The 57,671-nt window shown below is 39.5% G+C and carries 48 protein-coding genes and 1 other RNA gene (1 of these 49 running past the window's edge); 27 read left to right on the forward strand and 22 right to left on the reverse strand.

All coding sequences use genetic code 11. The features are described 5' to 3' along the window. Positions 1-54: 54 nt before the first annotated feature. On the forward strand, positions 55-1,947 hold the full coding sequence (locus tag ED557_02365; GenBank protein ID RNC85637.1) for a DUF3520 domain-containing protein: 1,893 nt from the start codon (positions 55-57) through the stop codon (positions 1,945-1,947). A gap of 121 nt (positions 1,948-2,068) precedes the next feature. Beyond that, positions 2,069-3,595: a VWA domain-containing protein gene (locus ED557_02370; protein RNC85638.1), complete on the forward strand. Its 1,527-nt coding sequence runs from the start codon at positions 2,069-2,071 to the stop codon at positions 3,593-3,595. A gap of 48 nt (positions 3,596-3,643) precedes the next feature. On the opposite strand, the gene bglX is transcribed toward ED557_02370, so the two are convergent. Beyond that, a complete protein-coding gene (gene bglX / locus ED557_02375; GenBank protein ID RNC85639.1) occupies positions 3,644-5,947 on the reverse strand; it encodes a beta-glucosidase BglX in 2,304 nt (767 codons plus the stop codon). Positions 5,948-6,111: 164 nt separating this feature from the next. Beyond that, positions 6,112-7,059, reverse strand: a complete 948-nt coding sequence (locus ED557_02380; GenBank protein RNC85640.1) for a DUF2911 domain-containing protein — start codon at positions 7,057-7,059, stop codon at positions 6,112-6,114. A 114-nt stretch (positions 7,060-7,173) separates the two neighbouring features. On the opposite strand from ED557_02380, the gene ED557_02385 reads away from it, so the two are divergent. The 3 genes from ED557_02385 to ED557_02395 are packed head-to-tail and all read left to right on the forward strand — an operon-like array spanning position 7,174 to position 10,095. Then, a complete protein-coding gene (locus ED557_02385; protein RNC85641.1) occupies positions 7,174-8,196 on the forward strand; it encodes a hypothetical protein in 1,023 nt (340 codons plus the stop codon). 2 nt (positions 8,197-8,198) lie between these two features. Further along, complete coding sequence (locus tag ED557_02390) at positions 8,199-9,002, forward strand: hypothetical protein (GenBank protein ID RNC85642.1); 804 nt, start codon at positions 8,199-8,201, stop codon at positions 9,000-9,002. Between the two features lies 1 nt (position 9,003). Next, on the forward strand, positions 9,004-10,095 hold the full coding sequence (locus ED557_02395) for a hypothetical protein (protein RNC85643.1): 1,092 nt from the start codon (positions 9,004-9,006) through the stop codon (positions 10,093-10,095). Here the strand turns inward: ED557_02395 and ED557_02400 are convergent. Beyond that, the gene (locus tag ED557_02400; protein ID RNC85644.1) at positions 10,092-11,867 is read right to left on the reverse strand and encodes an ATP-binding cassette domain-containing protein; all 1,776 of its coding nucleotides are present in this window, start codon (positions 11,865-11,867) and stop codon (positions 10,092-10,094) included. The genes ED557_02395 and ED557_02400 overlap by 4 nt on opposite strands. Positions 11,868-11,962: 95 nt before the next feature. Here ED557_02400 and ED557_02405 point away from each other — a divergent pair, with 95 nt between their 5' ends. From ED557_02405 to ED557_02415, 3 genes are read left to right on the forward strand one after another with little or no spacing between them, the layout of a single operon-like run. Beyond that, entirely contained in the window at positions 11,963-12,457 is a 495-nt protein-coding gene (locus tag ED557_02405; GenBank protein RNC86147.1) for an NfeD family protein, read from the forward strand. Positions 12,458-12,463: 6 nt separating this feature from the next. Then, positions 12,464-13,393 (forward strand): paraslipin, encoded by a 930-nt coding sequence (locus ED557_02410; GenBank protein ID RNC85645.1) that lies wholly within the window; start codon positions 12,464-12,466, stop codon positions 13,391-13,393. Then, positions 13,393-14,340: a paraslipin gene (locus ED557_02415; protein RNC85646.1), complete on the forward strand. Its 948-nt coding sequence runs from the start codon at positions 13,393-13,395 to the stop codon at positions 14,338-14,340. The genes ED557_02410 and ED557_02415 overlap by 1 nt, the downstream gene beginning before the upstream one ends. A 32-nt stretch (positions 14,341-14,372) precedes the next feature. Here ED557_02415 and ED557_02420 read toward each other — a convergent pair whose 3' ends face one another. Then, positions 14,373-15,179: a M23 family metallopeptidase gene (locus ED557_02420; protein ID RNC85647.1), complete on the reverse strand. Its 807-nt coding sequence runs from the start codon at positions 15,177-15,179 to the stop codon at positions 14,373-14,375. Positions 15,180-15,244: 65 nt separating this feature from the next. Between ED557_02420 and ED557_02425 the strand changes: the two genes are divergently transcribed. From ED557_02425 to ED557_02440, 4 genes are all read left to right on the forward strand, one after another. Continuing rightward, the gene (locus tag ED557_02425; protein RNC86148.1) at positions 15,245-15,829 is read left to right on the forward strand and encodes an RNA polymerase sigma-70 factor; all 585 of its coding nucleotides are present in this window, start codon (positions 15,245-15,247) and stop codon (positions 15,827-15,829) included. Between the two features lie 102 nt (positions 15,830-15,931). Continuing rightward, positions 15,932-16,831, forward strand: coding sequence for a hypothetical protein (locus ED557_02430; GenBank protein ID RNC85648.1), 900 nt, complete (start codon positions 15,932-15,934; stop codon positions 16,829-16,831). 84 nt (positions 16,832-16,915) lie between these two features. Beyond that, a complete protein-coding gene (locus ED557_02435; GenBank protein RNC85649.1) occupies positions 16,916-17,887 on the forward strand; it encodes a hypothetical protein in 972 nt (323 codons plus the stop codon). A 6-nt stretch (positions 17,888-17,893) separates the two neighbouring features. Beyond that, entirely contained in the window at positions 17,894-20,542 is a 2,649-nt protein-coding gene (locus tag ED557_02440) for a TonB-dependent receptor (protein ID RNC85650.1), read from the forward strand. Between the two features lie 31 nt (positions 20,543-20,573). Here ED557_02440 and ED557_02445 read toward each other — a convergent pair whose 3' ends face one another. Then, positions 20,574-23,819, reverse strand: a complete 3,246-nt coding sequence (locus tag ED557_02445) for a histidine kinase (protein ID RNC85651.1) — start codon at positions 23,817-23,819, stop codon at positions 20,574-20,576. Positions 23,820-23,932: 113 nt separating this feature from the next. Next, positions 23,933-24,298: a transfer-messenger RNA gene (gene ssrA, locus ED557_02450) on the reverse strand. A gap of 134 nt (positions 24,299-24,432) precedes the next feature. Between ssrA and ED557_02455 the strand changes: the two genes are divergently transcribed. From ED557_02455 to ED557_02480, 6 genes are all read left to right on the forward strand, one after another. Beyond that, positions 24,433-25,326, forward strand: coding sequence for a DUF72 domain-containing protein (locus ED557_02455; protein ID RNC85652.1), 894 nt, complete (start codon positions 24,433-24,435; stop codon positions 25,324-25,326). A gap of 147 nt (positions 25,327-25,473) precedes the next feature. Continuing rightward, entirely contained in the window at positions 25,474-27,741 is a 2,268-nt protein-coding gene (locus ED557_02460; protein RNC85653.1) for a TonB-dependent receptor, read from the forward strand. Positions 27,742-27,745: 4 nt separating this feature from the next. Then, a complete protein-coding gene (locus tag ED557_02465; protein RNC85654.1) occupies positions 27,746-28,636 on the forward strand; it encodes a DUF4249 family protein in 891 nt (296 codons plus the stop codon). A gap of 12 nt (positions 28,637-28,648) precedes the next feature. Then, the gene (locus ED557_02470) at positions 28,649-29,314 is read left to right on the forward strand and encodes a DUF4159 domain-containing protein (GenBank protein RNC85655.1); all 666 of its coding nucleotides are present in this window, start codon (positions 28,649-28,651) and stop codon (positions 29,312-29,314) included. Between the two features lie 34 nt (positions 29,315-29,348). Continuing rightward, entirely contained in the window at positions 29,349-30,158 is an 810-nt protein-coding gene (locus ED557_02475; protein RNC85656.1) for a hypothetical protein, read from the forward strand. Positions 30,159-30,182: 24 nt separating this feature from the next. Then, the gene (locus ED557_02480; GenBank protein RNC85657.1) at positions 30,183-30,590 is read left to right on the forward strand and encodes a VOC family protein; all 408 of its coding nucleotides are present in this window, start codon (positions 30,183-30,185) and stop codon (positions 30,588-30,590) included. Between the two features lie 94 nt (positions 30,591-30,684). Here ED557_02480 and ED557_02485 read toward each other — a convergent pair whose 3' ends face one another. Continuing rightward, entirely contained in the window at positions 30,685-32,688 is a 2,004-nt protein-coding gene (locus ED557_02485) for a DNA primase (protein ID RNC85658.1), read from the reverse strand. 216 nt (positions 32,689-32,904) lie between these two features. Here ED557_02485 and sucD point away from each other — a divergent pair, with 216 nt between their 5' ends. After that, entirely contained in the window at positions 32,905-33,774 is an 870-nt protein-coding gene (gene sucD / locus ED557_02490; GenBank protein ID RNC85659.1) for a succinate--CoA ligase subunit alpha, read from the forward strand. 6 nt (positions 33,775-33,780) lie between these two features. Here sucD and ED557_02495 read toward each other — a convergent pair whose 3' ends face one another. The 9 genes from ED557_02495 to ED557_02535 form a co-directional block, all read right to left on the reverse strand. Next, positions 33,781-34,644 (reverse strand): GNAT family N-acetyltransferase, encoded by an 864-nt coding sequence (locus ED557_02495; protein ID RNC85660.1) that lies wholly within the window; start codon positions 34,642-34,644, stop codon positions 33,781-33,783. A gap of 21 nt (positions 34,645-34,665) precedes the next feature. Beyond that, positions 34,666-35,313 (reverse strand): hypothetical protein, encoded by a 648-nt coding sequence (locus ED557_02500; protein RNC85661.1) that lies wholly within the window; start codon positions 35,311-35,313, stop codon positions 34,666-34,668. Next, positions 35,288-35,701: a DUF5071 domain-containing protein gene (locus tag ED557_02505; GenBank protein ID RNC85662.1), complete on the reverse strand. Its 414-nt coding sequence runs from the start codon at positions 35,699-35,701 to the stop codon at positions 35,288-35,290. The genes ED557_02500 and ED557_02505 overlap by 26 nt, the downstream gene beginning before the upstream one ends. Further along, the gene (locus ED557_02510) at positions 35,680-36,132 is read right to left on the reverse strand and encodes a VOC family protein (GenBank protein ID RNC85663.1); all 453 of its coding nucleotides are present in this window, start codon (positions 36,130-36,132) and stop codon (positions 35,680-35,682) included. Before ED557_02510 ends, ED557_02505 begins: the two co-directional genes overlap by 22 nt. Continuing rightward, on the reverse strand, positions 36,129-36,536 hold the full coding sequence (locus tag ED557_02515) for a DUF1311 domain-containing protein (GenBank protein RNC85664.1): 408 nt from the start codon (positions 36,534-36,536) through the stop codon (positions 36,129-36,131). The genes ED557_02510 and ED557_02515 overlap by 4 nt, the downstream gene beginning before the upstream one ends. A gap of 51 nt (positions 36,537-36,587) precedes the next feature. Then, a complete protein-coding gene (locus ED557_02520) occupies positions 36,588-37,478 on the reverse strand; it encodes a hypothetical protein (protein RNC85665.1) in 891 nt (296 codons plus the stop codon). A 31-nt stretch (positions 37,479-37,509) separates the two neighbouring features. Next, entirely contained in the window at positions 37,510-37,911 is a 402-nt protein-coding gene (locus ED557_02525; GenBank protein RNC85666.1) for a DUF1311 domain-containing protein, read from the reverse strand. A gap of 179 nt (positions 37,912-38,090) precedes the next feature. Beyond that, positions 38,091-39,365: a glucose-1-phosphate adenylyltransferase gene (locus ED557_02530; GenBank protein ID RNC85667.1), complete on the reverse strand. Its 1,275-nt coding sequence runs from the start codon at positions 39,363-39,365 to the stop codon at positions 38,091-38,093. After that, positions 39,362-40,810 (reverse strand): glycogen synthase, encoded by a 1,449-nt coding sequence (locus ED557_02535; protein RNC85668.1) that lies wholly within the window; start codon positions 40,808-40,810, stop codon positions 39,362-39,364. Before ED557_02535 ends, ED557_02530 begins: the two co-directional genes overlap by 4 nt. A gap of 134 nt (positions 40,811-40,944) precedes the next feature. On the opposite strand from ED557_02535, the gene ED557_02540 reads away from it, so the two are divergent. After that, positions 40,945-41,862: an ATP-binding cassette domain-containing protein gene (locus tag ED557_02540; GenBank protein RNC85669.1), complete on the forward strand. Its 918-nt coding sequence runs from the start codon at positions 40,945-40,947 to the stop codon at positions 41,860-41,862. 2 nt (positions 41,863-41,864) lie between these two features. After that, on the forward strand, positions 41,865-43,166 hold the full coding sequence (locus tag ED557_02545) for an ABC transporter permease (GenBank protein ID RNC85670.1): 1,302 nt from the start codon (positions 41,865-41,867) through the stop codon (positions 43,164-43,166). Positions 43,167-43,226: 60 nt separating this feature from the next. Here ED557_02545 and ED557_02550 read toward each other — a convergent pair whose 3' ends face one another. Next, a complete protein-coding gene (locus ED557_02550; protein RNC85671.1) occupies positions 43,227-45,548 on the reverse strand; it encodes a hypothetical protein in 2,322 nt (773 codons plus the stop codon). Between the two features lie 3 nt (positions 45,549-45,551). Continuing rightward, the gene (locus ED557_02555) at positions 45,552-46,325 is read right to left on the reverse strand and encodes an inositol monophosphatase family protein (protein RNC85672.1); all 774 of its coding nucleotides are present in this window, start codon (positions 46,323-46,325) and stop codon (positions 45,552-45,554) included. Positions 46,326-46,380: 55 nt separating this feature from the next. Between ED557_02555 and ED557_02560 the strand changes: the two genes are divergently transcribed. Further along, entirely contained in the window at positions 46,381-46,974 is a 594-nt protein-coding gene (locus tag ED557_02560; GenBank protein RNC85673.1) for a YceI family protein, read from the forward strand. Between the two features lie 53 nt (positions 46,975-47,027). On the opposite strand, the gene ED557_02565 is transcribed toward ED557_02560, so the two are convergent. Next, a complete protein-coding gene (locus ED557_02565) occupies positions 47,028-48,287 on the reverse strand; it encodes a hypothetical protein (protein RNC85674.1) in 1,260 nt (419 codons plus the stop codon). 9 nt (positions 48,288-48,296) lie between these two features. Continuing rightward, positions 48,297-48,878 (reverse strand): YceI family protein, encoded by a 582-nt coding sequence (locus ED557_02570; GenBank protein RNC85675.1) that lies wholly within the window; start codon positions 48,876-48,878, stop codon positions 48,297-48,299. 188 nt (positions 48,879-49,066) lie between these two features. On the opposite strand from ED557_02570, the gene ED557_02575 reads away from it, so the two are divergent. The 3 genes from ED557_02575 to ED557_02585 all read left to right on the forward strand — a co-directional run bounded on the left by ED557_02575 (position 49,067) and on the right by ED557_02585 (position 52,753). Then, a complete protein-coding gene (locus ED557_02575) occupies positions 49,067-50,236 on the forward strand; it encodes an aspartate aminotransferase family protein (GenBank protein RNC85676.1) in 1,170 nt (389 codons plus the stop codon). A gap of 244 nt (positions 50,237-50,480) precedes the next feature. Then, a complete protein-coding gene (locus ED557_02580; GenBank protein RNC85677.1) occupies positions 50,481-51,050 on the forward strand; it encodes a gluconate 2-dehydrogenase subunit 3 family protein in 570 nt (189 codons plus the stop codon). Then, positions 51,038-52,753, forward strand: a complete 1,716-nt coding sequence (locus tag ED557_02585) for a GMC family oxidoreductase (protein ID RNC85678.1) — start codon at positions 51,038-51,040, stop codon at positions 52,751-52,753. The genes ED557_02580 and ED557_02585 overlap by 13 nt, the downstream gene beginning before the upstream one ends. Before the next feature lie 75 nt (positions 52,754-52,828). On the opposite strand, the gene ED557_02590 is transcribed toward ED557_02585, so the two are convergent. Together ED557_02590 and ED557_02595 are read right to left on the reverse strand one after the other, a co-directional pair. After that, complete coding sequence (locus tag ED557_02590; protein ID RNC85679.1) at positions 52,829-53,281, reverse strand: hypothetical protein; 453 nt, start codon at positions 53,279-53,281, stop codon at positions 52,829-52,831. Between the two features lie 192 nt (positions 53,282-53,473). Continuing rightward, a complete protein-coding gene (locus ED557_02595) occupies positions 53,474-53,893 on the reverse strand; it encodes a hypothetical protein (protein ID RNC85680.1) in 420 nt (139 codons plus the stop codon). 187 nt (positions 53,894-54,080) lie between these two features. Between ED557_02595 and ED557_02600 the strand changes: the two genes are divergently transcribed. Continuing rightward, entirely contained in the window at positions 54,081-54,968 is an 888-nt protein-coding gene (locus ED557_02600; protein ID RNC86149.1) for an ABC transporter ATP-binding protein, read from the forward strand. Next, a protein-coding gene (locus ED557_02605; GenBank protein RNC85681.1) for a hypothetical protein crosses the window boundary here: on the forward strand, positions 54,925-57,671 show its 5' portion. Its footprint extends 823 nt past the window's final position; only the first 2,747 of its 3,570 coding nucleotides appear in the window; its start codon is at positions 54,925-54,927; its stop codon lies beyond the right edge, outside the window. Before ED557_02600 ends, ED557_02605 begins: the two co-directional genes overlap by 44 nt.

Consider the following 57,671-nt stretch of genomic DNA (forward strand, 5'->3'; position numbering starts at 1 on the left):
TAGATAGTCTGCTTGTGCTGCCTTTATATCTCGAACTATAAAAGAGGTGTTATTATGAATTTCGTAATCGCTACCATTTTCTTCGTTCTATTCCCTTTTGTTGAACAAGTACAGGAAACAACATCAACCGAGGTAATTACTTCATCCGTTTTTGGAAAAGTGATTGATGTTGAATCTAAAAATTCGATTGTAGGTGCCAATGTTTATATCAAAAAATTAAATGTTGGAACTTCCACCGATAGAAATGGAGAATTTGAATTAATCGCATCAGCTGGTACTCACACTCTTGAAGTACAGTTTATAGGGTATGAGACCCATTCCCGCCAAATATCGATTGGAGATACTGATGTTACCAATCTTGTTATTGAACTAGAGCACGCGACAATTGAAGGACAGGAAGTAGTCGTTAGTGCCTACTCCCAAACTCCCCGGAGGGCACTTACAGGCTCAATAATTTCCTTGGATGAGGAAAAAGCAGGTAATCCCGGTAGAGGATATTACCCAGCTTATGGTAATACCGAAGAATATGATCAGATCTCAGAAAACCTCTTTAACTGGACTCAAAGAACTCCACTTTCCACATTTTCTATTGATGTTGACGGAGCTTCATACTCCAATGTGAGGCGCTTGCTCACTGATGGCTATCTCCCTCCGGCGGGTGCTGTCCGTGTAGAAGAAATGATCAACTATTTCAACTACGATTATCCAGAGCCTAAAAAAAATACTCCCTTCTCTGTAAGCACTGAAGTAGCTCCAGCTCCCTGGAATCCAAAACATCATCTGGTACAAATAGGAATACAAGGAAGAAAAACCCAAACCAAAGACCTCCCACCTAATAATCTTGTTTTCTTATTGGATGTATCAGGCTCAATGAGTTCTCACAATAAACTTCCACTTTTGAAAAAGGCCTTTAAACTTTTAGTGAATGAGCTTAGAGAAGAGGACTATGTCTCCATTGTTGTATATGCAGGAAGCTCGGGAATGGTACTTCCTCCTACTTCAGGCTATGAGAAGGCGAAAATACTCAGAGCTCTGGAACGGCTTGAATCAGGAGGAGCAACTGCAGGAGCGGCAGGGATTAAATTGGCCTATGATGTTGCTAAACAAAACTTCCGCAAGAATGCCAATAACAGGGTAATACTGGCTACAGATGGTGATTTCAATGTAGGCACTTCAAGAGATAATGACCTTATCGAACTCATTGAAGACAAGAGAGATGATGGCATTTTTCTTTCTGTTCTTGGGTTTGGAACCGGGAACCTTAAGGATTCAAAAATGGAAAAGATTGCCAACCATGGCAATGGCAACTATTACTACATAGATAATCTCCTGGAAGCTAAGAAGGTGCTGGTATCAGAAATGGGAGGAATGCTTCTTACTATTGCCAAGGATGTGAAAATCCAGGTTGAATTCAATCCTCAAAATGTTCAGGCTTATCGATTAATAGGATATGAAAACAGATTATTAGCCGATGAGGACTTTAACAACGATAAAAAAGACGCTGGTGAACTAGGTTCAGGACATACTGTTACTGCCCTTTATGAAATAGTACCTATGGGCGTAGAACTGGATAAAAACTTAACTGAAGTAGACCCATTGAAATATCAAACCCCCTCCAGGCCTAGCATCGATTTTTCTGAAGAGCTTATGACAGTAAAACTCCGCTACAAACACCCCAGCGGAAGTACCAGCATGCTAATATCAAATACTGTTGAGAAGAACCAAATAAAAGAGGAGCTATCTGAGAATCTATCTTTTGCCGCTTCTGTAGCAACATTTGGTATGATTCTTAGTCATTCAAAGTTCAAGGGCAATGCTTCTTTCGAGATGGTGAACCAACTTGCAAGAGACGGTCGTGGCAATGATGACCAGGGCTATCGCTCTGAATTTATAAAACTGGCTCAACTCGCCGACCTGCTTTGGCAGGGTAATTCCAGTAAAGATTGATTTGCTGAGTCATTCCCGCGTAGGCGGGAATGACTTTTAACCAAACTGGTGATCCAGCTCAATCAGGAACAAAAGCTCTACGTGTAAGTTGCATTGGTATCTCTTTCACAATTCAACTACTATGAAACACTCTCTTCTGCTTCTTGTCCTGGTACTATTCTCAGCTTGTTCAGGACCCTACTACACTACCTCAAGTTATCACCAGAATTCAACACATCAAGCCGGAGAAGTATACGACCAAATTGTCGAGAATGAATTTAGAACTGTTTCAGAGCACCCTTTGTCTACATTTTCTATTGATGTAGATGGAGCTTCATATGCTAATGTAAGACGAATTCTCAGGGCTGGGTATCTACCTCCCAGAGATGCTGTTCGTATCGAAGAACTTATTAATTATTTCAATTACTCCTACCCTGAGCCTGCTGAAGGGGCACCGGTTTCTTTAAGCTCTGAAATTGCACCAGCTCCCTGGAATCCCAGGCATCACCTTATTCAAATAGGAATACAAGGAGAACATATTAAAACCGATAAATTACCTCCTAATAACCTGGTTTTTCTTATTGATGTTTCCGGTTCTATGAGAGATGAAGATAAGCTTCCTTTATTAAAGCAAGGACTGAAATTGTTAGTAAATGAACTCGAGGAAGATGATTTTATTTCCATTGTAGTCTACTCGGGAAGATCAGGGGTAGTACTAAACCCAACTCCTGGAAATGAAAAGGATAAAATCCTCAAGAAAATAAACAAACTCCGAGCAAGTGGATTCACAGCAGGGTCTAAAGGAATAAAAGAAGCCTATAAGCTAGCTAAGAAGCATTTCAATGAAGATGCAAATAATAGAGTTATCATGGCTACGGATGGGGATTTTAATGTGGGTATATCCAGTGATGAAGATCTTGTAGCTTTAATTGAAAGCGAAAGAGATCACGGAATTTTCTTATCAATGCTTGGTTTCGGAACCGGGAACCTGAAGGATTCAAAAATGGAGAAAATAGCCAACCATGGAAACGGTAATTACTACTACATAGATAATTTACTGGAAGCAAAGAAAGTATTGATTTCCGAAATGGAGGGGACTCTTCACACTATTGCCAAAGATGTCAAGATTCAAATAGAGTTTAATCCTCAAAATGTCCATGCTTACCGTCTTGTAGGATATGAGAACAGGTTACTTGCCGATGATGAATTCAATGATGATAAAAGAGATGCAGGAGAACTAGGTGTTGGTCAAACGGTAACCGCTCTTTATGAAGTAATCCCTGTCGGAGTCGAATCTCCAGGTGTGTTACCTGTAGACCCACTGAAGTATCAACCTAAAGAAAGTATTAGCTCAACTCATTCTGATGAAATAATGACGGTCAAAATCCGCTATAAAGAACCGGATGGTGATGTAAGTGAGTTGGTTACGGGGATTCTCAAAAGGGACGAAATAAAAGAAACTCTTTCAGAAAACTTATCCTTTGCAGCATCATTGGCCTCTTTTGGAATGTTGCTCCGGGATTCGAAATTCAAAGGAGCCTCTTCTTTTGAATTAGTGGATGAGCTTGCCCGAAATGGTAAAGGAGTGGACCCCAATGGCTATCGTGCCGAGTTTATAAAACTCGCTGAATTAGCAGAGTTACTATGGCAGGGTAACTCTAAAAACTAGATTGAGTCATTCCCATGAAGGTAGGAATGACCCCTAGATAAAAATTTATCAGTTTCTGGTAAGTTCTAATTCAAGCCCCTGAAGCTCATCAGAATTGGTGCCTACCATAATGCTAAACATCCCTGGCTCAACCTTAAATTTTTCGTCCGCTCCATAGAATGCGAGTGTTTCCCAGTCAATGGTAAAAGTGATCGTTTTTGTTTCTCCCGCATCCAGCATCACTTTATCAAAGCCCTTTAGTTCTTTCATTGGGCGCATTGCACTTGCATAGTGGTCGCGAATATACATTTGAACTACTTCTTCACCAGCTACATCACCTGTATTAGTCACGTTAACAGATACTTCTACTTCTTCATCCATAGACATCGAATTTGCAGAGAGCTCGAAATTAGTGTATTCAAAGGTTGTATAACTCAATCCATATCCAAATGAGAATTGAGGGCTATTTACTTCGTCATTAAAATGACTCCAGAAAACTGCTCCGTCATCTCCGGGACCGGTACTTGGCCTACCTGGATTTCTAAAGTTATAGTAGATAGGAATTTGACCGAGCGCTCTTGGTATAGTCATTGGTAGTTTTCCAGAAGGATTATAATCCCCAAATAGTACATCAGCTATTGCATTTCCTGCCTCTGTTCCAAGGTGCCAGGTATTTAATAATGTATGAGATCCTTCATACAAATCTGGTTCGATCATTGGCCGACCAGCCATTAATACCACTACAATGTTATCATTAACTGCTTTTAGCTCTTTGAACAGCTCTAGCTGCCGCCCCTTAAGGCTTATATCCGTTAAGCTTCTTCCCTCTCCAGATTGTAAACCTTCCTCACCAACAGCCATTACCACGATATCAGCTCTTCGAGCATTTTCAATAGCCGATGCAAAGCCCGAACCATCATCTTCAGGATAAACTAACGCTCGCGCGAAAGACCCATTGTCTCTTGCTAAGGTGTAACCTTCGTCATAAGTCACCTCCACATTTGAGCCAACGGCATTTTGGATACCTTCTAGCAATGAAACGGCCGAATCTGATTCCCCTCTTCCTCGCCAGTTACCCAGCGGAGTATCTTTATCGGCTGCAAGGTTTCCAATAACAGCAATCCGTGAGGTGGTTTTAGATAAAGGAAGAATTTGATTGTCATTCTTTAGTAGCACAATGGATCTTTTTGCAACATCCCTGGCTATGGCCCTGTGCTCATCGGTATAGGTAACACGCGCTTCCCTTTCACTGTTAGAATATTTATATGGATCATCGAAAAGTCCCAGGTGGAATTTCATCCTCAATACTCTTCGAACAGCTTCATCCAGTATTTCCGTATCAACTTCCCCTGATTCTACTAACTCAAACAGGTGGCGTTGATAAGCTTCTGATTCCATATCCATGTCATTACCACTAGTTATTGCATGGTAAGCCGATTGTTTCAAATCTTTCGAGTATCCATGATTGATCATCTGTCGGATTGAACCCCAATCTGAAATGATAAATCCTCCAAAGCCCCAGGTCTCTTTCAAAATGGTTCGCTGGAGATAATAATCGCCATTAGCCGGTATTCCATTTAGATCATTAAAGGAGTTCATTACAGAACCTATCCCAGCCTTAGCAAGTGCTTCAAATGGTGGGAGCACAATGTTATGTAAGGTATTTCTTCCAAAATCAACGGTATTATAATCTCTACCTGCTTCTGAAAACCCATATCCAGCGAAATGCTTAGCTGTGGCCATTATTGAGTTATAGCTCGATAAATCATCCGTTTGGAAGCCATGCATCCTAGCCAGGGCTATTTGGGTGCCCAAGTATGGGTCCTCTCCAGCTCCTTCCATAACACGCCCCCAACGAGGATCTCTACCAACATCTACCATAGGAGCAAAGGTCCAATTAATTCCTGCACCAGAAGCTTCGATAGCAGCAGTTCTTGCAGATAGTTCTATAGCATCCAGATCCCAGCTGGCTGATTCTCCAAGTGGAATTGGAAAAATCGTTTTGTAACCGTGAATAACGTCAAAGCCAAAAATTAGAGGTATCCCCAATCTGCTGTTCTCAACTGCCAGCTTTTGAGCTTCATAGGTAGCTTCAGCTCCAACTACATTTAGCATAGAACCTACGCCCCCATTCATGAGCAGTCTTGCTCGTTCAGCAACGTAATCATTGTCTTCAGGAATAGGCCCGGTGACATCCCAGCTCCCATTATGTTGGTTTAACTGACCAACCTTTTCCTGTAATGTCATCAGAGCTAATACACTATCAACTTTTTGTTCAATGACAGGGTCAATTAGTTTATTCTGTGCATTAGCTGAAATGGAAAGGGTTACTAGTAAGGTACATGTAAGTGAGAGAGTTTTTTTGATGAACATTATTCTTCTATAAATAGTTAGGAAATTTATTTTCAGGGTTAAAATAACAACCTGAGTTTGAGAAAGTAGGTTAGTTATTGGTTATTCGTTATTAGTGGATAACGAATAACCAATAACAATTAACTAAACGTTTTTCATCTCGAACTCAGGTTGGCAAAAAAGTACTACTCTTCCAAATCTTCAGCTCTTTGCCGAAGTACTCTGGCTGAGCGTTCATCCGCCATATCAGCAGCTTTTAGATATGCAGACCTAGCACGTTCTATGTCGTTTGCTTCTTCATATATTTCGGCTGCTGAGTAATGAGACCTCCAATTGTCAGTCCAGGTACTTGTCAGTTCTTCTGCAGCTTCTAAACCCTTTTCTTGGTCTCCATTAACGACGTACATTTTTCCTAGCAATCCAAGGGTCTGTACATTTCTTTCTCTTTGAGCAGCTCTTTCTGCCCATTCTAATCCTTTATCTGTTCTATAATCGTTATTCAACGTATAGGTAGCCCCTTGTACCCACCCTTGCCATCCGAAAGCCGGAAGAGTTCGAAATTGTTTTTCAATATGGGCAAAGGTTGTTTCCATTGGTATTTCAACTATGAACGGAATTTTTCGGTGTGCCCACTTCAAAGAGATTTCTACAGAATTAGATGTATAGTCACTAAAAGAAAACTTCATCCATTCATATTTACTATCCATTTCCTCAGCAGGAACAGTGATTCTAAGCGCATCCTCAGATTCATCATAGAAAAAACTCCCCCATGCTTCATTGAAGTTCGAGAATATAATCACCCATTCTTCCTCACCAGGAATAGTATGCATTCCATAAGTACCTGCTTTTAGCTCTTCTCCATTGATTAAGACATCATCCGTTACAGTGAACAATGTGTTCTCATTTGCACCTGTCCTCCAAACACGGTCAAACGGAACTAAGCCTCCCCAAATTTCTCGATCTTTTATACCTACTGAACTGTACTCAAGAGTAATAGTTGTATACCCAATAGTTATACTTCTTGATTCTTTTGGGCTTGATCTGGGCAATTCCAGGGAAACAGGAAGCTGCGCATAGCTAATCATCGTGCAAAAAAAGAGTAATAATGTTGGAGTAAAAAGAAATTTTTTCATAATTCTAGGTGAGATTTAATTGAGCGCTTAATCTAACTAATCTTTTTCTAATTACATCTCATTTGAAACAAAGATTGGTACTAACTCGTCTCCCTTAAAAATTTTTTTTTGACTATGGCACAACAGGGAAAATTCCGAAAATCGAAAAAGTCTGATGACTTTAATCTCGATAACTATCTAGAGGAACAATCAGAAGAAGCATATCCTACCGAAGAGCAAGAAGGCTTTAACGAAGAGTCCTCCTCTTTCTTTAGAAATATCATACTAGTTGGTGCCGTAGCGGTAGCCTCTTTCCTCTGGTATTTCGATTGGAGCCCAAGTAATGCTTACAACTTCTTTTTTGCTGAAGAAGCTACCACACAACAGACAGCTGGTGGTATAAATATTGACATCCCCCCTATTAATATCGATATCCCTGAGATCAATGTAGAAGTAGATATTCCTGAGTTTAATTTTGATGAAGTAGATCAAGGAGGTCAGGCAGCACCGCTTAATATGAGTTTTACAGATTATATGGCTGCATTAAACGACAGGGGCTATTTGGATAACTTTGGAAGTTCATCGCTGTCTACCATGTATCAAAATAATGTACCAATAGAGTACATTGATGAATTAGGTCAGGCGGGTGTACTTGATAACTTCGGAGGAACCTCTATCACGACTTTATTCACTAATAATGTTCCTACTGAGTATATCAATCAACTTCAGGCATATGGAGTTCTTGATAATTTCGGTGGTACTTCTATTTCTACATTATATGAAAACAGGGTTCCCACCGAATATATAATACGATTGAGACAGGCCGGAATGCTGGATAATTTCGGTGGCACTTCCATCTCTACATTGTACGGTAATAATGTTCCATTTGAATATCTACAGGCTTTAAATGAAGCAGGTGTGTTGGATGAATTCGGTGGAACCTCAATTTCTACTCTATATACCAACCAGGTTCCTACCTCTTATATCACTCAGCTTTCAGAAAGTGGCCTTATGGATAATTTTGGTAGTACCTCTATTTCAAGGTTGTATAGTAACAATGTGCCCATTTCCTTTATCCAGGGACTTGAGGATCGGGGCTTACTAGATAACATGTCTTCACAATCAGTAATTGATGCTTATAGAATCGATGGAGAGTAATTATGGAACGAGATCAGGAATTTAGATATAACAGAAATGACGACTTCAACCTCGATGATTATATAGATGAAAAATCGAGAGAAGGATATAAACCGGAGCCCCCAAAGCAAAAATCAAATTGGTTAAGAAATGCAATGGTACTCACAGGTTTTGGGGCACTTTCACTACTTTATTTTAATGACTGGAGTCCCCGACAAGTATATGCAAACATTTTTGGGTTAAATGATCCTCAAATTACTGTTATACAGGCTCCGCCGGGACCTGGTGATGCAATTATTATAAATGGCGTTCCTGGAGAAGATATCGTCATAGATCTTTCAGATTTGGAGAATTCACTTGCCAACTTAGAAGGACTTGAAGGTCTTGAAAATCTTGAAGGCTTAGAAAGTCTGGAAAACCTGGAAGCTTTTGAGGCTTTCGAAGCATTCGAGGCCTTTGAAGCTTTCGAAGCATTTGGTGATTTGGAAAATTTTGAAAGCGCAGAGGAGCTTCAAGAATTCGCGATTAATACTGCTAGAGAAGCATTAGCCGGATTGCAAGAATCAGGTCAATTCGGAGATGATGTTAATTCACAAATAGCAGATGCGATGGAAGAGTTAGCCATTGCAAGAGAAAAAGTTGGTTTTGCCGCCTATACCATCGAAATTAATCAACTTGGAATTAGCGATATACTAGACGAAGCTACAATAGAAAAAGTGTATGAGTCTAATGTACCCGCTTCTTTTCTAAAAAAATTGAATGATGATGGTTTACTAACTAATGCCACATCTGAATCCATCATAAAATCCTACCAAGAGGATCAATAACATGGCTAAGCAAAATCTTAAAACCCGAAAGGACCCAAATTTTGATCTGGATCAATACATTCACGAAAAAGCGAATGAAATTCCCGGAAAAGAACAGATTATTGAAGAAGCAGAGCAAGATTATCAAAGACCATCCACTAAACGAAATTTAATGGCTATTGCCTTTTTTGTAGCTTTTGCTGCGCTATGGATGGTTTTAGGCGGGCCTACTTCTTTTTTTGGTTTTGGTGATGGTAATCAAAATGAAGTAGCTACCACTACTAGTCAGTCTGTTTTACCTCAAGCTATTGGGCAAAATGCTTTACCTTTACCCCCTGCCCCTCCAGTAGCACCACTACCGCCTGCTCCTACTTATACAGATGTGAATACCGGGTATCTTGATTATTTGCAGCAGGTGAATGAAGCTTTTCCAAACCAATTCTCTGCTTCAGCTGTGCAAGGTTTGTACAATGGTGGAGTTCCTATCCAATACCTCACTGATTTGAACAATGCTGGCTATTTGAATGAATTCTCTTATTCTGCAATTATTGGGATGTATAATGGAGGAGTTCCCATTGATTACTTAAATCAAATGGATGCAGCAGGGTATCTGGATGAGTTTTCTTACTCCGCAATTATTGGACTCTATAATGGGGGTGTGCCTACAAGCTATTTGAACCAAATGAATTCTGCTGGGTACCTTGATGAATTCTCATACTCTGCGGTAATAGGTTTGTATAATGGTGGTGTTTCTATGGATTACCTCAATGCAATGAATTCATCCGGATATTTGGACGAATTCTCCTATTCAGCATTAATAGGAATGTATAATAGTGGGGTTAGCATTCAGTATTTGGATCAATTAAACCAAATTGGTCTTATCGATGAGTTTTCGTACTCAGCGATTATTGGCATGTATAGTAGTGGTGTTCGAACCTCTTATTTAACTGAGCTCGAGCAAGCTGGCTTCCTTGATACTTTTTCATATTCCGGCATTATTGGATTGTATTCATCTGATGTACCGGTTTCATTTCTGCAAGAACTAGATAATAGAAACCTGTTGGATAATATGAGCTATTCCGATGTTATCGGTGCCTACATGGCCGATAACTAAACCATATCCAAATCACGGAACTGTAATTCATATAGGTGGCTGTATAAGCCACCTTTTGCTAATAGCTCTTGATGCGTACCATCTTCGACTATCTTTCCTTTATCGAGAACTAAGATTCGATCAGCATTCTGAATTGTGCTCAAACGATGGGCAATTACAAATGTAGTTCTACCTTTCATTAGACGATATAATGCATCCTGTACCTGGGCTTCAGACTCAGAATCGAGCGAAGAAGTAGCTTCATCTAATAATAAGATCTTAGGATCTTTGAGAATTGCACGGGCTATTGCCAACCGTTGACGCTGCCCTCCACTCAACTTAACTCCCTTCTCCCCAATTAAAGCATCATATGCTTCCGGAATTTCGTTTATAAACTCATGGGCATTTGCATCTTTGGCAGCTTCAATAATCTCCTCATCACTAGCTTCTAGGTTTCCGTATTGAATATTCTCTTTAATGCTGGTTCCAAATAAATGTACCTCTTGAGGAACAATAGAAATATGGTCTCTCAAAGACTTCACCTGTACCTCTTTTATAGAATGACCATCCACTTTTATATCTCCTCGTTGAGGATCATAAAATCGAGGTAAAAGATTTAATAGAGTGGTCTTTCCTGCTCCACTTGGCCCTACTAAAGCGATCGTTTGACCTGCTTCTACCTCAAATGAGAGCTTATTCAAAATGACCCGCTCGTCTTCATAGGCAAATGAGAGGTCTTGTACTGAAATACTTCCTTCTATCTCAGCAAGTGGTAATGCACCTTCTTTATCTTCGATTTCAGGAATTTCCTCTAATAATTCAAAAATTCTTTCCGAAGCACCTGCGGCAGTATTTACTGCAGTATATAATCTTGATGTTTGAGAGATCGAACGGGAAATATTCAATGCATAGATAATGAAGGCAACTAAATCTCCGGCAGTTAAACGATCTGCAAGTACTTCTTTACCACCGTACCAAAAAATGATTACCAAAGTACTCATAAACATGATCCCAACTCCTGACCAGAAAAACTGGGTCAGAACCACTTTCCTTCTCACTGTTTTGAATAACTTCTCAATAGCAGTGGAATAGCGATTTACTTCATAATCTTCTCTTACAAATGCCTTAACCAACCTTACTGCGCCAAGAGCATCCTCAGCTACTGCCGTTGAATCGGCTAATTCATCCTGAATACCTCTTGAAAGCTTTCTGATTTTTTGACCAAAGTACCGGGTCGCAATAGTTACAAAAGGAACCGTAGCAAAAATTACAGCACTTAAACGCCAGTTTAGAACCACCATCAGAGAAACGGAACCGATAAGTGAAAAGGAAATAGTAAGTAGCTGAGGGAGTGAGTCAGTTAGTGCCGTTCGAATTGAACCCACATCATTAGTCAATCGAGAAGTAATCTCACCTAGTCTTCGTTCTGCAAAAAAGCGAAACCCAAGTTTATGTAGATGCTCATAAACTTTTTTCCTTAGATCAGTTACTACCCTTTCCCCTACCCATTCCAGGTGATAATTACCCATAAAGGTAAAAGCCGCTTGCAATACAAAGAGCACCATTAAGCCAATGGCTAACAAGTTTAATAGCTGATCATTTCCTTGTTCAAAAACAGCATCCAATAATTCTCGTAAACCTAGAGGCACTGACAACCAAATCCCCGAACCAATTAGCACTACAACGGTAGCAAAATAGAATCGCTTTCGATAGGGCTTGCTCAGGGCAAAAATACTAACAAGAGTTTCTTTGAGACTTTTAAGTCCTCGCTTATCTGCTTCTTTTTCTGACATGGCCACAAATTTGCAAATATAATGCCAAGAAGTTGGGTTTTTTTGCTTTCAATTTGCTATCTATGTTTTTCGTAAAGATCAAGAAGAAAACACTCATGGACGGAGATACCCTAACCTGGATTTTTGTGATTGGTGGAATCATACTCATGGCCTTGGAATTCTTACTTCCCAGCGGTGCAGCAGTGATTCTTGGCTTTAGTGGGCTGCTTGTTGGTATTGCTCGTTTTATAGGGATTCTAGATGATCCTGTCACTGCAACTTTGGCATGGGTAGGTATTTCCACTATTCTTACCATTCTAACCCTTCCAGTACTTAAAAAATATTTTGGCGGAGAAAGTAGCTTTAAAGTAGCTGATGAGGACTTTGAAGCTATGGATCAAATTGTTGATGTAGTAGAACCAATAAATGATGAAACCAATGAAGGTAGAATCCGTTTCCAAGGAATCTCCTGGCAGGCTCGTTCTTTGGAAGGAGAAATTCCTGCCGGTACTCAGGTTCGTATTGTATATAGGGATAATACAACCTGGATTGTAGAACCCGTGGATAAATTGAATCCACCACAGGCACAAAAACTTAAACAATCAAACTAGGGCGTCATGTTTTGGACAGGAACTTTGATCACATTGTTGGTCCTATACTTCTTAATCACAAGGCTATTTATCATTGTTGAATTTCGTGAGGAGGTAATTCAGGAACGGTTAGGGAAATTCAAAAAAAATCTCAAACCAGGCTTTCATTTTCTGATCCCACTTGTTGATCGACCAGCTTACAGCCGCGAAATGAGAGAACAGGTATTAGATGTTCCAAGCCAAACCTGTATTACTAATGACAATATCGAGGTAGCCGTAGATGGATTGGTTTATATCAAAGTGATGGATGCATATAAAGCCAGTTATGGGATTTCCAATTATCAAGCCGCAGCCATCAATCTTGCTCAAACGACAATGAGAAGTGAAATTGGTAAAATTACACTGGATGATACCTTCTCCGAAAGGGAAATGATGAATGAAAATATCGTTCGGGAAATTGATAAGGCTGCCGACCCGTGGGGAATCAAAGTTTTGAGATATGAGATTAAAAATATCCGCCCTTCCAATGAGATTGTTGATACCATGGAAAAGCAGATGGAAGCAGAGCGTGAAAAAAGAGCTGAGATTGTACACTCCGAAGGTTTCAGGCAGGCCAGAATTAATGAATCGGAAGGTGAACAGCAAAGCCAGGTTCTTGTTTCTGAGGCAAGCAGACAGAAAAGAATCAATGAAGCACTGGGTAAAGCCAAAGAGATTGAATTGGTGGCCACAGCTACCGCAAATGGCATTCAGCGAATAGCAGAGGCCATGCAAAAGCCTGGTGGAGATTTAGCGGTTAAAACTAAACTGGTAGAACAATACATCGACGAGTTTGGAAAAATTATACAGACTTCCAAAATCTCTGTGCTTCCAACCGAAACCGCGAACCTCAAAACCTTTTTTGAAGGGGTAACTGCTGTAAGTTCGAACATCAAAGATCAGGAAGGAGACAAATAATGGAATTTTGGGAAATCGTAGATACTGTTAGTTTTGGTTTAGTAATGGCTTTTGGGCTTTTTATTCTATACAAAATAGCCAAGTCATTTAGACTCGTACCAAACCAATACGCCTATATTGTAGAACGACTTGGAAACTACCAAAAAACACTTGGCCCTGGTTTTCATGCGCTCGTTCCCTTTTTTGATAAAGTCGTATATAAGCAAGATCTCCGTGAAGAGACTATCGAGGTAGAACCTCAAGAATGCTTCACCAAAGACAATGTGAAGGTTGAAGTAGATGGCGTGATCTATTTAAGTGTTGTTGACCCTGTAAACGCCAGCTATGGAGTTACTAATTACAGGTATGCTGCTATCCAGCTTGCTCAAACTACTACCCGATCTGTAATCGGGCTTATGGATTTGGATGAGACTTTTGAAGAAAGAGCAAGAATGAGTAGAGAAGTGGTTTCAGTTCTGAGTGAGATGGAATTACCCTGGGGAATTAAGGTTCACCGCTACGAGATTAAAAATATTATGACTCCTCGTACTGTTCAGAATGCCATGGAGCGGCAAATGACTGCTGAAAGGGATCGTCGAGCTGTTATTGCAAAGTCTGAAGGGGTCAAAGGCTCCAAGGTGAATGACGCTGAAGGTGTAAAAGCGGAGATCATTAATATTTCTGAAGCGGAAATGCAGCGAAGAATTAATGAAGCCGAAGGTTTAGCCCAAGAAATTGAGGCCTTGGCAGAAGCAACAGCAGTATCGATTGAAAAAATTGCAGAAGCATTGTCTCAACCCAAAGGTGCAGAAGCGATGCAGCTTCGACTTGCTGAAAAGTATCTTGGTAAACTTAAAGGCCTGGGTCGCGATGAGAACCAAATTATTCTTCCTCAGGATATTTCCAATTATGAGGAAGTAATGAAGGGTTTATCTCTGAATGAATTGAATAAGATTAATAAGAAGTGATCAATTGTTCAATTGTTCAATGTTCGATTGTTCTAAAGCGCCCGGTAGTTCTCCCCTTCTATAAGCTGGATATTTCCTTCTCTTGTAGCAAATTTTACCGGGATAGTTATATACCGGCCATCCTGGACTACCCGCTTAACGTTGAAATGAAGATGCGGTCCGGTAGTATACCCGGTCGTTCCTGAATACCCAATCAACTGTCCTGTTCTTATCCTTTGCCCAACCGAAACTACTACACCATTAGGTCTTAGATGTGAGTACTCAGAGAATGTACCATCATCATGCAGAACGGTTATATAATTTGCTTTATCAATATAATACTTGTCATCTCCTCCCTCTCGATAGCTCTCTTCTGTTTCTACTACAATACCCGATCGGGCAGCATATATCTGAGTCCCTTCCGGCATTTGAAAATCAACTGAATATCTGAGACTACCCGTGTGAGAGAATTGACCGTTATAACCCTGAGATACTCTTCTTTGAGTTCCTAACCGATATGGGAGTCGATATACAAAATCATCTGTATGATCAGCAAAAATACTTCCCATAAAAAACCTGTACGAAGTCTCTAATTCCCAACCGCCATGTTGTTTAATTGGAAAAAGTTCCAAAATCTTGATATCCGCTTTCGCATCTATTACTTCCGTTAAAGGAAGACCTTGAGAAGGTCTAAGATTAGAAAAATCCATTTCTACCTGAAGCGTAATAGGAAAGATGTTGTCATTCTTTACAAATACCTCAATCTTATCCTCCTTCTCAACATTATATAACTCTACACTTTTGCTCTCCTGGGCTAATATTAGTGAAGGGATGAATAGAAATAGTAAAGTAAATTTCATGACCTAAAAAGTAGTAATTCTGATTTAATTTTGTGGTATTTGAATACAGGCCTTTATATTCGGCCATGAATATTTACGTGCTGTATCTACTATTTCTTCTCGCTATAAAAAAGGGAGACGAAAATGACGACCCCCAGCTATTATTAGCCATAAAAAAAGGTGATCATCAAGCATTTAAGAAGTTTTTTGAACGTCATCACTCCTACCTATTTCATTTCTTATTAAAAAAGGGAGTTTCCGAACAACAAGCTGAAGACCTGGTTCAACAGGCATTTGTATATATATGGGAAAAAAGAGCCCAAATTGATGAAACCAAATCATTAAAAGCATTTCTTTTCCGGATTGCCTATACCAGAATGCTCAATGTGTTCCGGGATACTGCTAAGTTTGATGAGAATGCAGATATAGCTACTGAAGAAGGCAGCGAAGATGTACAAGCCAGGCTTGAGGCAAAAGAGCTGGGAGAAATCATCGAAAATTCTATCGGGTCTATGCCTGAAAAAAGACAAGCTGTATTCCGACTCTGTTTTATTCAGGAATTCACCTACAAAGAAGCCGCAGAAACCTTACAGGTATCGGTTAAAACTATAGAAAACCATATGGGACTTGCTCTTAAAGAGCTAAGAGGGAAGTTGGAGAAATTTCGATAGGCAACGATCGATAAAAATTTCCCAATTAGGGGTGTTCCTGGAATTATGTGTATTAGGATTGAATCAAGAATTTAATCTAAAAACCAATCTAAAGTTAGAACCATGAAGTCCTTTATAAATCCAAAATATTTATTGTTGATGGCCCTTACTACAGGGTTAACTTTTTCTGCTTGTTCTTCAGTAAACAATGAAGTCGAGTCTCTTAGTGAAGAAGACATACAATTTGCAGCCGAAATCGCAGCCTCTTCTCTTGCTGATGACGAGTCTGGATTAATCTCAAGTATGTACGATGCTTTTTCAAATGTTGATGCTACGGGAATCTTTTATTTTGATGGTAGAAGCAAATCAGGACCAAGAGGAAACGGGGGTCGAGGCAGGGAACGTAATTACAGCTTCTCATACGATTCTTTAACAGGTGTACACACCATCTCTTATGAGCGGATTGTAGAGAATAACCGGTATTCAAAATCTGTAAGTACGCTACAAGAAATTATATATACAGACCTTGATGGCGAATTTATTGCTCGACCAAGAGCTGAAAGAGATTCAATTGAAGCAATTGTTTTCAATAGTAATAAAACCGGGTCTTATGAGGACACCACCAAGACTTCCAGTTTTACAAAAACAGATAGTTTCGATATAACTGGTGTGCATTCTACAAACACAATCCTAACTATGGATGGTACTCATACAGGAATAGGTGATGCAGAAGGCGCTCTTAATGATAGTACTTCGGCAAGATCATACGAAATCAATCTTACCTATGAGAACGTTGAAATCAATAAAGATACTGTTGAGGTTTATGGTAACCTGGAAAATGGAGTAAGTGGAACTATCACTTATAGCATATCCATGAGCGAAACCATAAATGGTATACCTCAAGAAACACTAGTTGAAGGTGTGATTGATCTTGAAGAAGATGATGGAACAGCACTTATGAGATTTGATAGAATCGACAGAGTTATTCGCTTCTCACTCAAAGATGGCAAACGACGAAACTAACCGATGATCGACCCAAATGATGATCACTAACCACAGAAAAGCAGGCTACTTCAAGTAGCTTGCTTTTCCATTCATTCTACTAATATGTCAGAAGAACAAAACATACTACTCCCCGACGATGATCCTGATTTGATTTTGTCACAACAACTTGGAGAAGTATTAAACTCTGGGGATTCTTTTACTTCTCTCAAAAATCGCCTTATTGATGTTCTGGTGGAATTCAAAGACAAGGAACAAAAAACTTATCAAAACTATGAACTTGATTCTACCAAACTTTGGAAGAATATTGACTTGCAGACAAGGAAAGCAGCTAAGATCACTCCTCTCTTTCAGCGTAGAATTGCATATACATGGGCCGCTGCTGCTGTGGTTTTAATTGCAGCTTTTGTGGGATTCTTTTGGATTACAACCTCAACGCCAGATACTGCACTGTTAGCACAAAGCGACTCGACGATAACTACTATATCTCTTGAAGATGGCACCGAGGTTACTCTTAGACCCTATTCTCAATTATTTGAATTAGCTGTTAACGATGACGAGCGCACTTATTCGATCATTGGCGAAGGATATTTTGATGTAACTTCGGATGAGAATCGCCCCTTTAGCGTAACAGCCGGACAAGGAGTTGTTACTGTACTCGGTACACGCTTTAACCTGAGTAGTTGGGGAAATTCCTCGAAAGTATATCTGGAAGAAGGACGCATATCATTTAATACGATTGATGGAAAAGAGCCGTTAATTCTGGAACCAGGGCAATCTTCTATGATTACTGACGGTATTATCTCTTATACTGATGAAGCATTGGCTGAAGAGTTTACTGATTGGATTAGTAATACTATCGTATTTAATTCGAGCATTCCTGAAGAAGTAGTTGCAGAAGTAGGCCAACATTTTAATATTACAATTGACGTTTCTCCACTTGATGATATAAGTACAGTTACTGGTTCATTAAGACTTGACTCTGTCTCACAAACTTTAGAAGATTTAGGCCTAGTTTTAGGTGGAACTTTCCGCCAGGCTGCTGATGATAAGTATGTATTTGTAGCAATCAATTAATTGCACATGGTTTCCATTTCCCGGATTTACGGACCTCTATTAGTCGTATTGGCATTACTCCAGGGAAGTGTTAATGCGCAAACATTCTCGTATTCGAACAAGCCTTTTCTATCAGTTATCTCCGATATAGAGCGCCAAACTCCCTATCGGTTTTTATATCGTGAAGCACTGGTTTCAGATATTAAAATTACCTTAACGGCAGAAGAAGACAACCTGATGGAGGTACTATCAGAAAACCTTCAACTTAGAAATATTGGGCTTAAAATTGACAAAGAGCGATTTCAGGCTCTAGTTTATTCTACATCCGGGAAACAAAAAGACCAAAAGATTTCAATCTCCGGTTTTATCCTGGATAGTAAAACCGGAGAACGCCTCCCCTATTCTACCATTTCATGGAGGGATGAAGGCAAACTATATGGAACGTCAAGTACTCCTAATGGAACTTTTCATATTGAAGCAGTTTCCAATGCAAAAAATCTCACTTTCCTGGTTTCTTTTGTGGGGTATGAACCTCAACGTCTGAACTTATCTTTTGATGAAATAACTAACTGGGCGAATATATCCATCCGCTTAGAACCAGAACCTTTTAGTGGATCTGAGATTCTTATACAAGGAATCAATTTTTATACTGCATCCGATTCTGTATTAAGTAGCCTGGTTAAAGTTGGCACATTTAATCCTCTCGGTGAGAATAATTCTGTGCGATCTCTACAATCATTACCTTCTGTTTCAATGAGCTCTGCTGTTAATAATGGAATAAATATCAGGGGAAGCGCTGCTGATGGTTTCCAGGTATTGCTTGACGGTCAAACTATATATCATCAGAGCCATCTATTTGGACTCTTAGATGCAATGAATCCGGATGCACTCAAAACAAGTGGGTTTTATTATGATATTACCCCAGCTCAATTTCAGGCTCCATTAGGAGGAACTCTTTCATTAATTACACGAACCGGATCGTTAAACAGAGTTTCAGGATCGGCTGGTTTCAGTAATACTGCCACCAAGGCCACACTTGAAGGACCTTTAGCTAAAGGTAAAGCCAGTTGGTTATTTTCAGGAAGAATCTCTCATATGGACGAGTTGAATTGGTTTAATAACCAGGGATTGATTGAATATGGCCTGGATGTACAGCGCCCTGCGAAAGTCGTACTTCCGGAACAAGTCAATGAAAATCTTATCACAGACGTTCGTCTTAATACCTTTGACATACAGAATACGGATGCACGTTTTTATGATTTACACAGTAAGATTTATGTCGAAAACGCAAGAGGAGGACAGCTAACATTGAGTGGATATATTGGCTCTGATGAATCTTCACAAAGCTATTTTCGGGATGAAGTAGATATACAGAACCTTTATGAAACAATAAATGACTGGAACTCACAAACTGCCTCTGCTTCATTTAATACCATCCTTTCGGATAATACTTTTTCTGAAACCAGCGTAGGTATTAGTAGTTATGGGAGCGAATATTCCAAAGGTGATTTTGAATACCAGATCAGAAGGGGACAAAATGATAATGGCCCAAATGAAAACTCTAGTTTCCTTGGCACCCTTAATCTTGAGAACTCACTTCAGGAATTTTCTGCAAAACAAAATTTCCATTCTTCACTAGGTGGAATAACTATGGATTATGGTATCAACTATAGTGATTTTGATGTAGAATATGTAGAAAGAAGCCTTACTCGCCAATCATTTAGAAGCAGGCGAACCAGTCAACTGGTCGATGTCTTCCATCAGCTAGACATCAATTCTATATCACCTGTACAATTAAGAATTGGTAATAGGGTACATTATTTTAGTAATGGCAGATATTTGCGTTGGTCTCCCAGGATTAAAGCTGAGTTTGAAATTGATGAACCCCTTACTGTTAGCCTTGGTTACAGTAAAAATCATCAGTTCATAAATCGATTGCAGTTTTATAATATCAATAGTTCCGACTTCTGGATTTTGAGTAATGAAGATCAGGCACCTTCTTCTGTGAACTATTATTCCGCAGCAATCCGCTCCAGATATTTCACTAGGTTATATATACAGGCAGAAGCCTATATAAAGGATTATGACAACTTGAGGTTTCACGAATTGAATTCTAACCGTATCTCAAGCTCCTTTCGAACTACCGATTCTCCCTGGTTTTTTGAAAACGAAGGCATAGGAAGAGGTGTAGAATTCTTTGTTAAAAGTACTTTTTCTAAAATCACACTGAGCTCGGCTTATACATTATCCTCTATCGAACTAAGAAACCCTCGTATTAATGATGGTGAATATTTTTATGCAGATTGGGATCGAAGACATCAATTCTCATTTGCCGGTGAATTAGATATCTCAAGAGCTTTTGATTTTTACCTGGCTTGGACTTACGGAAGCGGTACTCCGGATCGATTAAATGATCAAATAGAAGAAGACGAACCAAGACTCCCCTATTATTCAAGGTTTGATGCTTCCTTAAATTATAATGTCGAACTAAATAAAGGATCACTTAGAACTTCGTTTTCAGTATATAATTTGTTGAATAGAAATAACCCGTGGTATTCCGAAATACGCCAAATTACCATCGAAGCGAGAAATCGTAGAGATTCTATAGGGTCGTCCAGAACCGATATTTATGACTTAGGTATTCAGCCTTCTTTTAATATTGCCTTTTACTTTTAAGAATGAGTTTCGAATAAAAACTAAGGTAAAACTAGACAGTACTTTCTACTTCTTCCTCTGGAGATGCAATTTGTTCTTCAACAAAATACATGTCCATTTCTCCCTGACCTTCGACATTTACCTTGCCTCTGTAATCACATTTAAAGTACTCTTGTACATAATCACAGGTTGTAGCCGAAATATTTACTTTTCCAGTTTCGCTTACTTCTTCCATCCTGCTCGCTAATATCACCGTTGATCCCCAAATATCATAAGTAAGCTTCTTTTTGCCCACTATACCGGCAATAATACTACCGCTATGGATACCTATTCTCATTTTCCACTTTACAGCAGCATCTTCATTTCGTTTTTGCACAAACTCTTGCATTTCTTTTGCAGCTTTTACACAAAGATAAGCATGGTCAGGCTTTTCAACTGGTAATCCTGAGACCGCCATATAAGCATCACCAATCGTCTTGATCTTCTCCATCCCATATTTTTCAATAATACTATCGAAACCTTCAAAGATCTCATTTACCTCAGCAACCAGTTTCTTTGCCGACATAGTGGCTGCAGTAGAAGTGAAATTCGCAAAATCAGTAAATAGCACACTAACTTCTTCATATCTTCTCGGTGTAGCTGATCCTTTATCTTTAATCTCATCAGCAATTTCTTTCGGAAGCATATTATATAGCAGAGCTTCACTTTTTTCTTTTTCAATCTCTAATAGAATTGTACGCTCCTTTACCAGGGCCTCAAGTTCTTCATTATATTGAACTACTTGTTCTTTCTTTTTTCTTTCCCGGGAAATTTGATGATTAACAAAGCCAATTAATAACCCCGCTCCAATTATAGAATAGATGCCATATGCCCACCAAGTTTTCCATGGCGGAGGAAGGATCTTAAGCTTTATGGCTGTACCCTCCATATTCCAAATATCATCTTTGTTAGACGCTCTAACTCTAAAGGTATAAGTGTAGCCTTCCGGTAAATTTGTATATGAAACGAATCGTCTGTTTCCAACATCCTGCCACTCAGAATCGAATCCTTCCATCCTGTATTGATACTGGTTTTCATCAGGAGCTGCAAAATGGAGAGCTGCAAACTCAAAGGAGATTACTTCCTCTTTCCATGTTAATTCAATTTCTTCTGTCTCTATAATCGATTTCTTTAGAGGAGATCCTACAGCAGAGATGGGTACATCTTCGTTAAAAATTTGGAAGTCGGTAATAACAACAGGTGGGATATAGAGGTTATCCTGAATACTGTCCGGCTTAAATAACACCATCCCATTTATACCACCAAAGTACTGAGAGCCATCGTTTGCCTTGTGATAGGCTCCAAATCGATATTCATTACTCGGTAACCCATCTCCCATATCGTATACACGAAACGATTCTGTTTCTGGGTTAAAATCAACAATACCACTGTTCGTACTCAACCATAAATGACCTTTTGAATCTTCTATAATGCCATAAATAACATCATTTGGCAGCCCCTCCTGGGTGGAATAACGAATAAAGGTTTCTGTTTCAGCATCGAACTTATTTAACCCATTAATGGTCCCAATCCAAAGATTACCATCCCTATCCTGTGTAATGACATTAATGAAATTATCACTTATGGTCTTTTCATCATTTGGATCGTTGGTAAAGCGGGTAAATATACCTCGAGCTCTATCATATCTGTTAAGCCCAAATCCATGTGTACCAACCCAAAACACACCACGTCTATCTTCATACATAGACCATATTTTGTTGTGACTTATTGAAGAAGGATCATTTTCGATAGTCTCAAAACGCCTGAAATTTCCTGTCTCCTTATCATAGGCATTTAGACCATTATTCAAAGTCCCTACCCAGAGAATTCCTCTACTATCTTCCAGGAGTGTAGTAATGATGTCTCCGCTTATAGTAGACTCATCGTTTTGATCGTGCCTAAAGTGAATAAATTCATCAGCCTCTTCATTATATCTATTGAGCCCATCTATGGTACCTATCCATATCTGGCCCATATCATCTTTTATAATAGCATTTACAAAATCATTACTTAATGAGCGGGGGTTGTTGGGACTATTACGATAATTTTTAAATAGATTAGTTCCCGGTGTAAGTACATCAACTCCACCACCTTGCGTACCTACCCAAATATTTCGATCATCATCCTCAGAAATAGCCCAGATATTATTATTAGTCAAACTTCTGGTATTGGATGGGTCATTTTGAAATACAGTAAAACTTTCAGAAGAAGACCTGATAAATTTGTTTAGAGCTCCATTTCGGGTACCTACCCAAATTACTCCCGATCGATCTTCATACAGAGCAGAAATTGAATTATTACTGAGATTAATCGGATAATTCAGATCCATAAGACTTGTAAATGCTCCTGATTCCCTGTCAAGGGTATTTAGACCATTCAAGGTTCCTACCCAGAAAGTGCCTCGGGAATCCTCAAAAAGAGAAAGTACCCAGTTATTACTGATACTTGTACTAGAAAAATTTACTGAGGTAAAACTTGTAAACCTTTGCTGTTCTTCATAATAACGAAGTAAACCACCTGATTGTGTGCCCACCCAAAGGGTTCCTGAATTATCCTGATATAAAGTTACAATCCAGTTATCAGGGATTGGGTGCTCTCCACCACGCTCGAAATGTTTTATCTCCCCGGATATTCGATCAAATCGAAATAACCCGTCTTCTTCTGTCCCAATCCATATAAAGTCATTACTATCCTTATATAGCGCAGTAATTTCAGCCTCACCGAGTTCCTTGTGATCTTCAACTTCTGAGTACACTGAAAACTCATTCAACTCTGGATTAAAAATATTCAACCCTTTTTGTGTGCCAACCAAAATCACCCCGGCTTCGTCTTCAAAAAGTACATTTACATAATTATGGCTGATAGATTTAGGGTTCTCCTCGTTATTAACATACCGAACAAATCGCTCTTGCTCTCGATCTAGTTTGTTTAACCCTCCTCCTTTGGTGCCAACCCATATATAACCATTCCTATCCTCAATGAGCGTAGATATCTGGTTATTTGAAATCGAAAAGAAGTCGTAAGAGAGGTTCCGGTAGACTTTAAATTCATATCCGTCATACCTGTTAAGTCCATCATCTGTAGCAAACCAGAGAAACCCACGACTGTCTTGCAGAATGGCATTGATCGTACTCTGAGATAACCCGTCTTCAGTAGTAATCTGCTCAAAACGAATAGAAATATCTTGGGAAAGAACACTTTCCGCGCATAATGTACCCAGTACGACAAAAAATACTAAGGCTTTAGTCACCCTACCCAATTGCTAGCCCATTAATATCTAATTAACTCGAGCAATGTACCTAGAATTTTCTTGGTATACCAAAAATAGACCATTAAAAAAAGCCAATCCTTCACAAGATTGGCTTTAACAAATGGTGGAGGTGCGGGGAGTCGAACCCCGGTCCGAAAAGGTAAACCTGCAAGCGTCTACATGTTTAGTTACTACTTTAAATTCGCCTGAAGCCGAGCCTAGTAACCAAGCGACAACAGACTATCCTGTGAATTTTCGCGCAATGAAGACAGGAAACCCTATTACGCTATCCTATCTGGTATGACGTTCAGTCTGGCAATGATAGGCACTTAACCAGAGGAACGGCTAGGCAGTTTATGCTGCTAAGCGGTAAGAATAATTGTTGTCAATTATTTTGGTTTCCATAATGAATGATTTACGAGATTCATTGGAATTTCTCGACATGCAACCTACGGTGTTACTCATCCCGTCGAATCCAGAACACCCCCATTAATTCAAAGAACAGTCAAATATACGAAATTACACACTCTTTATTGGGAACTGAGGGTTTTGTTATTTGTTAATGGTTATTTGAATTCCTAACCCATACCATTAACAAATAACAATTAACCAAAACGAAATAATGAAATTCGGTAGCGTATCTAACCCTGAAATCATTGACTTCACCTTACCGCCTGATCACCCTGATACTGCAAAAGCATTATCAAACGGAAATAAAGATAAATTCGAGGCTTTTGTGGGTTGTGCCAAATGGAATCGCAGTGATTTGAAAGGATTTTATCCAAGAGGTACCAAAGATGAACTAGAGTACTATGCTACTCAATTCAATTCTATTGAGCTCAATGCTACCCATTATCGAATTTTTGGAGCAGATGTTGTTTCTGGATGGAATAACAAAACTCCGGATGATTTTAAATTCTTTCCAAAGGTGGTTAATAGTATTAGTCACTACAAAAGGTTAAAAGGTGTAGAATCACTAATCGAGGAATACACTATCCCTATTCGATCTTTTGATGAGAAGCTGGGAATGATTTTCCTTCAACTTAGAGATGATTTTAAACCGAAGGATATTGACCGTATTTATTCCTTTCTCGATGCATGGCCAAAAGACTTACCCTTAGCAATAGAGCTGAGGCATACCGACTGGTTCAATGACGAAGTAGTTGCCAACCAGATATACCAATTATTTGAAGAACATGAAGTGGCTAACATTGTTACAGATACAGCTGGAAGAAGAGACTTACTCCATATGAGGCTAACCACCCCTGTTGCTTTTGTGCGTTATGTTGGAGCAAACCACGAAAGTGATTACCAAAGATTAGATGATTGGGTAACCCGAATAAAATCCTGGAAAGAACACGGGATGGAAAAACTGTATTTCTTTGTTCATCAAAATATTGAGAAAGAGTCTCCTCTCCTTTCAGCTCATTTCATAAGATTATTGAACAAAGAAATTGGAACATCACTTAAAATCCCAAATGAAGATTCAAATACGCAAAAAAGTTTGAATCTTTAATGATTAAAATAAGTAGCCGATTGAATCAAAAACCAATTCGTTGAAATAACCAATCAACTGGTCGAGAAAATAATATCTTAACACTAGTAAAGTTATATAGCTTTATTTTTACTAATCACTTTATGACAAACTTGTCCCTAGTAATTCATGTATAAATTTATCTTCGGCGTTTTCTTTGTGGTATTCTTCCACTCTTCAATAAACGCTCAAAACCTCGCTTCTGTAAACGGGTATGTCAAGGACTCGGAAACTGGTGAAACCTTAATCAGTGCAAATGTAGCTTTTCTGGAAAATAACCGGGGAGCTTCTACAAACACGCTTGGCTATTTCACAATAACCAATGTCCAACCTGGCACTTATACTCTTGCAGCCTCATATATTGGATACAAGCTATTCCAACAAGAGATTACTCTTGAAGCTGGTGAAAACTTTAGAATTGATATCGAGTTGGAGCCAGAGTCTTTAGTAGGAGAAGAAATTATCGTTGAATCTCAGGCTGAAAAAGAAGAATTGAAGTCAATTGGTACTGCGCAGGTTACTACAGAGCTAATTAAATCCCTTCCTTCTGTGTTCGAAGCCGATGTATTTCGCTCCATCCAGCTTCTTCCAGGTGTTAAATCTGCTTCTGACTTTTCAAGTGGTTTATACATCCGGGGAGGTAGCCCCGATCAAACACTTATCCTTCTTGACAGGACAACAGTATATAATCCTAGTCACTTTTTTGGATTCTTTTCCACTTTCAATCCTGATGCTATTAAAGATGTTCGTTTATATAAAGGTGGGTATCCTGCAGAATATGGTGGCCGATTAGGATCGGTTCTTTCCATTTATAATAAAGATGGAAACAGAAATGAATTTGCGGGTTCCGCCACTCTTGGTCTCTTGGCTTCCCGCGTTTCTATTGAGGGCCCAATCAAAAAGGGATCCTATATGTTTGCATTTCGAAGGTCAACGCTTGAGCCATTGTTAGCAGCTCTTCGCCAAAACATAGATAATATTCCTTCCCTATTTTATTTTCTAGACTTCAATGGAAAGATCAACTACGATGCCTCTCAAAATGACAAGTTTTCCATAGCTGCCTACACTGGAACAGATAAAGTTCGCTTTCCTTTTGCTGATGATGCTGAGTTCTTGCTCAACTATGGAAACAGAACCATTAGCGGTAACTGGACTCATATTTTCAATGAAAAGCTGTTTTCAAACTTTGTTATTACCGGCTCCCGATACTTCAACACTCCGGAGTTTGAGTTTGGAGGTACTCCCTTCGAACGGGACAACAATATTTATGAATACTCCATAAAGTCGGACTTGGAATACTTACCTAATGAGAAGCATCAGATTTCTACGGGGCTATGGGCAGGTATCTTCACCTTAAGATTACAAGACCGCTTCGATAATCAGGACAGTTTTAGCTCAAGAATTCATTCCCGATATGGCTCCTTTTACGTTCAAGATACCTGGCGACCCACTGATAAATGGAAAGTAATTGGTGGAGCCCGGCTAAATTATTTTTCTGATGGAGAATTCCTGCGATTAGAGCCGCGCCTGTCCATTGAGCACAAACTAAACGATCGTATTCGCCTTCAATCAGCATATGGCCGATACAACCAGTTTTTTACCCTTATCACAAATGAAGCTTTCTCTGGCTTCGATGTATGGCTAACTACTGATGAAGGAGTTGACCCGGCTTATGGTGATCAATTCGTTATAGGTGCTAAAACAATCCCATTCAAAGATTATGGCCTTGACATAGAGGCATATTATCGTACAATGAAAGATTTATTTGAATTAGATCCTTTCTTACCTGATGCTGCGGGTTTAGTTTATAGTGATGTCTTCCGCTTTGGTGAAGGTTATGCTTTTGGAGTAGAAGCAATGTTTGAAAAGCAAGTCGGTCGGCTTAATGGATTTATCGGCTATACCTGGGGAGAAACCTGGCGTAAATTCCCAGGATTCAATGTTCGTCTTGGAGATGAAAACAACGAAGCCCGTTTTTATCCTCCAAAATATGACCGAACACATGACGTAAATCTGGTTTTGAACTACAGATTAAGCCGTAAATGGAAAGTAACTGGGGCTTGGGTATATGCAACAGGGCAGGCTTATACCTTAGTACTGGGCAGGTATGCGTTATTTGATGAACCATATTCGGGCATTGATGAGAATGATTCATTTACTGTTGAAAATGTAAATGCTTCAAGACTCCCTGCCTACCATCGCCTGGATTTATCATTCTCAAGAAAAGGAACATTTTTTGGGTTGGGAGAAGCTGAATGGCAATTACAGGTTATTAACGCTTATTCCAGAAGAAATGTATGGTTCCAGGCCTTCGATTTTGACGAAAACCCAATAGATGTTACCAATGTAACCCAACTACCAATCATCCCTGGATTCTCCTATACCGTAAAGTTTTAAGATCATGAAGAATTTATTATTACTACTTACTTCCAGCATTTTGGTACTCACTGCTTGTGACGATTATTCTCAAGGCGATTACGAGGAGTTTTATGTTGTAGAATCCTACCTGATAGCCGGACGGGCTTTACAGCAAGTTCGCCTTTCTACCACAGCCCCTGCTTTTGAATTTTATAGCTTCGAAAACACCGCTGTTGAAGGAGCTAATGTGGTTGTTCGTTTACTGGAGGAAAACGGAACCGGAATCGACTCAACCTTTACTTTCGGAATGAGGCAAGCCGGAATCTATATACCTGATTCTCCACACATTGTGCTCCCTTCCAGAACATATAGACTGGAAGTCCTGACTCAGGAAAATGAAGAAATCTCTGCTACAGCTATTGTTCCCGGTAATTTTACTGTGGTTGGAGGAATCCTTGATACACTTGTATATCAATCAACAGACCAGCTTGAAGTAACTCTTTCAGAAAGCTCATATCCGGGACGTCAAAATGTGTACATATTCAATACTCTTGCCGTAAATCCCGATCCGGATAACCTCACTCCTTTATATGCCGACTTTTATGATGGTGAGGACGATTTACAAGAGTTTTCAAATACAGCTTCTGGGTTACTTAATGAAGGCAACTTCGATGTTAATTCTGATGGAAGCATCACCGTTCGTTATCCCTGGATCGCAGTGGCCTTCTATGGAGAAAATGATATTGTTGCCTCTACAGTAGATGACAACATCTTTGACTATGTCCGGTCAGAGGAAGTCCAATTGGGTGGATCTACTCTTTCTCCTGGTGAAATTCAAAATGTGATTACTCATGTAGAAGGTGGTATAGGGCTTTTTGGAGCAATGGCTTCTGATACCATTCGGACTTTCATTAGAAGAAATCCGGATTTTTAATACATTGCCATCATGCGATTAGTACCAATACTTTTATCGTTTTTCTTTTTTACCTCCGGGCTTGTTTATGCACAGGATATAAATGGTTTCGAAATAGCCCGCGTTAAATATAGAGGTGGAGGGGATTGGTACAATGACCCATCTTCACTATCCAACCTTATCCGCTACACCAACCAGTATGTGCCTATTAGCATTAATGGGAACTATGAAGATGTTTCACTGGGAAGTACCGACATTCACTCCTACCCTTTTCTGTTTTTAACCGGCCATGGAACTATTACAACGAACAACACTGAAGTTCGAAACCTTAGAAAGTACTTGGATAACGGAGGCTTTTTGTATGTGGATGATGATTATGGGCTGGATGAGCACGTAAGGCAGCTGCTAAAAGAAGTATACCCTGATGAAGAGCTTATTGAGCTCCCTTTTAATCATCCCATTTATAACCAGGTATTCGAATTCAACAATGGGCTTCCTAAAATCCATGAACATGATAATCAGTCTCCCAAGGGATTTGGACTCTTCAGAAATGGACGACTAGTGGTTTTCTACACCTATGAATCAAATCTAGGAGATGGTTGGGCAGATCCCGAAGTGCATAATAATGCGCCTGATGTTAGAGAGCGTGCACTTAAAATGGGTGTCAATATTTTGGTGTATGCATTAACAAGCATTTAGAACACTCCTAAAATGAGAAAGGGGCTTCCGCCAAATGCAAAATAAGACCATACTTATAACCGGCTGCCAACGGAGTGGAACTACATTATTAAATCTGATTTTAGATTCTCACCCTGAAATTCACGGAATTGATGAAGCAGACTTTAAGCTCGAATTACTTCAATCTTATCTAAACGATTCAAAATTTCATCCATATGTATCGTTTAAGCTACCTAACTTTTCTGCTGCAGTTCGCACGTTCGAGGTTCTACCTAACCTGAAGGTATTTTGGAGCATCAGAGACTACCGGGATGTAATATCTTCTATGATAAATTTGACCTTGAAAGTTAGTATGGATTCTTCCAAAACCCTGTCATGGGTTGTACACCCCAATGGAGCTCCAAAAGAAATAAAAAATTGTATCACTTCCCTTCAACATAATCTTGATGATGATCTAATGCATTTGATTGAGAAGTATAAAATTATCATTAATAATCGGTCTGTTTTAGAAAATGATAGAGAGCAACAGGTATTTATAGGAGCATTATGTTGGAGACTAAAACAAGAGCTATTAAGCCTATACGATTCAAACAAAGTAGACTATAGCATCATTTATTATGAAAACCTCATTCGAAAACCAAAAGAAGAACTTAGTAACCTCTTAAATAGGCTAAATTTAAAATGGCACAGTGATATGCTAAATCATCACAAATTACACACTGGGATTTCAATTGGTAAAACGGATAATACAAAGCCAATCGATAGTTCAAACGCAGGTAAATGGAAGGCGTTTCTTACACCAAATGAAATTACAATAGCCGAAAAAATTTGCGCCACTATTGCGTACAGTTTTGGGTATCAATAAAATTTAAACTAACGAAGAAAAAACATGGGATCAGTTATACCATATCTATTTTTTCCTGGAAATTGTGAAGAAGCTTTAAACTTCTATACTAATGTATTCGGTGGAGAGGTGACTTCTCTCCAACGCTTTGGAGATGCCAACATGCCGGTTGAAGACGATTACAAAGAAAAAGTGATGCACGCCGAATTGAAATTCAATGATACATCGCTAATGTTTTCTGATGGAGCGCCTCACAAAGGAGTAACAGCGGGTGATAATGTCCATCTCAACCTTTCTTTTACCGACGAAGCTGAAATGAAAGCCATCTGGGACAAGCTTGGTGAGGGGGGCTCAGTTCATATGGAATTACAAGATACTTTTTGGGGCGCCGTATTTGGACAGCTTGAAGATAAGTTTGGTATCCGCTGGATGTTTAATTGTCTCAAAGGCTAACAAATAACAATGGTTCAATTTTCAACTAAGAATGGGAATAAAATTCTACCAATTCTTAATTGAAAAATTGATAATTGAACATTGAGTAATTGATTCACTCCCCTTTCATCTTATACTCAAACACCTTCTCATTCACCACATTCTCTGAAGTTCCTTCCGGGTCGGGATAAAAGTCATCGGAATCGGTACGTTCTCTGATTGTGATCTTAGACTGAACATCTGCCTGTACCTGTATAATCTTTTTCTTCTCTTCATCATCAGCCACTTTATATTTTTCAGATAACTCGGTAAGCTTGTTTTTGAAAAAATTCAACTCCAGGGTTTTAATAGTGCTCTTGGCAGTCCGATAAGGATTTTTATCCTTTTCATATTTCAGCCCTACTTTCTCATGATGCCGTTCGCTGGCTGAATGTTGTTCAAGAAATACATCGCCTACTAAGCGTGGGAATGGGTCAGGTTTTCCTGAGTAAGTATCAAAAGAAATTTCCTCACCGTTCTTATATCGTTCCACTATATCACTGTAGAACATCCTAAGCTCTTCATCTTCAAATAATCGATCATTAGTCAAAGAACAAATATAGGTCACCATATCCTTACCATAGCTAACCATTAAGCGAATTAACTCTTTCTCGTAATGTGGTTTTTTCGAAGGTGATGGTACTGGAAGATCGCCTTCAAGTGGAATCATTTCTGAAACATGACTTTCCAGTGGTGGAATCTGTTCAGACTCTCTTGATGCTCGAAATTCTTCCCTTTGCTTAGATCGTTGCTCTTCTCTCCTTTTTACTGATCGAACCCGTTCCAATTCTTCAAACAACTCACGATCTGAACCTCTTCGGTATTTCTGTGTGCGTTGATGGAGATGTTGAACATAGGTCTGCCTCTTAATTTCTTCCTTTATGTTTGCTATAGCCTCCAGAATCTCTGTGATCACCTTACTCTGTTGAGAAGGATTATCCATCCGCTGCTCTTCTTCTGCTTTCAGAATCAGGAAGTCCACGAAATCTCGGCCTTCTTTCTGTTTCATTTCCACAAAAGACTCTTTTCCGAATTGCTTTACAAATGAATCGGGGTCCTCTCCATCCGGAAGCTCCAATAATTCAACATCCATTCCTTCAGCCAAAGCAATATCAATTCCCCGCTTCATCGCATTTTGACCGGCATTGTCCGCATCATAGATCATGGTGATTTTTTCACCATAGCGATAAAGAACCTTCATTTGTCCTGGAGTCAGGGCAGTACCCGAACTCGCCACAACATTTGAGATCCCATGCTGATTCAATGTGATTACATCGGTATATCCCTCAACCAGGATTACCTCTTTATGCTTTCTGATCTCATTCTTGGCGAAGTTAACCCCATACACTACCTCGCTTTTGTTATACACTTTGGTTTGTGCAGAATTGATGTACTTGGCCGTCTTCTCATTTCCAAGTACACGACCTGCAAAGGCAATTACTTTATTAGTAGGTCCAAAAATTGGAAACATGAGCCTGCCCCGAAAGGTGTCATAATATCCTTCTCCTCGTTTGCTAGGCTTTATGAGATCAGCTTCAACCAGGTATTGCTCGTCAACTCCTGCCTTTTTGGCCGCAAGCCATAAGTCGGATCCTCCAGAGGGTGCATAACCAAGACCAAAACTTTTAATGGTGTTACCTGTGTATCCCCTTTTATCCAAATACTCTAATGCCTTTTTTGCTTCAGGATTCTTCATAAGGTTTAGGTAGTAATAATGACCAGCGTACACTAATGCGTGGTAAATTCCCTCTTTGAGCTGGTTGCTTTCACTCTGTTCAGGACTTTGCTCTTCTTCAGGAATAAATACACCATACCGATCTGCCAGTTGGCGTACGGCTTCATTGAAACCAACGCCTTCTTGATCCATAACAAATTTGAATACGTCACCGGTTTCGCCACATCCAAAGCACTTATAAATTCCCAGGCGCGGAGTAACATGAAAAGAAGGCGTTTTCTCATTGTGATAAGGGCATAATCCAATAAACCCACTCCCCGACTTTTTGAGCTTAACGTAATCAGAAATTACTTCGACTATATCGGCTGCATCACGAACTTCTTCTTTCTTGGCATCTGAAATCATTTTCAATTATAGTAACAAAGGCTCAAAGGCACAAAGGGGCAGAGGGGTAAAGTTTTGGCAAAATAAGCCCCCATCTTAGACCCTCTGCCCCTTTGCCCCTTTGGGCCTTATACTTCCTGGCAATTTTAACCATAATTATGCTTCAACCACTTAGCTACTTTGTGAACTAGCCCGTATATTCCTGCCCTCAAAATCCAGAATTTTAAAACACAAATAATGAGCGTATTAGTCGGAAAAGATACCCGCCTTGTTGTACAGGGATTCACAGGAAGCGAAGGTAGCTTCCATGCAGGTCAAATGATTGAATATGGAACCACTATTATTGGTGGTGTTACTCCCGGAAAAGGAGGGCAAACTCATTTAGATCGTCCTGTCTTTAACACGGTTGCTGACGCCGTTGAAAAAGAAGGTGCTAATACCTCAGTCATTTTTGTACCCCCCGCTTTCGCCGCTGATGCTATTTCAGAAGCTGCTTTTGCTGGTATTGAAGTAATTATTTGTATCACGGAAGGCATTCCAGTTAAAGATATGATTATGGCAAAGCAGGTGGTAAAAAGCCGTGGAGCTATACTTGTAGGTCCAAACTGCCCCGGAGTAATTACTCCAGGCGAAGCTAAAATTGGAATCATGCCTGGTAACATCTTTTCCCCCGGTTCTGTTGGATTAATTTCCCGATCTGGTACGCTTACCTACGAAGCAGTTGATCAGCTTACTAAAGTGGGATTAGGCCAAAGTACTGCAATTGGTATTGGTGGTGACCCGGTAATTGGTACTACTCACCTTGATGCAGTTAAACTATTCCAGGATGACCCGGATACTGAGTCTATCGTTCTTATTGGTGAAATTGGTGGCTCAGCTGAAGAAGAAGCTGCTGCTTATATCAAAGAGCATGTGACCAAGCCAGTAGTTGCGTTTATTGCGGGATCAACCGCGCCTCCGGGACGAAGAATGGGACATGCTGGTGCTATCATTGCTGGAGGTAAAGGAACTGCTCAGGAAAAGAAAAGAGCCCTTGCTGAAGCAGGTATCACTGTTGTTGAAAGTCCTGCCGATATTGGTGAGACTTTGAAGGGTGTACTGGTTTAAATAGCTTTACCCCAATTCAAAGGTAGTAATCCCGAAAACTCTATTAATATCAACTTCGGGATTTCCTCCGTAGTACATTCGGGCACATTCAAACACATATTTGGCGTCGTATTTTTTCACTAACTCTAGGGCGCCTTTATTTGTGGTTGGGATATCCAGATAAACAGGATCCCCAATCACGCTATTCAAGCACGCCTTATATAGCTCTTGCGCTACTATCTCATTATTCGCGAAAAGAGGCCCAATTTTATATCCTGATTCAACCTCTCGGATTACCGCATAGCCGTCTATTTCATCTCCATTCGAGTACTTAAAAAATTGACTATCAGGAAGTTTAAACCACTTGGATAAAAACTGTGCTCTTTCATAGCCAAAACATTTAGTATCGAATTCTAAAATCAGATAGAACTCCTCAGGTTCAATGTTGGATATGTTTTCACTTACAGGAAAGCTTTTCCCAATACACTCATACCGTTCATCTATAAAAGCAATTTCAAAGCCCCCCTTCTGATAAAAAGGCTGCATTGCAACCACGCCATCCATTCCTATTATCGCTCCTTTGTTGAGTCTTTCAATCAATTTATCCCGACGTAAATACCAAAGTTTGTTTCCAATTCCTTTACCCCGGAAATCGGGATGCACAATAAATAAACCCATAAAGCCATAGTTTCCGCTATAGGAGACAATGGCTCCTCCGGCGATAAGTCTATCTTTATAAAAAAAACCATAAAAGCCATCCGGATCGGCTTTGTAGAAGGCTTCGTAATCGTGCTTGCCGGGATTCCATCCTTCCTCCATAGCCCAGCCCACCAGGGTTTTAACTCCTTCCAGGTCTAGTAACCTCAGATTTAAACTTTCAACATCAATCATTTCGATAAAATATGGATAGAGTTATTCTTTTAGTCGCTCATTGGTTAGTGTTATCAATCTTTCAATCTCATTCAATAAGTGATCTTTATTATCTTCAATAAACCTTTCTGAATCGGGTGTAAGGGAAACAGGATTTACAATCAAATTCTTCCAAAGTTTGTAATGCACTAACCTCCGATTTAAATACCATTTGTAGTTTGAGTAGTTTTCGGTAAAGCTGCCCGCCTCAAATCTGAAAATATTTTCATAGTCGAATGCTGGAGCCATTTCTACATTTAAAGCTCCCGTCCACTCATTTTCAATTCTGTTGACACATTCAACTACCTCAAAAATCCCATCAAAATCTATATCTGTTATCAGGTATCTGTTTAATGGAATTCCGTGGTACTCAGGAGAGTCCTTTTTTAATTGTTCTATCAGGGATTTTGCCTGTTTAAGATTTTCTTGTGCAAATGAAACAGCAGATAACCCGAATAGAAAACAGATAAGAAAAATTGTATAAGCGGCAGTTCGCAGAATAATTTCACACCTTGCTTTTTCAATTATCCGCGCCTTCTCTTCTTCAAAAAGAGTTTTCCACTCAGGATTTTGATCTACCAATTCAACCGGAAATAGTCGGTTCCAGTCCTCTCTTGTTAGATCGCTAAGTTTCTTCTTCATATCCCTCATTTACAATCTCCATTGCTATATGGTGTAAATCATTTTCTTTTTCTCCAAAGGTGGGATTTTTAGCAATTCTTTCTATTTCTGAAAATAGAACTGGGCCTAATGGTTTTCTAGAATCTTTTATAATGTGCAAACAATAAAACTTCCATATTTGATCCTCTCCTTTAAGGATTTCGATAAAGTAAGAAGATAGATGCTCAAAGATTGAAATGAGATAATCAGCTATCGGTACCGAAACTGGCCAGTTCATATCTTGAACCCATTCCAATAATTCGGGAATAATGTTTTTTATTTCTGAATAAGAATAGTTTTTCAGGCTCTCTGCCGTTTCTAAATCATGTTTATCCTTTGGAAGTAACGCTTCTAAATCTATTTTTCTATCTCCAACCACTGTTCATAGCTAAGTATACCTTGTTCGGGCCGTGCTTTCCCCTCTAAAATCCCAATGAACTCAAGAGGGTGCCCATCCGGGTCATTAAAATAAATGGCTATTGCTGGCATCCAGGCAAAGACCATAGGACGATCCGTGCCGTCACTCAGGAAATTCCAGTACTCCAGGTTATGCGACTTAAGAAAATCAACGGATTCATTGAGTATCCATTTAGGTTCACATTCAAAAGCAAAATGACGTTGTTCGATTTCTTCTTTGGGTTTCTCCCAAAGTCCCAACATGGCTTGTTTATCCTCACCAATCCAAAAGAAAGCTGCCCTTCGTTTCTCTTCGTAATGACATTGTGTTAACCCAAGTACTTCTCCATAAAACTTAATTGAGCGTTCTATATTTTCAACGAATAAATGGGTCTCGTAAAGGCCTTTGATCATTTTGGGTCTATTCGTTTTACAGATCCTGCACAAACATCACCTTCCTCAATTCCGGTCAGCCAAATTTGTAGTTTCTCAATCCTTTCGGTTGTTAATTCAGTCATATAGTATGAAATACACATAGGATAAACACTTCCATAAAAGCCTTGCTCCTTTTCCGGATATTTCAACCTCAATTCAGAATCACGGTATTCTATCCAATTGCGTTGAGAAACTTTTAAAGCCTCAACAAAAGAAGAGTCGCTTGAGTATTCTTGCAGTATCTTTTGATATACTTGATTTAATTCAGCATCTGCTATTTTGTAAGCCTCAGCGGCTTCTTTATTCATTTGTGTCTGAGTTTGACCAAACGAGCTTACAGTGCAAAAAAAAGTTATAAATAGTATTGCTAATAGATTTTGCATAGTTATTACTAGCCTTAATTCAGATTATAAAGTTATGAACTAACTGATACTCTAGTTTCTTGATTGATTGTAAAGCACCTGAAGATCGTTTTCCATACTACCTGAATATTTAAAATAGTCTGGAATAAACAGAATAGAATTAAAGTATAGGTTTCTAAAATCTTCGTCTTTCTCTTTTGTGTATAGTGCAGTAAAATGACTGTTTATTGAAGAATATAGATCTCCTAAATGCCTCTCCTTGTAGGACTCTATTTTCTCGTAACCAATCCATTCAAAGTCAGCAAAGCTAAAAGAGGTATACTCATAGTATGGTTTACCGTTAAAAGAAGGTAGCTTATCAGCAAACTCAAGTACTTTGTCATGATTATTCATCATTTGAAGAACCTGAAATCTTCCAGTCAGTGCTTCTACTATTTCAAAGAAAAGAATGGCTTTTTCAGTCTCACTTTGTAAACCATATGTATCAAGCTCTATGTTGTAATTTCTTAGATCATTCTCATTGAACAGTTTCGCTATACCTCCTCTAATTCTATAGTAATAGTTACTCAGGAGCCAACGACTATCAAGATCTTCTTCAAGGGTTTGCTCAGCAACTTGAATACTTGATCTTTTCTCTGGGTCTTCGGAGAGGTTATTGTAGTGTATTTCTCTTAAAACATACCAATACTTAAGCTCCTTAAAACTAGGCTTCGAAAGAAACTCTTTTGTCAAAAGATTTTCATCAGCACTTCCTACTGCTATTAATGTGTTAATTAATTTATCTAACTCTGGCCCTCTTAATGATTCAAGTGATTCACTCAATTCCTCACCAGAAGCATTTACATTTGAAGAATAAATTTCTCCGATCTTAACAAGGTTCTCAAGATCAATATTATTGCTCTGTCCATATGTGAAACAGATTGATAAAAGAAGGATAGAAGTAATCAGTAAAACTCTTTTCATATTCTATATCTATTAACTCAAATGTAAATCTTTAGCATTCTTTATTTGCTGATTCGGAACATAAATCTCTTTCTTCAATTCCAGTCAACCAAATTTGAAGCCTCTCTATCCTTTCTTTTGTTAGTCCAATCAAATAGTTAGAAACACACATAGGGTGGACACTAGCATAATGTCCGACTTCCCTATCCGGATACCTCAAATTTAATTCAGAATCCCTATATATGATCCAGCTATCTTGAGATTTTTTTAAGTCTTCAACAAAAGAAGAGTTATCCGAATATTCTTCCATTATCTTTTGATAAAGCTCATTTAGTTCAGCATCTACTTTTTTATAAACCTCTTTAGCCTCTATGATCATTTCTGTCTGGGTTTGGCTTAAAGCGGTATTTATAGTTAATACAGCAAAAAAAAGAAGTACTAATAGTTTTTTCATATTCCTAGCATTTAAGTCACCCTGAACCTGCCTGCCGACAGTCAGGCTTGTTTCAGGATCTTATGGAGAGGCATAAACCTGTTATTGGTAAAATATTTTTAAGGAGCTACTTAAGATTATGAAACAAGTTCGGAATGATCTTAAGTAATTTAGGAGATAAACGCTCTCAAATCTCTTTTCTACTGAATACTCGTTCCGTCAGGAATAACCATTCCCTTCTTCACGATCACAATTCCATCCCTTACGAAGTGGTATTTACCGTCACTATCAGGTAAATGATCCCCACCTACAATGCGTACATCATTACCGATGCATACATTTTTGTCAATGATACAATTACTGATATAGCAACGCTGGCCAATTCCCATCGCAGGTTTCTGGCTCGAAGCACTTTCAATTACCTCCTTGCTTTGAAAATAGTCATTACCCATGATGATAGAATGTTCTACTGTAGTACCTTTGGCAATTCTTGATCGAATCCCTATCACTGAACGGACAATACGGCTGGCTTCTATGATACACCCTTCCGCCATCAGGCAGTGTTCCATAGTTGTTCCCATCACTTTTGAAGCAGGTAATAAACGAGCACGGGTATATATATAGCTATTATTATCGTACAAATTGAAGTCAGGAACTGTATCTGCTAATGAAAGATTCGCATCAAAGAAAGACTTAATAGTTCCAATATCTGTCCAGTATCCACCAAATTCATAGCTACTAACCTTTAATCCTTCATTCAAAGTTTTCGGAATAATCTCTTTACCAAAATCAGTAGCGTCCGGATTCTCATTAAACAAATCGATCAACGTCTTTCGATTGAAGATATATATCCCCATTGAGGCCAGATAATGTTTGCCTTGTGAAGCGTACTGATCAGGTACACTAGACTTCCAGTTTTCCAATTCTTCGAGGGATGGCTTTTCTACAAAACTATCAATCAATCCATCATCATTGGTTTTCATAATCCCAAACCCGGTAGCATCTTGAGCTTCAACTGGAATGGTTGCAACCGTCAGGTGAGACTTATTCTTTTTGTGCCGCTCCAGCATTTTGCGATAGTCCATTTGGTACAACTGGTCACCGGATAGGATAAGCACATACTCATAGTCGTGGTTTTCCATGTGATGAATGGACTGACGAACCGCATCAGCTGTACCCTGAAACCAATCCGGGTTATCTGCTGTCTGTTCTGCCGCAAGTATGTCTACAAAGCCATTACTGAACACATCAAAATTGAATGCATTTTTAATATGCCTGTTCAATGATGCCGAATTGAATTGTGTAAGCACATAAATTCTGCGGATGTCTGAGTTCAAACAATTTGAAATTGGGATATCAACCAATCGATACTTCCCACCAACAGGAACGGCTGGCTTAGATCGATGATCGGTTAATGGAAAAAGGCGAGATCCCCTACCACCGCCTAGAATAATAGAGATGACTGAATCCTTCATGAATTTGTTGAATTTAGAAGTTCGTTATACATGTGAATATACTCTTTAGCTGACTTTCCCCAAGAGAAATCCAGCTTAATAATTTTCTTTACAACAGCTGCATGTTGTTCTTTATCCGAATACAGTTGAATGGCTCTGCGAATAGCTTCTTCGGCTTCATCTAAATTAAAATCGTGGAACTTAATGCCATACCCATCCTCTTCTGATATATCTACTACCGTATCCTTTAGTCCTCCAATAGCTCGTACAATTGGAACCGTGCCATACCTCATCGAATACATCTGATTCAATCCACAAGGTTCAACCCTTGAAGGCATTAGGATGAAGTCGGAACCCGCGTAAATTTCATGGGCTAATTTTTCATTGTATTCCAGTGTAGCATCAAAAAAACCAACGTGATCGTTTTGCATCCTCGAAAAAATCTCATGAAGACCCGGATCCCCCGTTCCTAGAAGCACAAAATTTACGTCATGCTCGCTATGCATGAATGAAGAAATCAGATCAGGTAGTAAATCTGCTCCTTTTTCCCTTACTAATCTACCAATAAACGCGATGGTCGGTAAATCAGGGTCTAATCCGAATTGCTCGCAAAGATTCTCTTTGTTCTTTCTCTTCCCGCCTTTCACGCCTCTTATTGTATAATTAATATCCAATAACGGATCGGTTGCGGGATCCCATACCTCAGCGTCTATTCCATTCACAATTCCCATAGACTTGTTTTGCTCTTGGGAGAAAAGTAACTCCAGACCGTTACTGTTTTGCCCCAATTCACCCATATAACTCTGAGAAACCGTGGTAATTTTCCACGCACACTTTAACGCAGATGCCAAAGAATTCAGTCGTCCATCCCAATCAAGTAAGCCCAGTTTAGAATGGTCAAATTCCGGTAGGTCGTTAAACTTATTGATATGATACTGTCCGTGATACTCTGCATTATGGACGGTAATTATAGTAGGAATGTGTGAAAGGCTCTGATAACGATAGCAATTACTCATCATGAAAGGGACTAAGCCCGCATGATGATCATGACAATGAACGATGTCCGGCTTTTTATCACGATGAGTCAACCATTCCAATGCTGCGACTTGATAGCTCACAAAACGTTCAAACTCATCCCAATACCCATGTCCAGACCATGGGTCGATATATATTCCAGGACGATCAAACCGCCTTGGAATACTTATTATATAGAGCGGAAATCCGAGAGGATCGTCTTTTACTTTCAGTATCTGGAAATCAACCTTTCCGAATTGCAATCGAAGCTCATGCTCCCACACTAACTCATACTCCTGGTCATCAAGCCATTTAGTTTGATATTTGGGGAGGATGACTTCACACTCTTCTCCCAGGTTATTTAAGTACTTAGGCAGGGCTCCAACTACATCCCCAAGGCCTCCTGCTTTCGCCGCCGGAAAACATTCGGCACTCAAGTGAACTATATGCATATAAAAAAAATTTTACAGTCTGTAATAAAGACTTTATTTCGGCTACAAATAAGAAAACTTTAAGCATCTTGCAAAGTATTAGCAGATATTTGCTAAAATTTTATGCACAGTTAAAATACAACTAACAGAAGACCATGGTTATCATCAATGTAGAGAACGTTACAAAGACGTTTGGAAAAAATACGGCGGTGAATGATGTAAGTTTTAATGTTGAAAAAGGACGGATTTTTGGACTATTAGGACCAAATGGTGCTGGTAAAACTACTACCATCCGGATGATCAACAATATAATTGCACCTGACACCGGAACCATAACTATAAACGGACAAATTGCGAGCCCCGAAACACAAAAGATGATCGGGTACATGCCTGAAGAACGCGGGCTGTACAAAAAAATGAAAGTTGGTGAACAGCTCCTCTATCTGACTCAGCTTAAGGGAATGAAAACCTCAGCTGCAAAAAAAGCCATCGATTTCTGGTTGGATCGCTTTGAAGCCTCTGACTGGAAAAAGAAAGAAGTTGGTGAGCTATCAAAAGGGATGTCCCAAAAAATCCAGTTCATCGCTACCATCGCTCACGATCCTGATATCTATATTTTCGATGAACCTTTCAGTGGCTTGGACCCTATCAATAGTGAAACTCTTAAAGAGGTTATCATTGGACTAAAGGATGAGGGAAAGACCATCTTATTCTCTACCCACAGGATGGAACAGGTAGAACAAATGTGTGACGACATTTGCCTTTTCAATAAAGGAAAGGCGGTACTGCAAGGGAACCTAAGAGATGTGAAAGCCTCCTTCGGAGAAAATACTATCAATCTTGAGTTTGATGGTGACGGTTCATTTCTGGACAAACTATCTGATGTACGCATCAACAACCGATCTACTAATTTTGCTGAAATCAGGGTATTAAACGGACAGCCTATGCAGGATATCTTGAAGCTGGCTATGGAGCATGCTGAGATTCATAAATTTGAGCGGGTTCAGCCTTCCTTAAATGAAATATTCATCTCTACTGTTGGTGAAGATAACATCAAAAACGAGGAGGAATAAGCATGGACTTATCTAAGATTTTATTAGTACTGAAGCGTGAATACCTCACCCGGGTTAGAACACGATCATTCATCTTGTCCACTTTGCTTACACCGTTAGCATTTGTGGCTTTTATGGCCATCATTGTAATTGTTTCTATTAGTGATGGTGAAGTAGAAAAAACGGTTGGTATCGTTGATGAAACAGGTGTGCTTTATGAAAGACTGATTGCTGTAGACAGCCTTCGGTACTATGACCTCAGTAATATGGAAATGGACACTATTAGAGCCAATGTACTATCCGGTGATATTGATGGTTTTGTAGTGTTAACAGAAGCACTAATACAGGACACTGAGGAACCTTCCCTAATTTACGGGGGTAGTGGCGGACTCAGCTTTATCGAAGCAGTAGAAACAGATCTTCAAAACGTAGTTAGGGAAGAACGTCTTGCCAGAAGTGAAGTATCTGATGAAATAAGGCAGATTTTTGAATCTCGTTTTGATGTGAACCCTGTTAAGCTCACCGAACAAGGAGAAGAACAAGATAACGCAGTATTCGGAGCTATTTTTGGCTTCATATTGGGTTTATTCATATTCATCGGGGTGTTTGGCTATGGGGCACTTTTAATGAGAGGCGTTATTGAGGAGAAAACCAATCGAATTGTTGAGGTTATCGCATCTTCGGTAAAACCCATTGAACTTATGCTAGGCAAATTGTTTGGTATTCTTGCCTTAGCACTTACCCAATTTGGAGTTTGGATAGCTTCCTATATTGGCCTTTCAATCATAGCTGCTCCTCTTGCGGCAATTATTGTTGATGCCCAAACGAGCAGCTTACCTCCTGAAGCAGCGGAGGCAGCAGCAAGCCAGGCTTTTGATCCATCTAAGCTGGAACAGTTTATTGTTGATCCTTCCGTGTTTGTATTCTTCTTTGTGTTCTTCTTTATCGGCTTCCTTATTTATAGCGCTATTTTTGCGGCAATAGGTTCAGCTGTTGATTCGGAGCAGGATACGCAACAATTTATGCTTCCTGTTATGATTCCGATCTTTGTTGGATACTTCCTGAACTTAAGAGTGATGGAGAATCCCGATTCTACTATATCGGTAATTGCTTCGCTATTCCCGCTTACAGCTCCGATTAATATGATATCCAGGATTGCAGCTACTGAAGTTCCATTTTGGCAATGGGGACTTTCTCTCCTACTCATGATTGGTACTTTTGCAGGACTTATGTGGTTAGCTGCTAAGGTTTACCGTGTGGGTATTCTTATGTATGGTAAAAAAGCATCGTACAAAGAACTTGTTAAGTGGATACGGCAAGGATAATTATTGAGAGATGAGGTGAGAGGTGAATATATCCACTTATCTTCTCTCACCTATTCTTTTTTATCTAGAGGCTTCGTCTAATAGATCGTCAATCTTTAACAGCACTCTGATATCCCGTTCTTCAGAGAATAGTGCGGTAAGTAGGTCAAATGACTCAGCAGGCATAGATAACCACTTCATTGCATCTAAAGAAATGATTCGGATTCTAGGGTCACGATCATTTGATAATTCCTCTATCCTCTCGACCCAGCTTTGCTCGTCTTCATCTAACTCAATGAGTAATTCCAATGCATGCTTTCTTATGGGATACGGATAGGTATCTGATAAATAGCTCTCAGCAAGAGTAACATAGGTTCCTAAAGTATCAATGTCAGCAGAGGCTTCAATCGCTTCAAGAACTTTAGCCCCAGTGGTGTCAACTCGTTGTAGCCGTTGAGCAATGGTTACGATATCTCCAGAATCAGCAAGTTGTTTGTATACTTCAAAAGCTTTGGTAAATAGCTCGGGATCTTCTGCTCTTAGCACTTTGTTTCGTAGCGCCGAACTGACCATTTCATCTTCCGGATAATTTAGCAGGGCTTCGATGGCAGTGGTTTGAATGGAAATATCCGTGTTGTTTAATTCGTCCAGGAACTGTTGCTGTGTACCGGAAGCTCCATAAGTTATATCTGCCATTGTACTTAAAAGGGCGGCTTTAACTTCAGGATCACTTTCGAAAGCCATTACATCGTTCAATGCGAGCTGAAGATCCGGATTTTCACTGTGACTAGAAATCAATTCTGCCGCGAATACCCGATCGTTAAGATTTTGACTCCTAAGCTGGTTCAACAGAAAGAATAACGGAAACTCATCAAAAGTGACTTTATCAATATTTTCGCTGGAGGTAAAAGAAATAAACTCAACACTATTTGAAAGAGCCATTGATACGGTATCTAAGGCTCCTGTAAATGTAGCTTCATGGGCTATGGTATCCGCAAAGCCAATCTCGTTAAAGAAGAGTGTGTGGAGTTCTTCCCCGGATCCTTCTTTCAGTTCAAAAACCAGATCCAGTTGTGAGCTAAGCTCATCATATAGTACATCAACCTGATAAAGATCCGAATCCTCTAGTTCGTTATCCTCTTTTTGACTTCCTTGTGAAGTGCTCCATGAAGAAAAGGGAACTCCTGTCTGAGAATACCAATAGTCCATGTATTCCTCGAAATCTACAATTCCACTTTTTTCTCTTACCAAATGAGGCAGAGATTCTAAAACGATTCCCAGAAATACTTCTTCATTGTCATCAAAGTCTTCTTGCCATGAGTTCCAAAACTGAATTGTATATAAACTATCGGGGTTTTCTATAGTTTCCGGAGTATTCCCAAGCAAATAATGAAGCGCCTTTCTCATAAACTCATCTCCTGCATGAGTCCAATCAAAAAACTGCTGCTCTCGATGATACTCCCCAAACCATTGAGCGTAAATACCTCTCTTAAGTTGTGTACTTAAATCCCCTAGTCGCTCATACAAATAGATCGTTCCGGTACCATGTGTTCGCTCCTCCCAAAAGTTATCTGATAAGATTATAATGTTTAATCCTTCCCAGGGATATTCCATTGATAGCTCTCGCTCTATATCCTTCTTTAACTCGGAAGCCTCTCTGATTAGCTCAATCCTTTTCTCTTCAGGGTATTCCCTTTCGTTTGCAAATAACCGGATAGTAGTTAAACCGGAAGCAACCTCCGAAATGATAAAATCACCCATAGCAAAGCCCAAACCAGTAGCTGGCACGGGAGTTTGTGAGCGATAACTAATTCGTTTTTTATCCTCTCCCTGAGCCTCAGAACCTAACAGCTCTCCATTAAACATCACTTCAGTTCCATTTGGAATTACGAAATGAGCGTCAACAGTGAATTCATTAGTAGGATGGTCAAAAACAGGCATCCAAAGCTGGTGGGCTAACGGGTTCTTCGAAGACCAGAAAGTATTCTTATGATCCAAATAAAGGCCATTCTTTGAATTTGACTGCCAGGTAATGGCCAAATCAAACGGTGCCTTTTTTGCAAATGGCTGGGGGAGATTAATGACCAGTGAATCTCCAAGAACTTCAAATTCTACCTCGCCATCGTTAATTGTGACCGCATCAATGGCAGAGTCCTCAGTTTGTAAGATTAGTTCGGTGAGATCATCAAGTTTGGGACTAACCTCATAACTGGCTACTCCCCTTACTAAACCTAAATCACGTTCAAGAGTAACTTCCAGTTCAAGATGCTCAAAATCGAACGGTTGTTTGGGATAGCTCCTATAGTCAAATTGAATTGTAGCATCCGAATCATCACAATTCTGTGTGACACTTATAATCGAAAAGATTACTGCAAAGGTAGTTTTCAGAATGTTATTGCTCATACACTATTGGTGTGCTTCAAAAATTTCTTTTATCTGAGGATACAGCTTCATATTTGTTGAAAATCCATTTCCGGAATGAATAGTTTCTACTCCGTTTGTATCGGAGAAGATCCCACCAGCCTCCTTTAAAACTGGCAATAAAGCGGCAGCATCCCAAATACTTAATATAGGATCAAACATAATATCTGCTCTTCCTACAGCAACCATCATGTGGCCATAGGCATCTCCCCATGTTCTATGAAGGCTGGTTCTTGCCATCAGTTCCTGAAACTGGGGTTCCATTCCGCATTCCTGAAAACGACGAATTTCAGTAACTAAAAAAGTACAATCCTTGAGTTCAGAGGTTTCCCTCACTTTACAAGGTTCACCGTTTAGGGTAGCTCCCAAACCAACACCTGCAGCACAAAGCTCATTCAGCGCCGGTGCATTGATAACTCCAACCACAGGTTCATTATCAATCATAATTCCTATAAGCGTGGTGTAGAATGGAATTCCATGGATAAACGATTTGGTTCCATCAATGGGATCTAGTACCCATTGAATATTACTTGACTCGTTGGTACGCCCAAATTCCTCACCTATAATACCATGGTTGGGGTATCGCTTTAATATTTCTTCTCTAATAATTTGTTCAGTTTCCCGATCTGCTATAGTCACCGGTGAGTCATCGTCTTTGCTAATTACTTCAAGTTCTTTTTTGAAATACTTAAGGGTATGCTTCCCACCTATTTCAGCAATTTCAATTGCCGCTTCAAGTAGCTCTTTGATGTCCGTCATCTTTTAGTATATTTTCGATTTTGAGTAAGTGAGATGAATTCAGGAACCATTACCTATGATTGATTACAGGGCTTTTCTTCTTCTATTGAGTTTTTTCCCTTTTTTTCTGGTACATGAACACGCTCATGCACGTCAAACCAACCAGGTTAAATCCATTATTCTTGAAGGGAGTAAATTAAGAATTAATGGAACATCAAACGTCAGCAATTTTGAATGTAATTATATAGATCCAATTGCTACTGATACCTTAAATCAAACCATTACCTTTGGAGATTCTCTTTCCGTAACAGGTGATTCAATTCAACTCTCGTCCTCTTCTTTCGATTGCGGTAAAAGAGCCATAAATAAAGATCTTCGAAAGACATTGAAGGCAAAGGATTTTCCTTTTTTAGAGTTAAAATTAGAGTCTATCGAAATTGCCGATGAAGTCCCTTTCCAGGCCTCACTTTTAGTTTTTATAGCAGGAATAAAGAGAATAGAGCCAGTTACTATTACAGAATTCTCTTCAGAAGAAGAGATTGTTTCTTTTAAAGGCGAAGGAAGTATTTTGCTTACTGATTTCGACCTCAAACCTCCATCAGCACTTTTTGGACTCATCAAAGTAAATCACCAGGTTGATATTCATTTTGATTTAACCCTGGAGCTATAAAAATAGAAAGGCGGACCTTTCACAGTCCGCCTTGGTGTTATAGAGGTACTAATTTAGAAGGCAATCACTGCTTCGAGAACTACTCCACTAAATTCAGCTTCCTGGTAAAGCGTACCATCATATCCATCTCCTCCATAAGTCTGACTTACAAATTCTAATTTTGTAAGTACATTTTTGGTTAAGAACCATCCTGCACCAACATTGATTCTGTCAATATCGATGCTCTCAGATGCATCAGTTTCCTCACCGGTTACTAAGTTATATCGCCCACCGAAGTAGAAGTTTTCATCTGCTCCAAAACGATACAATGCTTCAGCACCTAGCTGAGTAAATCCGCCACCTTCATCAGCTCCATTGTTTGCAACTTCGAATACTCCAAAAAATTCGAAACCTTGAAACTTCACAAATGGATTGATTTGGAAAGCTGTTATATACCCGCCAACTGGTGATCGAGAGAATCCCGGGTTAAACCGGCCTGAAAAATCACTATCAGTAATTACCCCATAGTATCTTGATCCTGCACGGTCACCCCCATATAAGTAATCCCGGGTACCTTTATCGGTGCTGTTATAGAATGATCCAGTTAAACGAATTCTTAGGTCTTCATTAATTTGAGAGTCGTATCCAGCTTTACCGAATAGTACGAATCCATCATCTGTAGCAGCAACGTTTTGATTCAGACGTCCATTTGTCGCACCCAGAACAGCAACTATGCCATTGCTTTGAACAGTAAATTCGATGAAAGGCTCAGTTGAGAAAGAGTCCATTAAATAATTACCTACAAAAGGATTTACCATTGCATAAGAATTATCGGATCTTCTAAAGTGAGCATCGCCATAATTGAACTCATCCATTCCAACTTTGATAGTAAGTACTTCCATCAGTCCTGAGAGAAACCCTGCTTCTATAAAGTCCAGTTGATCCACTTGCAAATATCCACCTTTTACATAAGCTTCAGTGTGGTGCTTGGAAGACAGATAAGTGCGCAAATGCATTCTCATGCCGGGTGCAAGTTGAACATCAATATTCATATTAGCAGTAGGCAGGTTGAAATTATTTCCAATATCAGCTAATGAATCCCCGGAATTGCTTTGAGATATTCCCTGGTATTGAAGAGCGAAATCACCCCCTACATATATTTTAAGCCCGTTAAATTCTACAGTATTTGTTTTGGGGCTTTCAAATTGATTTATCCGTTCCTTACCAGAAGGAATGAAGTACTGCAAACCTGTTACTTGTTGTGCGACACCATAAGCAACAAATATCAGAGCAAATAAGAATATTGCGGTTAGTTGTTTTAGTATCTTTTTCATGATTTTCCTCTATTGGTTAGTTGATGGGTTGGTTAGTTGAAATCGCATCTGATATTCGACTTCTACATCTTTTCCGGTTTTGAGCGTCCCCACCATGGCAGTTGGTGGCTTCACTCCATAGTCTTCCATATTGATGGGAACTAAACCGGAAATGATAATTGAGCCGTCTTCACCGACCTGATAAGCTCCGGCTACAGTGATTTCGTTGGTAACTCCGGCTAAGGAAAGTGTACCGGCTACCTCTAAAGAATCTTCCCCTACCTGTGCGATAGAAGAAAAAACGAATTCTATTTGTGGGTAATTTTTTGAATCCAGAGCTCCTCTGGTCTTTTTATCCATTACCCTTTTTCCGCTCTTAATTGATTCGGTAACTGCAGAGAAACCTAAATTCTCTACCCCTTCAACAAGCGAGCCATTCATAAAGAAAATCCCGGATCCGGAAAAATCTTCTACAGTACTTTCCCAGTCGTGGAGACTTGAGGTTCCTTTAATGATGAGACTACTTTCCTCCGGAACTACTTGATAGGATTCTTGAGCAAATGCAAAAGACGACGGGAGAATTAAGATGAGAAAAAAGCGAAGTACCTTCATAATGTAACACCTCTGTTTTTTTGAGTTAAGCCTCAAGGAGACAATTACATGGAAGGTTGATCAACCTCTAAATTTCAAAAGGAATCTACTTTTGAAACATGAAGAAAAAATGAAGGGGATTTAAGCCTCAAGATATTTAGCCAAAAGGGATGGGTCTGCGTATCTTTGCCCCGACTAAAAAAACTTTTATGGATCACGCACAAGAACTTGAACGGAAGCATCACTTCCAGGTTTATAATCGATTCCCTGTAACTCTGGAAAAAGGCCTTGGAGCCAGGGTTTGGGATACACATGGTAATGAATACATTGACCTGCTCGGGGGAATAGCTGTTAACAACCTTGGGCATTGTCATCCTGCAATAGTAGAGGCAATAAAGGAGCAAGCAGACAAGCTGCTTCATACTTCCAACTTCTATTATACAGAAGCTCAAAGTGAATTTATATCCAGATTGGCTTACCTCTCGGGATTGGACAGTGTTTTTATGTGCAATAGTGGGCTAGAAGCCATGGAAGGTACGCTTAAACTTGCAAGAAAATGGGGACATGAGCATGGTAAAACCGGAGATATCATTTCTCTGTCTAATGGTTTTCATGGCCGTTCGTTAGCTAGTATTACGTTAAGTAAGCCTGTCTATCAAAATGGTTTTGCCCCCCTTCCCTCAGGATTTAAGCAATCACCCTTTAACGATTTTGAGGCGCTCGAAAATTTTGTAGATGACCAAACAATAGCAATTGCCTTCGAACTAATTCAGGGAAACAGTGGAGTATATCTGGCTGATAAAGAGTTTGTTCGCAATGTTGAAGATTTATGCCGAGAGAAAAATATTCTTCTAATTATTGATGAAGTCCAAACCGGAGTAGCCAGAACAGGTAAATTTTGGTGCTTTGAGCACTATGGAATAAAACCTGATATCGTTGCATCGGCAAAAGCACTCGCAGGAGGGATTCCTATTGGAGCGATAATAGCAAAAGAAGAAGTAGCCTCAGCCCTTTCTTTTGGAAATCATGGAACTACTTTTGGAGGAAACCCATTCGCCTGTGCTGTGGGTAATGCTTGCCTTAAGACAGTACAAAAAGAAAATCTTACTGAACTGGCAGCAGAAAAAGGTCAGTATATGATGGACTTAATTCGTCAAAAAACAGCTGGGAATGATAAGGTAGTGGATGTACGGGGAATGGGATTAATGATCGGTGTTGAACTTTCAGTTCCCGGACGTCCTGTGGTTGACCGGATGTTCCAACAAAAGGTGCTTTCAAATGCTACCGGAGGTAATGTACTTCGGATTGTCCCTCCTATTGTGATCTCACAACACGAGATAGATCAAGCGGTTGATGTACTTACACGTTGCATCATATAACCTGTTTTCGAAATAAAAATTTTTAGTTGTTCGGTTGGCATCTACCAAAAAAGCATCGATAGAATGCAGCAACAAAATCACTGAATTTTTAATTGTTCTTTTGTGCTTCAGAGTTTTTGTGGCCAATACCAATTCCTGAAGCTTGTTGGTAAAACCTATGAAAAATCTTATCAGTAGCATCCTTCAGGATTAAGTGGTTAATTCAGTTTATTACTAATCAAATTATTCGACGAATTACTGATCTATGAAACGACGCGATGTTCTGAAGTTCGGAGTTACTGCAATTATGAGTGCTCCGCTTCTGAGTACGGTGTTATTCGGAAGCACCTCTATTCCCAAATCTATTCTGCAAGCCTACTCCCCTTCCTTTTTCTCTGGCAACCAACTCGATTTAATAAAAGCTATTGCTGACACTATCCTTCCTAAAACGGAAAGCCCATCAGCAAGTGAAGTTGGTGTTCCTGAAAAAATGGATTCCATGATTTCAGCTATCCTTAGGGAAGATGAAAAAGGGAACTATATGCGAAGGTTTGAGCTATTCGAAAACTATTTGGGTCGAACATTGAATGGGGAATCTTTTATTGACTTAGACCAGGAACAACGACTTGCTGTACTAAACGAAATCGATCAATCGTCAGAAGGAAATTTAGAACCTATACGTCAGGCCCTTTGGGATATCAAAGGAAGGACTGTTGACTATTATAGGAATAGTCGAGTAATCGCCACTACCTATTTGAACTTTCTACCCATACCTGGTTACTACGAACCATGTGCAACTGTAGAAGAGCTTGGAGGGAAAGCATGGGCAATCTAAACCTAAAAGCAAAGAAGCAGAATACCTTCGACGCTATTGTAATAGGATCAGGAATCAGTGGCGGTTATGCTGCGATGGAACTCACCACTAAGGGATACAAAACCCTTGTCCTTGAGCGAGGCCGAATGGTGAAGCATGGGGAATATCCAACAGCGAATAGTGAGAAATGGGATTTACCCAATAACGGAATTGTTTCAGCAGAAGAAAGAGCACTCCATTATTTCAAACAAAACCGGCTTTCCTGGGTGGTTCAGGAAGATGTAAAACACTGGTTCAATAAAGATAGTGACTATGATTATGATGAAATTGCCCGTTTCGACTGGATACGAGGCCATCATGTAGGCGGACGTTCAATCATGTGGGGACGCCAATGCTACCGATGGAGCGATCTGGATTTTGAAGCGAATATGAAAGATGGTCATGGAGTGGATTGGCCTATCCGTTATAAGGATATCGAACCCTGGTACGATTATGTCGAAACTTTTGTAGGAATTGCTGGACAAGCTGAAGGCTTACCCCAAATTCCGGATGGTAAATTTTTGAAAGCTTTTCCATTGAACTGTGCTGAGCAATACATGAGGGAAAAAATTAAAGCTAAATTCCCCAGAAGAATTGTTACTCCTGGCCGGGTAGCAAACCTTAGCGAGTATAATCCTGAAATACATAAAGGAACCCGTGGACAATGCCAGGTTCGGGATCGTTGTTGGAGAGGGTGTTTTTATGGAGCTCCATTCTGTAGCCTCTCCTCTACCCTTGCAGTAGCAGCTGAAACCGGAAATCTTACGTTAAGGGCTGATAGTATTGTCCATGAAGTGATTTATGATCCTTCAACAGGAAAAGCCAGCGGAGTTAGAGTAAAGGATGCTAATTCTGGAGAGGAAATCGTATTCAATGCACGCATTATCTTTTGCAATGCCAGTACTGTGGGTACTACCGCTATCTTACTCAATAGCCGTTCTGATGTTTATCCAACCGGGCTTGGCAATGAAAGTGGTGAGCTTGGCCATAATATGATGGACCACCATTATGGAATGGGAGCCGGCGGAACTCTTCCTGTTCTCAAAGACAAGTATTACCATGGTCGTAAACCCGGAGGGTTTTATATCGCTCGCTTTAGAAATCTGGATGAAGAAACGAAACAAAAGGATTTCCTACGGGGATATGGCTATCAGGGAGGGGCTTCCCGCTCTGCATTCACTCCTGAGGGAATGATTGGAGCTACGGTAAAAAATGACATTTTTAAACCTGGTGAGTGGAATGTTGGGGTGACCTGTTTTGGGGAGATGCTTCCTTATCACGAAAACAGAATGTTTCTCAATTTTGAAAAGCTGGATAAGCATGGGATACCAACCATAGTATTTGACGCCAAACTACGGGAAAACGAAAGAAAACTGCGTGAGGATGGCGTGCGGTGTGCAATTGAAATGATGGAAGCAGCAGGAGTTGAAAACATTTATTCATACAATGGTGAAACTGCACCCGGGGCATGTATTCATGAAATGGGGACTGCAAGGATGGGGCATGATGTCGAAACCAGTGTACTCAATAAATGGAACCAAATTCATAACGTACCCAATGTCTTTGTAACAGATGGAGCCTGTATGACTAGTTCAGCCACTCAGAACCCTAGTATCACCTATATGGCACTAACAGCCCGTGCAGTAGACTATGCAGACAAGCAAATAAAAAAAGGAACTTTGTAGGTTATTAGTTAATGGTTAGTAGTTATTTGTTATTGGAAAAGTGATTCAACAATAACAAATAACTAGTCTTGGTGTTTAGTGCTGATAATAAACCTTTGCCACCACTTTCCAGTCTTCATCAAATTTAAGTAGAGATAGATAATCGGTATAAACGAGCTCCCCATCTTTAATTAGCTCGAGCTTAACAGAGGCAGAATTACCGGTAATATCAATATTCGTGAATTTGTGGCCCCACTTGTTGTCTTCTGGATTAAAGTTAGGATCTTCTTTTGTTCTCTTTGTATTTGCAACCCAGTTTGCAATGGGGTATCTCCTGATTTCTCCATCTTCTCCTGCTGAAAAAATAGCGAAATCTTTATGGAAAGTTTTTTCCATCGCTTCCGGGTTCAACTCGTTAAAAGCTCCGTGAACATATCCGGTCATCAAAAGGTCTTTAATGGCTTCTTGTTCACTATAAATTTTTAATGAGTTAACTGAGGTAATTACTAGTAGCGCCAGGGCTGAGGAAAGAAGTACTACTTTTTTCATAATCTGATTGGTTGGTTATAGAATTACTACTACCAAAGTAGTAGTTGATAAAATGCCATCCAATTAACTTTATGTCAGTGAGTGTGATATTAGGTGAATTAATGTAAAAAAAAGAAGCCACCCTCTATGATAATAAAAAGAGGATGGCTTTTAGGGGTACTTCAAGTTTTACCTTGAGTCTCTCTATCTATATTAATTCCTGCCTCTTCTGGGACTCTGAGGTCTGCTTATTTGTACATATTCTTCTTTCTTCTCTTCGAAAATTTTCAATTGTTCAGCTGTTAATATCTCCTTTAAACTAGCTTCCAAAGCTACATTAATTGCTCCCATTTTTTCTCTGAAATCTTCGTCTCTTGGAGTTAATCCAGATTCAATTAACTCTTGTCTCTGCTCTCCACTCTCAATATGGATGTCTGTAATTTTCTTTGTTTGATCTTCACTTAGCTCAAAGTTTTCTGAAAACCATGCTACCTGAGATTCAGCAATTTTTTTGAAATCAATCTGTGGCATTCCTCTTTGACCTTCAGGTGGTTGGGCATTTGCATATATAATAGTTCCAAGTATGAAAAAAGAGGTTAGTAAAGTCCTGCTTATAATTTGATATGTCTTCATAATCGTAGGTTTTTTGTTGGGTTTCTTGTCTCTGATTCATTAGACGACAAAAAAACCAAATCCCCTCGGTTATTTTTTAAACCACAGAATCAAGTATTCATAACATAAAACTAAGTCTCCACCCCATCTTTTTTTTATGGCCAAATAAGCATTGTACACTATGCTAACCCTAATTCATAAGTGTATCATGAGAGCATTACATATCGAAAACCTGAGTAAAACATATCCGAATGGAGTAGCAGCTTTACAAAATATATCTCTAACCATTGGAAACGGAATGTTTGGCTTACTTGGCTCAAACGGAGCAGGAAAGTCCAGCCTCATGAGAACCATCGCTACCTTACAGCAACCTGATTATGGCTCGCTCTATTTTGATAGTATCAATATCCTGCAAGATCCATTAGCACTAAGAAGAGTGCTTGGGTACCTCCCCCAAGAGTTTGGGGTATATCCGAAAGAAAGCGCTGAGAGTCTTTTGAAATATTTCGCGGTTCTAAAAGGAATGCTTTCTCCTAAGGAACGCTCACACAAAATTCAGGAAGTACTGGAACTCACAAATCTATTAGATGTAAAGACCAAACATGTAAGCGACTATTCAGGGGGGATGAAACAACGCTTTGGAATTGCTCAGTTATTATTAAATGACCCGGAACTCATTATTGTAGATGAACCAACAGCCGGATTAGACCCGGCAGAGCGAAAACGATTCCTCAACCTACTACGCGAAATAAGCCGTAATACGGTTGTAATCTTCTCAACTCATTTAGTAGACGATGTCAGGGATTTATGCAATAACCTGGCTATGATCAACCAGGGGAAAGTATTGATCTCGGGTTCTCCAAAGGAACTTATACACGAAATAGAAGGAAAAATATGGGAATGTTCGGTCTCCCTGGATCAAAAAGAACTTATGGAAGAGCAATACCTTGTACTGTCATCTGCTTTCACCAACGATAATAAAATGGCTATACGAGCTTATTCTCCTTTTCAACCTTCTCATAATTTTTTGAAAACAGAAGCAACACTTGAGGATGCATACTTTTTTGCACTTAGTAAATATACTATGGAGGGTTGATATGAAACTCGGGAGAATCTTAATCTACGAACTTAGGTATTGGGTAAGGAACCCAGTTTTTTATGTATTCGCCAGCCTATTCTTCACTATTGGCTTTGCAATGATGATTTTTTCGGCGGATATAGTTGGCGAACAATTGGTGAGCAAAGGGACAAAACCATTTGCAAATAACCCACTCAACCTATTCTCATTCTTTTTTGATACTCAACTATTTGTTCTGTTTTTAATTCCAATCTTTATCGGGGGATCGATTTACCGGGATTTCCAATCAAATACTTTTAACCTCTTGTATTCCTTCCCGGTAGCAAAACAATCCTACTTAACGGAGAAATTTTTAAGTGGCAGTTTGATGGTTGGTATCATTTTGCTTCTCTTTTGCCTGGGTTTATTTTTGGGGACTCTTATTCCTGGGGTCAATCCCAATTTGGTAGGATCGAATTCACTTTCTCACTATCTGAGTCCTCTTTTTTGGATAGCTTTGTTTAATCTACTCTGGATCGGAATTATTGTTTTTTCAGTAGTCTCCTTGTCTAGAAGCATACATGCCGGTTTTATAACTGTGATCCTTCTTTTTGTGCTTCGCAGGGCTATGCTATTCATTTTTTCTGGCCCCGAAAATATGGATACGATAACATTACTGGATCCTTTTGGAGAAGCTACGGTTATGATATCTACAGGCAGTTGGACAGTATCCGAAATCAACTCCTCTTTGATACCAATCTCGATTGAGCTCATACTAAATCGAGCGATTTGGTTGGCAATCGCGTTGGCTATTGGTTGTGCTTCGTATCTCTCTTTTGAGTTGAACCATGCTCCAATACAACTTCGAATTGTGCCTTTTAGGAGAAACCCTGGTACAAAAAGAATGAAAACTGTTCATACTACCTGGAGTACCTATTCATTGTTTCCAATATGGCTTCAAACCTCTCTCGAACTTTCGAAATTCCAGTTTCGAGCTATAATCAAAAGCAGAACATTCATTGTATTGATCATTGTCAGTTTACTTTTCATGATCCTTTTACTGGGACAGGTTAATCCCGAGTATACAACACGAATTTATCCACTTACCCAGGTAATGTTACTCCTTCCATCACTTTTCTTCTCATTTATTGTGATGCTAATCACCTTTTTATACGCTGGTTTTTTGGTACACAAAGACAACCGTGCTACCATGAACGCTCTTGTTGATGCCAGTTCTGTACCTTCTGCTTCACTATTAGTATCAAAGCTACTTACTCTCTTAAAGCTCCAGGTAGTATTACTTTCTCTAATTATTATTGGAGGAATATCTGTTCAGCTTTGGAAAGGTTATATCCATCTTGAGCTACAGCAATACTTTATTCAAGTATATGGTCTTTTGTTTATCGGACAAATCATCTGGGCAATAGCAGCCTTATTTATTCAAACCGTAATTCCTAACCAATATCTGGGCTTCTTTATACTAATACTTTTTAGTTTTGGCCTTAGTGGTATCGAAAGCATCGGTATTGAAAAGGGAATCTTCATCTTCAACGGTGGTATAATTCCACAGTATTCCGATTTGTCCGGTTATGATTCTTCTATTCGTTCTTTCCTGGTTCATAAGGTCTATTGGTTCGTTTTCGGCATTTTGCTACTCATTCTCTCTTATTTGTTCGCACAACGAGGGCTGGTTTTTTCAATTAGAGAACGTTTCATAATTGCTAGAAAAAGAATCACAAAAAAGGTAAGTATATATCTCGGAATTATAATTTTTGCATTTATTGCTCTTGGAACAACGATATCCCTACAAGTATATCCATCTAAAGCACATACCTCCGGACCAGATTTGAATCAAAGAAAAGTTGATGCTGAAGACCGTATTGGTCATTTGGAGCATATTCTTCAGCCAGAGCTATCTGCCATTTCACTAAGTTTAGATATTTATCCTGAGCAAAAGAGTTTTTCCGGAACTGGTTCACTTTTATTGATCAATAATTCCGCTCAGCCTATCGATACTTTGATGCTTTCTTACCCAACTGGCGTAAGGCTTAGGGAGTTGCCCTCCAGAGCTTTCCAAATCTTTGATTCCGACACCATTCTAAATTATGAAGTATTGGTTTTGAATGAGCAACTTCAATCTGGTGATAGTATAGAGGTAAGATTTACGGTAGCTGAGACTCCTGAAAACTGGTTTTCTGAGAAACAAAAAGTAGTATCAAACGGCACTTTTTTCCTTGCTGATTTTCCTCTCATAGGATATCCCGATGTCATTTCTTCCAAAAAAAATATACCGCCAGATGAGCTTCAAGCTACTAAAAACAGCTATGTTGGTAAGCATGTTGGTTTGATGGATACAGATTTTACGATTAGTACCTCACTAAATCAGCTGGCTTTTGCTCCCGGTATACTTCAAGAAAGGTGGGAAGAAAATGGACGATCATTCTACCATTATAAATCAGAAAAAAGCATTCGCAACGGTATACCAATACAATCGGGCAGTTTTGAGGTATTCGAAGATTCGGTTTACGGAATAGATCTGAAGATCTACTATCATTCTTCTCATACTTTTAACCTGGATAGAATGATGACCGCCATGAAGGCTACCATTGATTACAGTACCACTCATTTTGGCCCCTATCCTTTTGAAGAGTTGAGAATTATCGAATTCTCAAGGTCATATGGAAACTTTGCTCAGTCTTTTGCTTACACGCTCCCCTTCTCAGAGGCTGCAGGCTTTTTTAG

The sequence above is a fragment of the Balneola sp. genome (assembly GCA_003712055.1).
Taxonomy (GTDB): domain Bacteria; phylum Bacteroidota; class Rhodothermia; order Balneolales; family Balneolaceae; genus RHLJ01.

Coding starts and splice junctions, on each gene's coding strand:
- ED557_02365 (RNC85637.1), top strand. CDS start 55: ATGAATTTCGTAATCGCTACCATTTTCTTCGTTCTATTCCCTTTTGTT.
- ED557_02370 (RNC85638.1), top strand. CDS start 2,069: ATGAAACACTCTCTTCTGCTTCTTGTCCTGGTACTATTCTCAGCTTGT.
- bglX (RNC85639.1), bottom strand. CDS start 5,947: ATGTTCATCAAAAAAACTCTCTCACTTACATGTACCTTACTAGTAACC.
- ED557_02380 (RNC85640.1), bottom strand. CDS start 7,059: ATGAAAAAATTTCTTTTTACTCCAACATTATTACTCTTTTTTTGCACG.
- ED557_02385 (RNC85641.1), top strand. CDS start 7,174: ATGGCACAACAGGGAAAATTCCGAAAATCGAAAAAGTCTGATGACTTT.
- ED557_02390 (RNC85642.1), top strand. CDS start 8,199: ATGGAACGAGATCAGGAATTTAGATATAACAGAAATGACGACTTCAAC.
- ED557_02395 (RNC85643.1), top strand. CDS start 9,004: ATGGCTAAGCAAAATCTTAAAACCCGAAAGGACCCAAATTTTGATCTG.
- ED557_02400 (RNC85644.1), bottom strand. CDS start 11,867: ATGTCAGAAAAAGAAGCAGATAAGCGAGGACTTAAAAGTCTCAAAGAA.
- ED557_02405 (RNC86147.1), top strand. CDS start 11,963: ATGGACGGAGATACCCTAACCTGGATTTTTGTGATTGGTGGAATCATA.
- ED557_02410 (RNC85645.1), top strand. CDS start 12,464: ATGTTTTGGACAGGAACTTTGATCACATTGTTGGTCCTATACTTCTTA.
- ED557_02415 (RNC85646.1), top strand. CDS start 13,393: ATGGAATTTTGGGAAATCGTAGATACTGTTAGTTTTGGTTTAGTAATG.
- ED557_02420 (RNC85647.1), bottom strand. CDS start 15,179: ATGAAATTTACTTTACTATTTCTATTCATCCCTTCACTAATATTAGCC.
- ED557_02425 (RNC86148.1), top strand. CDS start 15,245: ATGAATATTTACGTGCTGTATCTACTATTTCTTCTCGCTATAAAAAAG.
- ED557_02430 (RNC85648.1), top strand. CDS start 15,932: ATGAAGTCCTTTATAAATCCAAAATATTTATTGTTGATGGCCCTTACT.
- ED557_02435 (RNC85649.1), top strand. CDS start 16,916: ATGTCAGAAGAACAAAACATACTACTCCCCGACGATGATCCTGATTTG.
- ED557_02440 (RNC85650.1), top strand. CDS start 17,894: ATGGTTTCCATTTCCCGGATTTACGGACCTCTATTAGTCGTATTGGCA.
- ED557_02455 (RNC85652.1), top strand. CDS start 24,433: ATGAAATTCGGTAGCGTATCTAACCCTGAAATCATTGACTTCACCTTA.
- ED557_02460 (RNC85653.1), top strand. CDS start 25,474: ATGTATAAATTTATCTTCGGCGTTTTCTTTGTGGTATTCTTCCACTCT.
- ED557_02465 (RNC85654.1), top strand. CDS start 27,746: ATGAAGAATTTATTATTACTACTTACTTCCAGCATTTTGGTACTCACT.
- ED557_02470 (RNC85655.1), top strand. CDS start 28,649: ATGCGATTAGTACCAATACTTTTATCGTTTTTCTTTTTTACCTCCGGG.
- ED557_02475 (RNC85656.1), top strand. CDS start 29,349: ATGCAAAATAAGACCATACTTATAACCGGCTGCCAACGGAGTGGAACT.
- ED557_02480 (RNC85657.1), top strand. CDS start 30,183: ATGGGATCAGTTATACCATATCTATTTTTTCCTGGAAATTGTGAAGAA.
- ED557_02485 (RNC85658.1), bottom strand. CDS start 32,688: ATGATTTCAGATGCCAAGAAAGAAGAAGTTCGTGATGCAGCCGATATA.
- sucD (RNC85659.1), top strand. CDS start 32,905: ATGAGCGTATTAGTCGGAAAAGATACCCGCCTTGTTGTACAGGGATTC.
- ED557_02495 (RNC85660.1), bottom strand. CDS start 34,644: ATGATTGATGTTGAAAGTTTAAATCTGAGGTTACTAGACCTGGAAGGA.
- ED557_02500 (RNC85661.1), bottom strand. CDS start 35,313: ATGAGGGATATGAAGAAGAAACTTAGCGATCTAACAAGAGAGGACTGG.
- ED557_02510 (RNC85663.1), bottom strand. CDS start 36,132: ATGATCAAAGGCCTTTACGAGACCCATTTATTCGTTGAAAATATAGAA.
- ED557_02515 (RNC85664.1), bottom strand. CDS start 36,536: ATGCAAAATCTATTAGCAATACTATTTATAACTTTTTTTTGCACTGTA.
- ED557_02520 (RNC85665.1), bottom strand. CDS start 37,478: ATGAAAAGAGTTTTACTGATTACTTCTATCCTTCTTTTATCAATCTGT.
- ED557_02525 (RNC85666.1), bottom strand. CDS start 37,911: ATGAAAAAACTATTAGTACTTCTTTTTTTTGCTGTATTAACTATAAAT.
- ED557_02530 (RNC85667.1), bottom strand. CDS start 39,365: ATGAAGGATTCAGTCATCTCTATTATTCTAGGCGGTGGTAGGGGATCT.
- ED557_02535 (RNC85668.1), bottom strand. CDS start 40,810: ATGCATATAGTTCACTTGAGTGCCGAATGTTTTCCGGCGGCGAAAGCA.
- ED557_02540 (RNC85669.1), top strand. CDS start 40,945: ATGGTTATCATCAATGTAGAGAACGTTACAAAGACGTTTGGAAAAAAT.
- ED557_02545 (RNC85670.1), top strand. CDS start 41,865: ATGGACTTATCTAAGATTTTATTAGTACTGAAGCGTGAATACCTCACC.
- ED557_02550 (RNC85671.1), bottom strand. CDS start 45,548: ATGAGCAATAACATTCTGAAAACTACCTTTGCAGTAATCTTTTCGATT.
- ED557_02555 (RNC85672.1), bottom strand. CDS start 46,325: ATGACGGACATCAAAGAGCTACTTGAAGCGGCAATTGAAATTGCTGAA.
- ED557_02560 (RNC85673.1), top strand. CDS start 46,381: ATGATTGATTACAGGGCTTTTCTTCTTCTATTGAGTTTTTTCCCTTTT.
- ED557_02565 (RNC85674.1), bottom strand. CDS start 48,287: ATGAAAAAGATACTAAAACAACTAACCGCAATATTCTTATTTGCTCTG.
- ED557_02570 (RNC85675.1), bottom strand. CDS start 48,878: ATGAAGGTACTTCGCTTTTTTCTCATCTTAATTCTCCCGTCGTCTTTT.
- ED557_02575 (RNC85676.1), top strand. CDS start 49,067: ATGGATCACGCACAAGAACTTGAACGGAAGCATCACTTCCAGGTTTAT.
- ED557_02580 (RNC85677.1), top strand. CDS start 50,481: ATGAAACGACGCGATGTTCTGAAGTTCGGAGTTACTGCAATTATGAGT.
- ED557_02585 (RNC85678.1), top strand. CDS start 51,038: ATGGGCAATCTAAACCTAAAAGCAAAGAAGCAGAATACCTTCGACGCT.
- ED557_02590 (RNC85679.1), bottom strand. CDS start 53,281: ATGAAAAAAGTAGTACTTCTTTCCTCAGCCCTGGCGCTACTAGTAATT.
- ED557_02595 (RNC85680.1), bottom strand. CDS start 53,893: ATGAAGACATATCAAATTATAAGCAGGACTTTACTAACCTCTTTTTTC.
- ED557_02600 (RNC86149.1), top strand. CDS start 54,081: ATGAGAGCATTACATATCGAAAACCTGAGTAAAACATATCCGAATGGA.